The 56261-nt window shown below is 70.7% G+C and carries 39 protein-coding genes and 1 pseudogene; 7 read left to right on the top strand and 33 right to left on the bottom strand.

The genetic code is table 11. The features are described 5' to 3' along the window. From ABT297_RS29630 to ABT297_RS29610, 4 genes and pseudogenes are all read right to left on the bottom strand, one after another. A partial coding sequence (locus ABT297_RS29630; RefSeq protein WP_502885664.1) for a type I polyketide synthase occupies nt 1-1880 on the bottom strand: 1880 nt, incomplete at its 3' end. Next, nucleotides 1877-7411 carry a type I polyketide synthase gene (locus ABT297_RS29625; protein WP_502885667.1) on the bottom strand — a complete coding sequence of 1845 codons (5535 nt, stop codon included), beginning with the start codon at nt 7409-7411 and terminating at the stop codon, nt 1877-1879. The genes ABT297_RS29625 and ABT297_RS29630, both read right to left, overlap by 4 nt. Further along, entirely contained in the window at nt 7411-9624 is a 2214-nt protein-coding gene (locus ABT297_RS43225) for a type I polyketide synthase (RefSeq protein ID WP_502885666.1), read from the bottom strand. The genes ABT297_RS29625 and ABT297_RS43225 overlap by 1 nt, the downstream gene beginning before the upstream one ends. 103 nt (nt 9625-9727) lie before the next feature. Continuing rightward, a pseudogene (locus tag ABT297_RS29610) lies at nt 9728-15670 on the bottom strand (type I polyketide synthase); the annotation flags it as partial. Nucleotides 15671-15937: 267 nt separating this feature from the next. Between ABT297_RS29610 and ABT297_RS29605 the strand changes: the two are divergent. From ABT297_RS29605 to ABT297_RS29585, 5 genes are all read left to right on the top strand, one after another. Beyond that, the gene (locus tag ABT297_RS29605) at nt 15938-16900 is read left to right on the top strand and encodes an ACP S-malonyltransferase (protein ID WP_350555538.1); all 963 of its coding nucleotides are present in this window, start codon (nt 15938-15940) and stop codon (nt 16898-16900) included. Next, nucleotides 16897-17991, top strand: a complete 1095-nt coding sequence (locus ABT297_RS29600) for a phenylacetate--CoA ligase family protein (protein ID WP_350555536.1) — start codon at nt 16897-16899, stop codon at nt 17989-17991. Before ABT297_RS29605 ends, ABT297_RS29600 begins: the two co-directional genes overlap by 4 nt. Nucleotides 17992-18566: 575 nt before the next feature. Then, a complete protein-coding gene (locus ABT297_RS29595; protein ID WP_350555534.1) occupies nt 18567-22022 on the top strand; it encodes a PA14 domain-containing protein in 3456 nt (1151 codons plus the stop codon). Nucleotides 22023-22156: 134 nt separating this feature from the next. Next, nucleotides 22157-24322, top strand: a complete 2166-nt coding sequence (locus ABT297_RS29590; protein WP_350555532.1) for a glycosyltransferase family 2 protein — start codon at nt 22157-22159, stop codon at nt 24320-24322. Continuing rightward, nucleotides 24319-25839 carry a glycosyltransferase family 39 protein gene (locus tag ABT297_RS29585; protein WP_350555530.1) on the top strand — a complete coding sequence of 507 codons (1521 nt, stop codon included), beginning with the start codon at nt 24319-24321 and terminating at the stop codon, nt 25837-25839. Before ABT297_RS29590 ends, ABT297_RS29585 begins: the two co-directional genes overlap by 4 nt. A 62-nt stretch (nt 25840-25901) precedes the next feature. On the opposite strand, the gene ABT297_RS29580 is transcribed toward ABT297_RS29585, so the two are convergent. Further along, nucleotides 25902-26849: a GlxA family transcriptional regulator gene (locus ABT297_RS29580; protein ID WP_350555528.1), complete on the bottom strand. Its 948-nt coding sequence runs from the start codon at nt 26847-26849 to the stop codon at nt 25902-25904. 71 nt (nt 26850-26920) lie between these two features. Between ABT297_RS29580 and ABT297_RS29575 the strand changes: the two genes are divergently transcribed. After that, nucleotides 26921-27631 carry an MBL fold metallo-hydrolase gene (locus tag ABT297_RS29575; RefSeq protein ID WP_350555526.1) on the top strand — a complete coding sequence of 237 codons (711 nt, stop codon included), beginning with the start codon at nt 26921-26923 and terminating at the stop codon, nt 27629-27631. A gap of 63 nt (nt 27632-27694) precedes the next feature. On the opposite strand, the gene ABT297_RS29570 is transcribed toward ABT297_RS29575, so the two are convergent. From ABT297_RS29570 to ABT297_RS29560, 3 genes are read right to left on the bottom strand one after another with little or no spacing between them, the layout of a single operon-like run. After that, nucleotides 27695-28390 carry an amino acid kinase family protein gene (locus tag ABT297_RS29570; RefSeq protein ID WP_350555542.1) on the bottom strand — a complete coding sequence of 232 codons (696 nt, stop codon included), beginning with the start codon at nt 28388-28390 and terminating at the stop codon, nt 27695-27697. Between the two features lie 26 nt (nt 28391-28416). Beyond that, complete coding sequence (locus ABT297_RS29565; RefSeq protein ID WP_350555524.1) at nt 28417-29448, bottom strand: hypothetical protein; 1032 nt, start codon at nt 29446-29448, stop codon at nt 28417-28419. A gap of 25 nt (nt 29449-29473) precedes the next feature. Further along, nucleotides 29474-29860 (bottom strand): hypothetical protein, encoded by a 387-nt coding sequence (locus ABT297_RS29560; RefSeq protein ID WP_350555522.1) that lies wholly within the window; start codon nt 29858-29860, stop codon nt 29474-29476. A gap of 188 nt (nt 29861-30048) precedes the next feature. Between ABT297_RS29560 and ABT297_RS29555 the strand changes: the two genes are divergently transcribed. Then, entirely contained in the window at nt 30049-30321 is a 273-nt protein-coding gene (locus ABT297_RS29555) for a hypothetical protein (protein ID WP_350555520.1), read from the top strand. Nucleotides 30322-30692: 371 nt separating this feature from the next. Here ABT297_RS29555 and ABT297_RS29550 read toward each other — a convergent pair whose 3' ends face one another. The 25 genes from ABT297_RS29550 to ABT297_RS29430 form a co-directional block, all read right to left on the bottom strand. Next, on the bottom strand, nt 30693-32198 hold the full coding sequence (locus ABT297_RS29550; protein WP_350555518.1) for a M1 family metallopeptidase: 1506 nt from the start codon (nt 32196-32198) through the stop codon (nt 30693-30695). Between the two features lie 219 nt (nt 32199-32417). Continuing rightward, nucleotides 32418-32657 carry a heavy-metal-associated domain-containing protein gene (locus ABT297_RS29545; protein WP_350555516.1) on the bottom strand — a complete coding sequence of 80 codons (240 nt, stop codon included), beginning with the start codon at nt 32655-32657 and terminating at the stop codon, nt 32418-32420. A gap of 11 nt (nt 32658-32668) precedes the next feature. Further along, complete coding sequence (locus tag ABT297_RS29540) at nt 32669-33772, bottom strand: sulfite exporter TauE/SafE family protein (protein WP_350555514.1); 1104 nt, start codon at nt 33770-33772, stop codon at nt 32669-32671. A gap of 104 nt (nt 33773-33876) precedes the next feature. Then, nucleotides 33877-34314: a hypothetical protein gene (locus ABT297_RS29535; RefSeq protein WP_350555512.1), complete on the bottom strand. Its 438-nt coding sequence runs from the start codon at nt 34312-34314 to the stop codon at nt 33877-33879. A 74-nt stretch (nt 34315-34388) separates the two neighbouring features. After that, nucleotides 34389-35441, bottom strand: coding sequence for an amidohydrolase family protein (locus ABT297_RS29530; RefSeq protein ID WP_350555510.1), 1053 nt, complete (start codon nt 35439-35441; stop codon nt 34389-34391). An 8-nt stretch (nt 35442-35449) separates the two neighbouring features. Then, nucleotides 35450-35977, bottom strand: a complete 528-nt coding sequence (locus ABT297_RS29525; protein WP_350555508.1) for a 3-hydroxyanthranilate 3,4-dioxygenase — start codon at nt 35975-35977, stop codon at nt 35450-35452. Beyond that, nucleotides 35974-36402 carry a RidA family protein gene (locus ABT297_RS29520; protein ID WP_350555506.1) on the bottom strand — a complete coding sequence of 143 codons (429 nt, stop codon included), beginning with the start codon at nt 36400-36402 and terminating at the stop codon, nt 35974-35976. The genes ABT297_RS29525 and ABT297_RS29520 overlap by 4 nt, the downstream gene beginning before the upstream one ends. After that, entirely contained in the window at nt 36395-37159 is a 765-nt protein-coding gene (locus ABT297_RS29515; protein ID WP_350555504.1) for a 2-keto-4-pentenoate hydratase, read from the bottom strand. The genes ABT297_RS29520 and ABT297_RS29515 overlap by 8 nt, the downstream gene beginning before the upstream one ends. Then, on the bottom strand, nt 37156-38172 hold the full coding sequence (dmpG, locus tag ABT297_RS29510) for a 4-hydroxy-2-oxovalerate aldolase (RefSeq protein WP_350555502.1): 1017 nt from the start codon (nt 38170-38172) through the stop codon (nt 37156-37158). The genes ABT297_RS29515 and dmpG overlap by 4 nt, the downstream gene beginning before the upstream one ends. After that, nucleotides 38169-39101 (bottom strand): acetaldehyde dehydrogenase (acetylating), encoded by a 933-nt coding sequence (locus tag ABT297_RS29505; RefSeq protein ID WP_350555500.1) that lies wholly within the window; start codon nt 39099-39101, stop codon nt 38169-38171. Before ABT297_RS29505 ends, dmpG begins: the two co-directional genes overlap by 4 nt. Then, a complete protein-coding gene (locus ABT297_RS29500; RefSeq protein ID WP_350555498.1) occupies nt 39098-39925 on the bottom strand; it encodes a 2-keto-4-pentenoate hydratase in 828 nt (275 codons plus the stop codon). Before ABT297_RS29500 ends, ABT297_RS29505 begins: the two co-directional genes overlap by 4 nt. Beyond that, nucleotides 39922-41385: a 2-hydroxymuconic semialdehyde dehydrogenase gene (locus ABT297_RS29495; protein WP_502885665.1), complete on the bottom strand. Its 1464-nt coding sequence runs from the start codon at nt 41383-41385 to the stop codon at nt 39922-39924. Before ABT297_RS29495 ends, ABT297_RS29500 begins: the two co-directional genes overlap by 4 nt. A 46-nt stretch (nt 41386-41431) precedes the next feature. Then, the gene (locus ABT297_RS29490; RefSeq protein ID WP_350555495.1) at nt 41432-42799 is read right to left on the bottom strand and encodes an L-serine ammonia-lyase; all 1368 of its coding nucleotides are present in this window, start codon (nt 42797-42799) and stop codon (nt 41432-41434) included. Nucleotides 42800-42823: 24 nt separating this feature from the next. Then, nucleotides 42824-44134, bottom strand: a complete 1311-nt coding sequence (locus tag ABT297_RS29485; RefSeq protein ID WP_350555493.1) for an amidohydrolase family protein — start codon at nt 44132-44134, stop codon at nt 42824-42826. After that, complete coding sequence (locus ABT297_RS29480) at nt 44131-45147, bottom strand: 2-hydroxyacid dehydrogenase (RefSeq protein WP_350555491.1); 1017 nt, start codon at nt 45145-45147, stop codon at nt 44131-44133. The genes ABT297_RS29485 and ABT297_RS29480 overlap by 4 nt, the downstream gene beginning before the upstream one ends. Further along, complete coding sequence (locus ABT297_RS29475) at nt 45144-45800, bottom strand: DJ-1/PfpI family protein (RefSeq protein WP_350555489.1); 657 nt, start codon at nt 45798-45800, stop codon at nt 45144-45146. The genes ABT297_RS29480 and ABT297_RS29475 overlap by 4 nt, the downstream gene beginning before the upstream one ends. 111 nt (nt 45801-45911) lie before the next feature. Further along, nucleotides 45912-46679 (bottom strand): SDR family NAD(P)-dependent oxidoreductase, encoded by a 768-nt coding sequence (locus ABT297_RS29470; RefSeq protein WP_350555487.1) that lies wholly within the window; start codon nt 46677-46679, stop codon nt 45912-45914. Between the two features lie 7 nt (nt 46680-46686). Continuing rightward, nucleotides 46687-47619: an NAD(P)-dependent oxidoreductase gene (locus ABT297_RS29465; protein ID WP_350555485.1), complete on the bottom strand. Its 933-nt coding sequence runs from the start codon at nt 47617-47619 to the stop codon at nt 46687-46689. A gap of 50 nt (nt 47620-47669) precedes the next feature. Continuing rightward, on the bottom strand, nt 47670-49100 hold the full coding sequence (locus ABT297_RS29460; RefSeq protein WP_350555483.1) for an amidase: 1431 nt from the start codon (nt 49098-49100) through the stop codon (nt 47670-47672). Then, nucleotides 49097-49894 (bottom strand): VOC family protein, encoded by a 798-nt coding sequence (locus tag ABT297_RS29455; RefSeq protein ID WP_350555481.1) that lies wholly within the window; start codon nt 49892-49894, stop codon nt 49097-49099. The genes ABT297_RS29460 and ABT297_RS29455 overlap by 4 nt, the downstream gene beginning before the upstream one ends. After that, a complete protein-coding gene (locus ABT297_RS29450) occupies nt 49881-50714 on the bottom strand; it encodes an alpha/beta fold hydrolase (protein WP_350555479.1) in 834 nt (277 codons plus the stop codon). The genes ABT297_RS29455 and ABT297_RS29450 overlap by 14 nt, the downstream gene beginning before the upstream one ends. After that, nucleotides 50711-52378 (bottom strand): ABC transporter ATP-binding protein, encoded by a 1668-nt coding sequence (locus ABT297_RS29445; RefSeq protein ID WP_350555477.1) that lies wholly within the window; start codon nt 52376-52378, stop codon nt 50711-50713. The genes ABT297_RS29450 and ABT297_RS29445 overlap by 4 nt, the downstream gene beginning before the upstream one ends. After that, nucleotides 52375-53250 carry an ABC transporter permease gene (locus tag ABT297_RS29440; RefSeq protein ID WP_350555475.1) on the bottom strand — a complete coding sequence of 292 codons (876 nt, stop codon included), beginning with the start codon at nt 53248-53250 and terminating at the stop codon, nt 52375-52377. Before ABT297_RS29440 ends, ABT297_RS29445 begins: the two co-directional genes overlap by 4 nt. Then, entirely contained in the window at nt 53247-54209 is a 963-nt protein-coding gene (locus ABT297_RS29435; protein ID WP_350555473.1) for an ABC transporter permease, read from the bottom strand. Before ABT297_RS29435 ends, ABT297_RS29440 begins: the two co-directional genes overlap by 4 nt. Beyond that, complete coding sequence (locus tag ABT297_RS29430; RefSeq protein WP_350555471.1) at nt 54209-55867, bottom strand: ABC transporter substrate-binding protein; 1659 nt, start codon at nt 55865-55867, stop codon at nt 54209-54211. Before ABT297_RS29430 ends, ABT297_RS29435 begins: the two co-directional genes overlap by 1 nt. Between the last annotated feature and the right edge of the window lie 394 nt (nt 55868-56261).

Below are 56261 nucleotides of genomic sequence, written 5' to 3'. Positions count from 1 at the left end.
TCAACCCGATCCCACGCATCACCCCCAAACACCCGATCCCGCAACGACCAACCCACAAACGGCGACAACGCCACCTCACACTCCGCCATCCGCTCGGCAAAAACAGCAGACTGCTCCCACAACTCCCGCGCCATACCCACCCACTGCGAACCCTGACCCGGAAACACGAACACCACGGAGCCGGGCTCCTCCGCCACGCCACCGACGACGTCGGGTCCGGTGTCGCCGGTCGCCAGGGCGGTCAGCCCGTCCACCAGAGCGTCCCGGTCGCCGGCGACGACGGCGCGGTGCTCGAACGCGGCACGCGTGGTGACAAGGGCGTGTGCCAGGTCGAGCGGCTGGGTGACGCCGTCACGCAGCAACGGCAGCAGTTGCCCGGCCTGGTCATGCAGGGCTTGTGCGCTGCGGGCGGACAGCACCAGCGCGACCGGACCCGGATGCGGTGCGCCCCGGTCGACGGGTTCGATGGCGGGGGGTTCCTCAAGGATCAGATGCGCGTTCGTACCACTGATCCCGAACGACGACACACCCGCACGCCGCGGCCGATCCCCCCGCTCCCACACCACCGAATCAGCCAACAACGACACCGCACCAGACGACCAATCCACAAACGGCGACGGCTCATCCACATACAACGTCTTCGGCAACACACCATGACGCAACGCCTCAACCAACTTGATCACACTCGCCGCACCCGCCGCAGCCTGCGTATGACCAATATTCGACTTCACCGATCCCAACCACAACGGCCGCCCAACCGGCCGACCCTGCCCATACGTCGCCAACAACGCCTGCGCCTCAATCGGATCACCCAACCGCGTCCCCGTCCCATGCGCCTCAACCACATCCACATCACCCGGACCCAAACCCGCATCCGCCAACGCCGCCCGAATCACCCGCTGCTGCGACAACCCATTCGGCGCCGTCAAACCATTCGACGCACCATCCTGATTCACCGCCGAACCACGAACCACCGCCAACACCCGACGACCACCCGCCAACGCATCCGACAACCGCTCAACCACCAACACACCAACACCCTCAGACCAACCCGTACCATCCGCCGCCGCCGAAAACGACTTACACCGACCATCCGCAGCCAACCCACCCTGCCGCGTAAACTCCACAAACGACGTCGGCCGCGCCATCACCGTCACACCACCAGCCAACGCCAAACCACACTCACCCCGCCGCAACGCCTGCACCGCCAAATGCAACGCCACCAACGCCGACGAACACGCCGTATCCACCGTCAACGCCGGACCCTCCAAACCCAAAACAAACGACACCCGCCCCGACAACACACTCCCCAAATTCCCCACCAACCGCTGACCACCAACATCATCAGAACCCTCCAAAACCAACTCATACTCATGACTCAACACCCCAGCAAAAACACCCGTCCGCGACCCCCGCAACGACAACGGATCAAAACCCGCCCGCTCAAACGCCTCCCACGCCGCCTCCAACATCAACCGCTGCTGCGGATCCATCGCCAACGCCTCACGCGGAGAAATACCAAAAAACTCCGCATCAAACTCCGCCACATCATGAACAAAACCACCCTCACGCGCAGCCGACCGACCCACACCACCAGGATCCGAATCAAACAACCGCCCCAAATCCCAACCCCGATCCACCGGAAACCCCGAAACCCCATCCCCACCCGAAAACACCAAATCCCACAAACCCTCCGGCGACACCACCCCACCCGGAAAACGACACGCCATACCAACAATCGCAACCGGCTCACCCACAGCCGCCACCAACTCACGATTCTGCCGACGCAACCGCGAAGACTCCTTCACCGACTCCCGCAAAGCAGAAACCAACGCCTCACGCGACATCTCCCCCGAACCGCCACCCAACACAACCATCACGACTCAACACCCTCGATCGCCAAACGGACCAAATCCGCAACATCCATGTCATCGATCAGACCGTCGTCCTTCGCCACGGTGGCGGAGGCGCCGGCCTGGGCACCGAGCAGCGCCAGCAGACCCGGCAGCAGACCCGCTTCACGCAGCCGGCTCACCGGCACCGCGGCGAGCTCGCGGCGGAAGCGGGCCTCGTCGAAGTCGTCCTGCTCGGGCTCCTCGGGCGCGGTGAGGAGCTCGGCCTGCAACAGCCTGGCCAGCACAACCGGTGTCGGGTGATCGAACACGACGGTCGGCGGCAGGTTCAGCCCGCTGGCCCTGTTGAGCCGGTTGCGCAGTTCCAGAGCGGTGAGCGAGTCGGCACCGAGCTCGATGAAGGTCCGGTCCCGCGGCACTTTGCCGGCGCCGGTGTATTCGAGCACCGCGGCCGTCTCGACGCGGACGAGGTCCAGTAGCGCCTTCTCCCGGTCGCGCGGGCTCAGCGTGGCGAGTCGCCGCAGGAGCAGATCCGAGTCGGCGACGCGTTGCTGTGGTATCCGCCGGGCGCGTACCAGGCCGCGCAGCAGGGGCGCGGGGTCCGCACCGAGGGCGCTCGTCTCCACCCGCACCGGTACGACGTGGTCCGCGTCGTGGCCGAGGGCGATGTCGAACAGGCGCAGTCCGTCGGCGTCGCTGAGCGCGCCGAAGCCGAAGCGCGCGACCCGGGCGAGGTCCGTCGCGCTCAGGGTGGCCGCCATGCCGCTGTCCGCCCAGGCTCCCCAGCTCAGCGAAACGGCGGGCAGTCCTTGCTCCCGCCGGTGCCGGGCCAGCGCGTCCAGGAACGCGTTGGCCGCGGCATAGCCGGCCTGCCCGGCGTTGCCGTAGACGCCCGCGATGGAGGAGAACAAGACGAACGCGGTCAGGCCCGCGTCGCGCGTGAGCTCGTGCAGGTTCCACGCGGCGTCAACCTTGGGTCGCAGTACCCCGTCGACGCGCTCTGTGGTGAGCGCGCCGATGATCCCGTCGTCGAGGACGCCCGCGGCATGCACCACGGCGGTCAGCGGATGCGCGGCTGGGATCGAGGCGAGCAGCCGACCGAGCGCGTCGCGGTCGGCGACGTCGCAGGCCGCGATGGTGACCTCGGCGCCGAGCCCGGTCAGGTCGGCGCGCAGCTCCCCGGCACCGGCGGCCCGCGCGCCGCCGCGGCTGACGAGCAGCAGGTGCCGCACTCCGTGCTCGGTGACGAGGTGACGGGCGACGAGCCGGCCCAGCGCACCGGTCGCGCCGGTGACGAGCACGGTGCCGTGCTCCGGCCACGACGGAAGGCCGGCGGCTGTGGCGGCAACGGGGGCGAGCCTGGCGGCCAGCGGGACCCCGTCGCGGACGGCGAGCTGCGGCTCGTCGGCGCCGAGGACCTGTGGCAGGGCCCGCACGGACGCCGGCTCGGCGTCGGTGTCCACGAGCACGAACCGGCCGGGGTTCTCGGTCCCGGCCGTCAGCAGCAAGCCCCGGGCCGCCGCGGCCGCCAGGTCCGTGACGGTCTCGCCGGGCGTCGCCGCGACCGCGCCACGCGTGACGGCGATCAGCGGGGCAGCGGCGAACCGGGTGTCCGCGAGCCAGGTCTGCGCGAGCGCCAGCGACTCGTGGCACGCGGCGTGGACCGAGGCGGCCACGTCGGCGCCGTTCATGCTTCCGGCGCCCGTCAGCGGGAGGAGCACCGCGTCCGGGACGGTGGCACCCGCGTCCAGCGCGGCGGCCAGCGCCGTCAGGTCCGGGTACGTGCGGGCCTGCTGCCCGGCGGCGGCCAGCTCCAGCGCCAGGTCCTGGCGGTCGCCGAGGACCGCCCACACGGCCGTGGCCGGCTCGGCCGGGACCGCCGTCCAGTGCACCTGGAACAACGGATCCGGCTGCCGGCCGAGCTGGTTCGCGCTGACCGCACGGAGGGTCAGCGACTCCACCGAGACGACCGGGCGGCCACCGTCGTCGGTCAGCGTCAACGACACGGCGTCCGGCCCGATCGCAGCGACCCGGACCCGGACGGAGGACGTCCCGCCGGAATGACGGCGTACCCCGGTCCAGACGAACGGCAGCCGGGTCTGCCCGGTATCCGGCAACGCGCCCAGTCCGATCGCATGCAGCGTCGAGTCGAGCAGCACCGGGTGCAGCCCGTATCCGCCGGCCTGCCGAGCCTCCTGTTCGCCGAGGCCGATCTCGGCGAACACCTCGGTGCCGCGCCGCCACACCGCGCGCAGCCCCTGGAAGGCGGGACCGTAGTGCAGTTGGCGCTCGGCGATCTCGTCGTACCAGCCGTTCAGGTCGACCACCTCGGCCTCGACGGGAGGCCAGACGGCTGGGAAGTCGACGGTGACCGGGTCGCTCGAGGAGATGGTGCCGCCCGCCACCTGGTTCCAGTCGCCGGAACCGGTGGGGCGGGCGTGCACGGCGAGCGACCGCCGCCCGGCCGGGTCGGCCTCGGCGACGAGGACCTGAACGTCGACCGCGCCACTCTCCGGCAGACCCAGCGGGGCCAGCATCGTCAGCTCGTCGAGGGTGTCGGCGCCGAGGTGAGCAGCGGCCTCGAGCGCCAGTTCCACCAGCCCCGCGCCGGGGAACAACACGTTGTCCCCCACCCGGTGATCGGTGAGCCAGGGGTGGGTGTCGCGGGCGAGCCGTCCGGCCAGCAGCAGGGTGTCGGTGCCGGCCGGGCGTACGGCCGCGCCGAGCAGCGGATGGCCGACAGCGTCGAGGCCGAGATCGGTCGCATCGGCGGGCCCGCGCCGCGCCGGGCTCGGCCAGTGACGCTTGCGATCGAAGACGGAGGTGGGCAGGTCGACGCGCCTGGCGCCGGTGTCGGCGAGCAGGGCCGCCCAGTCCGGCACGAAGCCCCGCACGTGCAGCCGCGCGAGGGCGATCAACAACGACCGCTCCTCCGGCTGTGCCTTGCGCAGCGCCGGTACGAGCTCGGGCGTCGTGCCCTCGATCTCGGCGACGCACTCCTGGCCCATGGCGGTCAGCACGGCGTCGGGGCCGATCTCGAGATACGTCCTGACCCCGATGTCCTGGAGATGGCGCACGGCGTCGCCGAACCGCACCGCTTCCCGCGCGTGCCGGACCCAGTAGTCGGCCGAGCCGATCTCCGCCGCGGATACCGACTCCCCGGTCAGGGTGGACACCAGCGGCAGGCTGGGCGAGTGATAGGTCAGCGTCCGCGCCACGACCCGGAACTCGTCGAGCATCGGGTCCATGCGAGGCGAGTGGAACGCGTGACTGACCCTCAGCCGTCGCGTCTTGTGGCCCTGCGCGGCGAGCCGATCGGCGATCTCCAGCACCGCGTCCTCGTCGCCGGACAACACGACCGCCTGCGATCCGTTCACGGCCGCGATCGCGACACGCCCGGTCCGCCCGATCAGCAGGGCGGCCACCTCCTCCTCGGTGGCGCGGACGGAGACCATCGCGCCGCCTTCGGCAAGCGCCTGCATGAGCCGGCCGCGCGCCGCGACGAGGGTGGCCGCGTCCCGCAGCGAGAGCACCCCGGCCACGTGCGCCGCGGCGATCTCCCCGATCGAGTGGCCGGCGACGCGGCGTGGCCGGATGCCGGCGTGCCGGAGCAACCGGAACAGGGCGACCTCGAAGGCGAACAGGCTGGGCTGGGTGAAGACGGTCCGGTCGAGCAGCTCCTGGTCCCCCGACGCCAGCACGTCCCGCAGCGGCCGGCCGAGCTGGTCGCCGAAGGCGTCGCAGACCTCGTCAAGTGCCTTGGCGAAGACGGGGAAACGAGCGGCGAGCTCCCGTCCCATGCCGGCGCGCTGTGCCCCCTGTCCCGCGAACAGGAACGCGAGGTCCCCACCCGGGGGCGTGCCCTGAACGACCCGGGCATTGGTACCGCCTCCGGCGAGCACCTCGAGGTCGTCGAGCATGGTGTCGCGGTCGTCGCCGATGATGACGCCCCGGTGCGACAGCGTGGCGCGGGTGGTGACGAGCGAGAAGCCGACGTCGGCGGGACGCTCCCGCGGACGGGCGAGCAGGTGGGAACGCAGCCGCTCGGCTTGGCGGCGCAGGGCCTGGGGGCTCGCCGCGGAGACGGGCCACACGACGGTGCCGGAGGTCTCGGCGCTGCCGGCGTCGGTGCTGTCCGGTTCGTCGACGGCGGGGGGTTCCTCAAGGATCAGATGCGCGTTCGTACCACTGATCCCGAACGACGACACACCCGCACGCCGCGGCCGATCCCCCCGCTCCCACACCACCGAATCAGCCAACAACGACACCGCACCAGACGACCAATCCACAAACGGCGACGGCTCATCCACATACAACGTCTTCGGCAACACACCATGACGCAACGCCTCAACCAACTTGATCACACTCGCCGCACCCGCCGCAGCCTGCGTATGACCAATATTCGACTTCACCGAACCCAACCACAACGGCCGCCCAACCGGCCGACCCTGCCCATACGTCGCCAACAACGCCTGCGCCTCAATCGGATCACCCAACCGCGTCCCCGTCCCATGCGCCTCAACCACATCCACATCACCCGGACCCAAACCCGCATCCGCCAACGCCGCCCGAATCACCCGCTGCTGCGACAACCCATTCGGCGCCGTCAAACCATTCGACGCACCATCCTGATTCACCGCCGAACCACGAACCACCGCCAACACCCGACGACCACCCGCCAACGCATCCGACAACCGCTCAACCACCAACACACCAACACCCTCAGACCAACCCGTACCATCCGCCGCCGCCGAAAACGACTTACACCGACCATCCGCAGCCAACCCACCCTGCCGCGTAAACTCCACAAACGACGTCGGCCGCGCCATCACCGTCACACCACCAGCCAACGCCAAACCACACTCACCCCGCCGCAACGCCTGCACCGCCAAATGCAACGCCACCAACGCCGACGAACACGCCGTATCCACCGTCAACGCCGGACCCTCCAAACCCAAAACAAACGACACCCGCCCCGACAACACACTCCCCAAATTCCCCACCAACCGCTGACCACCAACATCATCAGAACCCTCCAAAACCAACTCATACTCATGACTCAACACCCCAGCAAAAACACCCGTCCGCGACCCCCGCAACGACAACGGATCAAAACCCGCCCGCTCAAACGCCTCCCACGCCGCCTCCAACATCAACCGCTGCTGCGGATCCATCGCCAACGCCTCACGCGGAGAAATACCAAAAAACTCCGCATCAAACTCCGCCACATCATGAACAAAACCACCCTCACGCGCAGCCGACCGACCCACACCACCAGGATCCGAATCAAACAACCGCCCCAAATCCCAACCCCGATCCACCGGAAACCCCGAAACCCCATCCCCACCCGAAAACACCAAATCCCACAAACCCTCCGGCGACACCACCCCACCCGGAAAACGACACGCCATACCAACAATCGCAACCGGCTCACCCACAGCCGCCACCAACTCACGATTCTGCCGACGCAACCGCGAAGACTCCTTCACCGACTCCCGCAAAGCAGAAACCAACGCCTCACGCGACATCTCCCCCGAACCGCCACCCAACACAACCATCACGACTCAACACCCTCGATCGCCAAACGGACCAAATCCGCAACATCCATGTCATCGATCAGACCGTCGTCGTCCTCCACCGCAGTGGCGAAGGACAACGGGACGGGCGAGTCGCCCTCGGCACCGCCGGTCAGCTCCCGCACCAGATGCCGGGCGATCTCGATCGGGCGGGGATGCTCGAAGACCAGCGTTGCCGGCAGCCGGAGTCCTACGGCCTGGCTGAGGCGGTTGCGCAGGTCGACCGCGGTCAACGAGTCGAGACCGAGCTTGTTGAAGGCACGATGCACGTCGACGGATTCCGGCCGGTCGTGGCCCAGGACGGCAGCGACCTCGGCGCGGACGAATTCGGCCACCAGCCACTCGCGGTCCTCCGGTTCCACGAGAGCGGCGAGTCGTCCCCGCAGATCGGGCCTGTCCTCGGCGGTCGCGGCACCGCGGCGCGGGGCACGGATCAGACCTCGCCACAGCGGAGGGAGGCTCACGCGATCGCGCTGCGCGGACAGGTCCAGGCGCATGGGAGCGACGGTGGCCCGGCCGGTGGTGAGGGCGGCGTCGAGCAACGCCAGCGCCTCCTCGTCGGGCATCGCGGCGAGGCCATTGCGGGCCAGCCGCCGGCGGTCCGCCGACGAGAGCCCGCCCGTCATCCCGCTCGCCGCTGCCCACAGCCCCCACGCGAGGGACAGCGCCGGCTGGCCCGCCGCGTGCCGGCGCACCGCCAAGGCGTCCAGGAAGGCGTTGGCCGCGGCGTAGTTGCCCTGTCCGGCCCCGCCCAGCACGCCGGTGGCCGACGAGAACAGGACGAACGCCGACAGGTCGTGATGCGCGGTCAGGTCGTGCAGGTGCCACGCCGACGCGGCTTTCGCCCGGAAGACCGTGTCGACGTTCTCCGCCGACATGTTCGCCACCGTCGCGTCGCGCAGGACGCCCGCCGCGTGCACCACCGCCGACAACGACGGCACAGCCGCCAACGCCGACGCCAGCGCCGGGCGGTCGGCCACGTCACATGCCACCACGTCGACTCGGGCCCCGGCGTCGCTGAGCTCCGTCACCAACGCCGCCGCGCCCGGGGCGGCCGAGCCCCGGCGCGACAGCAGCACCAGATGCCGCACGCCCCAACGCCGCACCAGATGCCGCGCCACCAGACCGCCCAGGGTCCCGGTGCCGCCGGTGATCAGCACCGCGCCGTCGCCCAGGACGGTCATGCCGTCGCCGTCGCCGTCGCCGGTGATGATCGAGGCCAGCCGTGCCGCCGACGCCTGGCCAGACCGCACGATCATCTGGTCCTCTGAGCCCAGCAGGTCCCACACGCCCGACGCGCCGAGCACCCCCGGCAGGTCGGCTCCCGGGTCGCCGCCCACGTCGACCAGCGCGAACCGGCCCGGATGCTCCAGCTGCGCCGAGCGCACCAGGCCCCAGACCGCCGCACCGGCCGGATCCGGCACCGCCTCGCCGACGGCTCCGCGGGTCACCACCACCATCCGGGAGTCCGTGAATCCGTCGCGCCCCAGCCACTCCCGCGTCGCGGAAAGGACCCGCCACACCGCGGCGGCGGCGTTCCCGGGCAGATCCGGGCCGGTATCGAGGGTGCGGCAGTCGACGAGCACGGCACCCGCCGCGACGGTCGGCGTCGCCGCACCCGCCCAGGCCACCCACGGCAGGGACACGTGGGCGGAGCCCGTGACGGGGGTCCACCGAACCTCGTAGAGGCCGTCGGCGCGGCGCACGGCGGCGAGTTGGTCGGGCGCGACGGGGCGTACCGTCAAGGAATCGACCGTCAGGACAGGGTCGCCCTGCGAGTCGGCGACGGACACCGAGACCGTCTCGCCGCCCAGACGAGCAATCCGCACCCGCAGGGCGAGTCCGCCGGTGGCGTGCAGGCGGATGCCGGTCCAGGCGAAGGGCAGGACCGTCGGCCCGCTGAGGAAGCCGGGAAGCAACATGGCGTGCAGCGCGGCGTCGAACACGGCTGGATGCACGCCGTAGCGCTCGTCCGGCGCCTCGGTGTTCATGGGCAGGGCCACCTCGGCGAAGACCTCGCCGTCGCGGCGCCAGGCCGCCCGCAGTCCCTGAAACGCCGGACCGTAGCGGTATCCGCGCTCTCGCAGATGGGCGTAGAAGTCGTCGACGGGGACAGGCTCGGCGCCGGCGGGGGGGCCAGGACACCGCCAGTCCTTCGCCCGGCTCGGGACGCCCGGCCTCGGCCAGGGTCCCACCGGCGTGCTGGGTCCATCCGCCCGGCGACAGCTCGTCGGCGGCGCGGGAGAAGATGCCGACCGGCCGGCGACCGTCGACGGCTTGGCCGATCACCAGTTGCAGGCTGAGCGCACCCTCGCGGGGCACCACAAGCGGGGCGAACAGGGTGAGCTCCTCGACCAGATCGCAGCCGGCCTCGTCGCCCGCGCGGAGCGCGAGCTCGACCAGCGCGGTGCCCGGCACGAGGACGGTGTCGCCGATGGCGTGGTCGTCGAGCCACGGCTGCGTGTGCCTGGACAGCCGGCCGGTGAACACCACGGCGGCGTCGACACCGGCGACTTCCACCGCGGCGCTCAGCAGCGGGTGTCTGGCAGCGGTCAGCCCGGCTGCGGCGAGGTCGGTGGACCGGCCGGTGGCGAGCCAGTAGCGCCGACGCTGGAAGGCGTACGTGGGCAGGTCCACCACTCGCGCCGCGGACCCGGCGAAGACATTGGCCCAGTCGACGTCCGCCCCGTGTACGTGGGCAGCCGCGAGACTGGTGATCAGCCGGGAGCGGCCGTCCTCACCGCGGCGCAGCGTCCCCAGGACCGCGACCGGACGGCCGAGCGCATCCGCGGTCTCCTGGATCGCGGGGATGAGCACGGGGTGCGGGCTGACCTCGATGAACAGCTCGTGCCCGGCGTCGAGCAGGGCGCGTACCGCGGCGTCGAACCGCACGGTGTCGCGCAGGTTGCGCTGCCAGTGAGCGGCGTCGACGGTACCGTCGAGCCTGGCCCCGCTGACCGTGGAGAAGAACGGCACCGCTGTCGGCTGCGGGACGACCGACGCGGCCGCCTCGGCGAGCGCGGCGGCGACGGTTTCCATCTGCGCGGAGTGGAAGGCGAAGCCGGCGGTGCCGGGCCGGGTCCGGATCCCGTCGGCGGCGCAGGCCGCCGTGAGCTCGCCGAGTCGCCGCGGGTCGCCCGCGACGACGACCGAAGCGGGCCCGTTGACGGCGGCGATCTCGAGCCCGGCGGTCGCGTCGAGCCGGCCGCAGACCTGGTCGGGGGTCAGCGCGACCCAGGCCATCGCGCCCTTGCCGGCCAGTCCGGAGGCGTGCAGCAGCCGGCCACGGGCCGCGATCAGCCGGGCCGCGTCGGGCAGGGAGAGCATGCCGGCCACGCAGGCCGCGGCGATCTCGCCGCGGGAGTGTCCGACCACCGCCGCCGGGCGTACGCCGTGGGACTCCCACATCGCCGCCAGCGACACGCTCACCGCGAACAGCGCGGGCTGGCCCACGTCCACCCGGTCGAGCGACGGTGCTCCGTCCTCCCCGCGAACGACGGCGAGCAGCGACCAGCCCGTGTGCGGGGCGAGGGCCGCCCCGCATTCGGACATCCGGGCCGCGAACGCGGGCGAGATCTCCAGCAGCTGCCGGGCCATGCCGGTCCACTGCGAGCCCTCACCGGCGAAGACGAAGACCGGACCGCCGGAAACCGGGCGGCCGCGTACGACCCCGGCCGTGGAACGGCCGTCGCCCAGCGCGGCGAGGCCGTCGAGCAGGTCGGCGCCGCTCCGCCCGAGGACGGCGGCGCGGTGGGCGAGGTGACTGCGGGTGCTCGCCAGTGACCAGCCGACGTCGATCGGGCTCAGGTCCGCCGCGGTGCCGGCGAGCCGCCGGGCCTGCGCGGCCAGCGCGGTCTCGTCCCGGGCCGACAGCACCCAGGGGACGAGGACGTCGCCGACCGGCGCCGGTTCGACAGCGGGCTGCGCGGTACCGGCGGAGTCGGCAGGCTCGGGGTACTCGAGAATGACGTGCGCGTTGGTGCCGCTGATGCCGAACGAGGACACCGCCGACCGGCGCGGTCGTCCCATGCGCGGCCAGGGCCGCGACTCCACCAGCACCTCGACCGCTCCGGAGGACCAGTCGACGTGCGGCGACGGCTCGGTGACGTGCAACGTGCGCGGCATCATCCCGTGCCGCATCGCCATGATCGTCTTGATCACGCCGATCACTCCGGCCGCGGCCTGGGTGTGGCCCACGTTCGACTTGATCGACCCCAGCCACAGCGGCCGGTCCTCGGCCCGGCCCTGCCCGTAGGTCGCCAGCAGCGCCTGCGCCTCGATCGGATCGCCCAGCCGGGTACCCGTGCCGTGCGCCTCCATGAGATCCACGTCCGCGGCCGACAACCGCGCGTCGGCCAGCGCCAGCCGGATCACCTGCTGCTGCGACGAGCCGTTCGGCGCCGTCAGCCCGTTCGACGCACCGTCCTGGTTCACCGCCGAACCGCGGATCACGGCCAGCACCGCGTGTCCGTTCGCCACCGCGTCCGATCGCCGTTCCAGCACGAGCATGCCGACGCCCTCGGCCCAGCCGGTGCCGTCGGCGTCCGATGAGAACGCCTTGCAGCGCCCGTCCGAGGCCAGGCCGCCCTGCCGGGAGAACTCGACGAAGATGCCCGGAGTTGCCATCACCGTCGCGCCGCCGACCAACGCGAGGGAGCAGTCCCCGGTGCGCAGCGCCCGAGCCGCCAGGTGCAGCGCCACCAACGACGACGAACAGGCGGTGTCGATGGTGATCGCCGGGCCCAGCAGGCCGAAGGTGTAGGCGATGCGACCGGAACCGACGCTGGTGGAGGTGCCGGTCAGCCGGAGCCCGTCGGTTCCCTCGACCGGCTCGTGCAAGCGGGGGCCGTACTCCATGGCGGTCGCGCCGACATACACGCCCACCCGATCGCCGCGCAGACGCTCCGGCTGGATGCCGGCCCCTTCGAGCGCCTCCCATGAGGTCTCCAGCAGCAGCCGCTGCTGCGGGTCCATCGCGATCGCCTCGCGCGGACTGATCCCGAAGAAGTCGGCGTCGAAGTCCGCCACGTCGTCCAGGAACCCGCCGCGCCGCGCAGAGCTGCCGCCGAGCCGGTCGCTGTCGTGCAAGGTCGCGAGGTCCCAGCCGCGGTCCGTGGGGAACTCGCCGGTGGCATCGACGCCGTCGGCGACGGCCTGCCACAACCGCTGCGGTGACGTGATACCGGCCGGCAGCCGGCAGGCCATGCCGACGATCACCACCGGGTCGTCGTCCGCCACGGACGTCTCCCGCCCGGCCGGAGGCCGCGCCGGCTCGGTGTCGCCGCGCAGCCGCCGGCCCAGGTGGGCGATCAGCTCGTCCGGAGTCGGGTGGTCGAAGATCAGGGTGCTCGGCAGCCGCAGGCCGGTGCCGCGGATCAGCAGGTCCCGCAGCTCCACGCTTAACTGGGAGTCAAGGCCCAGCTCCTTGAACGTGCGCCCGGCGGGCAGGTCCTCGACGGTAGCGCGGCCGAGGACGCGAGCGATCTGTACGCGTACCAGGTGCGCGACGTCCTCCGGCGGGACCCGCCGATCGCCGGCCGGCGGCTGCCCGGGCGCCCCGATGCCGGGCTGCGGATCCGTCAGCCAGTAGCGGCGGCGCTGGAAGGCGTACGTCGGCAGGTCGGTCCGGCGTGCTCCCGGCCGCGCGAGGAGGGCCTCGCCGCCGACGGAGCCGCCGTGCACGTACAGGGTGCCGAGCGAGGCCAGGAAGCGATCGGGGCCACCGTCGTCGCGGCGCAGCGTGCCGATCGTGGCCACCGCCCGGCCGGCTTCCTCGGCGGTGCCGTCGATCGCGGCGAGCAGCACGGGATGGGGACTCACCTCGACGAATCGGCCGAACCCGGCGTCCTGCAGGCTCCTGGTGGCTCGGGCGAACTCCACGGGCTCCCGCAGATTGCGATACCAGTACTCGGCGGTCAGCGTCGCGCCGTCGATGAGCGCACCGGTCACCGAGGAGCAGATCGGGATCTCGGCGGCATGGGCCCGCACGTCGGCGAGGGTTTCGAGCAGCTCGTCGCGAACCAGCGCCACCTGCTGCGAATGCGAGGCGTAGTCGATCGGGACGCGCCGGGCCCGCACGCCGGCACCCGCGCAGTCGGCCAGCACCGCGTCCAGCACCGCGGGCTCACCGCCCACCACCACGGCCGAGGGGCCATTGACAGCGCTGATGACGGCCCTGTCCCCGTACGGCGAGATCAGCTCCTCGGCGCGGCCACGGTCCACCGCCATCGACACCAGGCCGCCCCTGCCGGCCAGCCGACGCAACACCCTGCCGCGCAGCGCCACCACCTTCGCGGCATCGCCCAACGACAACGCGCCCGCGACACAGGCCGCGGCGATCTCACCCTGGCTGTGGCCGAGGACGACGTCCGGCACGACCCCGTACGCACGCCACAGCCCGGCCAGAGACACCATCACCGCGAACAGGGCCGGTTGGACCACATCGACCCGCTCCAGCGACGCCGAGCCCGCCTCGCCTCGCAACACACCGGTCAGCGACCAGTCGACGAACGGCGCCAACGCCCGCTCACATTCGGCGATGCCCGACGCGAACTCGGGAACGGCTTCCAGCAGCGCGGCGGCCATGCCCGGCCACTGCGGGCCCTGACCGGGGAAGACGAACGCCGTCCCGGCGGACCGGACGGCCACGCCTGTCTCCAGGGAGGCGTCGGCGTCGCCGCGGGCCAGCGCCCGCAGGCCCCGCAGGAGCGTGTCGCGGTCCCGTCCCGTCACCGCGGCCCGGCTCTCGAAGGCCGTACGCCCGGTCAGTAGCGAGTAACCGACATCGACCGGGGCGACGCCGGGGCGCTCGACAAGGTGGGCGTGCAGCCGGGCGGCCTGACCGCGCAGTGCCTCAGCGGTGCGGCCCGACAGCGCCCACATCACCGGGTCCGCCCGATCGCCGGCAGCATCCGACTCCGGCGCCGGCGGTTCGTCACCGGCGGGCCGGCGGACCGGCCGCGGCGCCTCCTCGAGGACCAGGTGCGCGTTCGCGCCGCCGAGGCCGAACGCGCTCACCGCGGCGCGGCGGATGTCGCCGGTCGCCGGCCAGGGGCTCGACTCCCGTTGCACACTCAGGTTGAGCCGGTCCAGCGGGATGGCCGGGCTCGGCGTGACGAAGTTGAGGCTGGCGGGCAGCAACTCGTGCTCCAGCGACAGGACCACCTTGAGCAGTCCGGCCACGCCGGCGGCCGCCTCGAGATGGCCGATGTTCGTCTTGACCGAGCCGATCCGCAGGGGCTGTGCGCAGGGACGGTGGGCGCCGATCGCCGCGCCGAGCGCGGCCGCCTCGACCGGGTCGCCGACAGCGGTTCCCGTGCCGTGCAACTCGACGTACTGGAGCGCGCCGGCGGGGACGCCGGAGCGCCGGAGCGCGAGCTCGATCACTTCCCGCTGGGCGTGGGCGTCCGGAACGGTGAGCCCCTCGGTCGCGGCACCGTTGTTGGTCGCGCCACCCCGGATCACGCATCGCACCCGGTCCCCGTCGGCGAGGGCCCGGTCGAGCGTCTTGAGCACCACGAGGGCTCCGCCTTCGCCGCGCACGTATCCGTTGGCGCGCGAGTCGAAGGTGTAGCTGCGGCCGTCCGCGGAGAGCGCACCGGCCGTGGCCATCGCCAGGGCGGTGTCCGGCGCGAGGTTGAGGTTGACGCCACCGGCGAGCGCGGCCGTGCACTCACCCGCGCGCAGGCTCTCGCAGGCCTGATGGACGGCGACGAGCGACGAGGACTGTCCGGAGTCGACGATCAGGCTGGGCCCACGGACCCCGAGCAGGTACGACAGCCGGTTGGCGATCAAGCTGCGCAGGCTGCCGACGGCCGAGTGGGTCGTGATCGCGGTGACGCCGAGCCGGCCGCGCAACAGGGCGTAGTCGTCGAGCGCGACCCCGACGAACACCCCGGTCCTGCTGCCGCCCAGCGCGGCGGGCACGATGCCGGCGTGCTCCAGCGACTCCCAGCCCAGCTCCAGCACCAGCCGCTGCTGCGGATCCATCGCCGTGGCCTCGCGAGGTGAGATCCCGAAGAAGTCGGCATCGAAGAGGCTCGGATCGTCGAGGAACGCACCCCAGCGTGCGGCCCGGGTCTGCGGTGTCCCGGCGAGCGCGGCGGCGTCCCAACGATTCGCCGGCACCTCGCCGATCGCGTCCCGGCCCTCGCTCAGGAGCCGCCAGAACGCAGCATGATCACTGGCCCCCGGAAACCTACAGGAATATCCAACAATCGCGACAGGAGCGATGGGTTTCATATCACTCATTTTCAAGCCGACCCAATTGCAATCAGTTGTTCTCTACTTGACTTGCCCGCCAGCAGCCCACAGAGGACGGAATTGCGTCGCGACAGAAATACTGCCAGCCGGCGATATCGTTTCGATAGCGTCCGACGAGACACTGGCCCGCGGCCTTGCCCGCCCCATGTGGCGATGGGTACGGTGATGGCCGGATCCCGACCCGCAGTGAATCGCGACGATTGTTTTCCGGATTTCCAGAGAAATGTCTTAACGGGAGATACGGCGATGACCCTGGGTTATCTGTTCGGCGGTGGCGTCGGCAACGAGCCGCGAGGCGTCGACCTGTACCGCACCTACGCCGTTGTGCGGAACTTGTACGAGCAGGTGGCGCAATGGACCGGCCACACGGTTGGCCAGATCCTCGAAGAGAACCTGCCCGAGGCGCCCGAGGCGCGGCAGAGCGTGGGCACCATCCGCGAGGCGGCCCACGCCATCGCGGTGCACGATGTGCTCGCGGAGCACGGGCTGCGACCGGCAGCACTGGGTGGCCTCAGCCTCGGCGGCATGTCGGCCGCCTGCCTGGCCGGAGCCGTCAGCCGTCAGGCCCTCTTCGAGATGCTCGCGCACGCCCGCAACACACCGGAGCAGCCGGCCGGCACCCCCGAGCAGGGTCTCGCCCTGGCGTTCGCTCCGATCGGCGGGGACACGGGCCGCTACCGCGGTGACGGACGCCCGGGCGTGTACCTGGCCGGGCAGTTCGGGCCGACGGCCGATGGCGCCACGCGGATCCTCATGCTCTCCGGCGAGCGGGAGGCCCTGGAGAAGCTCGGCGCGGACCTGCCGCAGGGCGCGCTCGTCGTGCTCCCGGGCCGGACGATGGCGATCCACTCGCCGCTGCGCGGCCCCTTCCGCACGTTCATGGCGCCGTACATCGACGCCATGACGTTCACGGCGCCCGGGCTGCCGCTGATCTCCTGCCTGGATCGCAAGGTGCTGGTCACCGCCGAGGACGTCCGCGACACGTTCCATCGCAACCCCACCGCCCCGATCAACCTGGTCCACATCCACGAGGCCATGAAGGACGAGGGCGTCCGGCTGGGCCTGGTCATGGGCGGTTCCATTCCCGACGGCGTCCTGCGGTTCCCGTTCCCGGTGGTGCACGTCGACCGTCCCGAGCACATCGAGCAGGCCATGACCACGGCCTTCGAGCTGGGCATCGAGACCTCGGCGGGACGGGCGCGACGGTGACGACGACGCACCTGGGCTCACGCGCCGCCGAATGCGACGCGCTGATCGAGCGATCGCTGGCCACCGATCTGGACCAGTGGACCCGCCACGTGATCCGCCGGCACTTCGATCCGACGACCGGCTCGCCCTACTGGCTGCGGCGCGCCGCCGAGCTGGACTTCGACCCGCGTGACATCACGCGGTACGAGCACCTCACGGCGTTCGGGCCGTTCCCGCTCGACGTGCTGCGCACCCAGGATCCGGCCGACCTCGTACCGCTTTCGGTGCCCCGCCCCCTCACCGGCCGGGTATGGGACAGCGGCGGCACCACGGGCACTCCCTGCCGCGTCTACTACACCCCCGACATGTTGTTGCACCGCGGCGCGTGGCGCCGGTGGTCCTTCGTCGCCGAGGGCTTCCAGCCGCACCGTAGCTGGCTGCAGGCCACCCCGACCGGGCCGCACCTGATCGGCAACGGCACCTGGGAGGCGGGCGAGCTGCACGACGCGCTGGTCTACGCCATCGACATGGACCCGCGCTGGGTCAAGCGACTCATCCGTGAGGGCCGGCTGGCCGAGGCACAGGAGTACAGCGACCATCTGGTGGAGCAGATCGCGGACGTGCTGCGGCACGGCCGCATCGACTACCTCAACACCACGCCCGCCCTGCTGCAGGTCCTGATGCGCCGGCATCCGGACCTGGTGGCGGGCCTGTCCGGCGTCCGGCTCAGCGGCACCCAGATCAGCCCGGACATGTACCGTGACTTCGTCGCCGCGCTGGACGGGGGCATCTGCGGCCGCAGCTACGGCAACACCTTCGGCAACGCCGCCGGCCTGCCACCGTCGCAGGACGGGGAGATCCTCCCGTATGTCCCCAACTATCCGCAGGTGACGATGGCGGTCGTCAAGCGCGACGACTGGTCGGCCACGGTCGCGTACGGGGCCAGCGGCCGGGTTCGCCTGACGGTGCTGCACGAGGACCTGTTCCTGCCCAACGTCCTCGAACGGGACCAGGCCCTGCGCCATGACACCGGGCTGCGATGGCCCGCTGACGGCGTGGCCAACATCCGTCCGCTGCAGGTCACCGCGACCGCCCCCGAGGGCCTCTACTGATCGTCGGCGAGGGCCGCGCGGTGGGTGTCGGCCGCGGCGACGGCGCTCGCCGTCATCGACATGCCACACTAAACACTCGAAGGCGATTATGTAACACACGTCACACTATTGAAGTTCCCGCGCACCGGACCCGGGCACGGGATTAAACATTGTTTATCAAGGCGACCGCGGGGCGCGTATCCGCTAAAGATCGAATGCGGTTCCCCTCCATTCACCGGAAGCTGCCCGGCTGATCAATTCGGTCGGCGGTCACCTTGTGCGCGAACGTCGTCGTTCGACCCGCCCAGTGGAGCATCACCGGCGCAGGCGCCAGCCTGCGCAGGACGATCGTCCCATCGAACGGCACATCAGGGACACGCCAAGCGGTGCCGAATCGTACATTTCGGCCGAATAGGCGTACCCGGCAGCAATTTGTTCCTTTTTCGCGAACCGCCGATCGCCAGATCGGCGGCGATGCCGGATGCGGTCTGCGTTTCGCCGGAGATCTTTCTTGATCGACCCGCTTGACGTAGCGCCGCATTTCAACCTACCGAGTCTCTGAGGACGCCGTGAAGGCCCGAGCTTTTCTTGTCGCTGTGAGCGTCGCGATGATGGGCGTACTGCTCACCGCCATGCCGTCGAAGGCCGCGCCGCCCGCCGGCTTCCAGACCTCGCTGGTCGTCGGGTCGGGCCTGGACGGCCCGTCCGGCTTCGAGATCGCCCCGGACGGGCGGATCTTCATCCTGGAGCGGACCGGCAAGATCAAGATCTTCAAGGACGGCCACCTGCTCCCGCAGCCCTTCGCCGACCTGCCCTCGGAGGCGTCGGGTGACCGCGGGCTCATCGGCATCGCGTTCGACCCGGGCTTCGGCGTGGCCAACCACTGGGTGTACTTCTATTACACCGGCCATGACCTGCTCAATCGCCTGGTGCGTTTCGACGCGTCGGGTGACGTCGGCACCGAAGGCCCGTACACGATCTTTCAGACGCAGTCGCCGTCGCAGTTGCTGCATGTGGGTGGGAGCATCCGGTTCGGCCCGGACGGAAAGCTGTACTTCGCGGTCGGTGACAACGGCTACCCACCCAACGCGCAGGACCTGTCCAACCCGCACGGCAAGATTCTGCGGATCAATCCCGACGGGACCATTCCGCCGGACAACCCGTTCTACGGCCAGCCGGGCAAGCTCGGCGCGATCTGGGCATACGGCTTCCGCAACCCGTGGCGGTTCCAGTTCGACAGCGCGACCGGCCGGCTGTACGGCGGTGACGTCGGCGACTACACCTGGGAAGAGCTCAACCTCATCGTCAAGGGCGGCAACTACGGCTGGCCGGTGCATGAGGGGCCGTGCACCGCGAACTGCGCCGGCTACATCGACCCGCTGACCGCCTACAACCACGACGGCGGCAGCGGCGCGGTGACCGCCGGGCCGGTCTACCACGGTAGCCAGTTCCCGGCCGAGTACCAGGGCAGCCTGTTCTTCGGCGACTACTCCCGCGGGTTCATCAAGCAGGCACTGCTGGACGGCGCCGGGCGGATCAGCCAGGTGAAGGACTTCGACCTCGACGCGGGCAGCGTGGTGGATCTCAAGGTCGCGCCGGACGGGTCGTTGTACTACATCACGTACTTCCCCGGGCAGCTGTACCGAATCTCGTACAGTCCCGCGGGCAACGCGCCGGTGGTGCACGCCTCCGCGGACTCGACCGGCGGTGCGGCGCCGCTCACCGTCCACTTCAGCAGTGCCGGCACCAGCGACCCCGACGGCGACGTCCTGACGTACCACTGGGATCTCGGCGACGGCAGCACGAGCACCGACGCCAACCCGACGAAGACCTACAGCAAGACCGGCGTCTATACCGCGACGCTGACGGTGTCAGACGGGCGCAACACGACGACGTCGAGACCGATCGTGATCCAGGTGGGTTCGCCGCCGACGGTACGGATCGCGGCGCCGGTCGACGGGTCGAAGTACAACGCCGGCGACACGATCACGTACAACGCGTTCGGTACCGACGCGGCCGGGTTCGACGTCAGCGACGGCGACATCAAGACCGAGGTGTTCCTGCACCACAACACGCACATCCACCCGTTTGTCGGGCCGCTGACCGGCCGGGTCGGCACGATCACCATCCCGACGACCGGCGAGGCTTCGGCGAACACCTGGTTCGAGATCAAGGTGACCGTCACCGACCGCAACGGGCTGTCGACCAGCAAGTCGGTGTTCATCTACCCGAACACGTCGGTCATGACGTTCGCGACGAACCCGCCCGGCCTGGGCCTGACGCTCGACGGGGTGCCGATCCCGACCCCTGACCCGGTGCAGGGCGTTACCGGATTCCGGCGGGAGATCGCCGCACCGCCGACCGCCGTCGCCGCGAACGGCAACGTGTACCACTTCACCGGCTGGTCCGACGGCGGCGCGATCCGCCACTTCGTCACCACACCGGCGACGGACGCGACGTTCACCGCGAACTACGCGCCATCGCAGCCGTTCACCGCCGAGTTCTTCAACAACCAGAACCTGCAGGGCACGCCGGTGCTGACCCGCCAGGACCCGAAGGTCGACTTCATCTGGTCGACCGACTCGCCGGGGCCCGGAGTGAACGCGGACCACTTCTCGGCGCGCTGGTCCAAGCAGGAGTACTTCGCCGCCGGCCGGTACCGGTTCACGATCGTTTCCGACGACGGTGCGCGATTGTTCCTCGACGACCAGCTGGTCATCGACCAGTGGCACGACCAGGGCCCGACCGCGTACGACTACGTGGCCGACTTCACGGCCGGCGAGCACAAGGTGCGGATGGAGTTCTACGACAACACCGTGGACGCGCTGGCCAAGCTGTCCTGGGAGACCACGCCGGACCAGCCGCGGGACGTGTTTCTCGCCGAGTACTGGAACACCCCGGGCGCCGGCAGCGCGCCGGCGATCCCGGCCACCGCGCCGCAAGTGAGCCGCGACGAGGCGACCGTCGACCACGAGTGGGGCCTCGGCTCGCCCGACCCAGCGATCGACGCCGACCACTTCGTGGCCCGGTACACCCGTTCGGTGACGCTGACCGCGGGCTACTACGACTTCACCACCAGCAGCGACGACGGGGTGCGGCTGTGGGTCGACGGCCAGAAGGTGATCGACCACTGGTCCGACCAGGGCGCCACCGACTACACCGCACGCCTGGCGCTGGGCGGCGGCGCGCACACGGTCGTCATGGAGTACTACGAGAACGCCGGCTCCGCCCTGGCTCGCCTCACCTGGTCGCGGGCCGGTGATGTGCCGCCGGCGCCGCCGTACGAGGCCAGCTACTGGAACACGCCGGGGGCCGGCAGCTCGCCGGCGATCCCCACCCGGGCCCCCGACCTGGTCCAGCGGGAAGCCACCATCGACCACGACACGTCCCCGGGCGGCGGGATCGGCGATGAACACTACGTCGCGGTGTACACCCGCACCGACGTGCTGTCCGGCGGGCTCTACCGCTTCAGCGGTACCAGCGACGACGGCGTGCGGGTGCTCGTGGACGGCCAGCCCGTGGTCGACAAGTGGCGGGACCAGAACGAGGCATTCAGTGCGGACAAGCTGTTGCTCGGCGGTTCGCACACGATCCGGGTCGAGTACTACCAGAACGCCGCCGGCAAACAGCTGCATTTCGGCTACCAGCGGGTCGGTGACATCACCTCGCCGCCCGGCTGGGACGCCGCGTACTACCCGAACACGGACCTGTCCGGCACGCCGGCCCTGGTGCGGCAGGACCCGGCGATCAACTTCGACTGGGGTACCGGTTCGCCCGGCGCCGGCGTGCCCGCCGACGGGTTCTCCGCCCGCTGGACCCGCACCGACAGCCTGGCCGCCGGCATCTACACGTTCAACCTCACCGCCGACGACGGCGCCCGCCTCTACGTCGACGGCGTGCTGGTCCTCGACGAGTGGCGCGACCAGCCTCCGACGACGTTCGTCGCGCAGCGCAACCTCGCCGAGGGTGCGCACGTGATCACCGTCGAGTACTACGAGAAGACCGCCGGAGCGATCGCACGGCTCAGTTACGACAAGACCGCCGACGCGTGACCATCGGCAGACGAAGGCGTGATCATGCCCATGTCCTGGTCAAAGCTACGAGCCCAGTTTCCCGTCCTCCGTCCTCCCACGGACCACGGAACCCCGGTTCGGTCATCCGGTTGTAGCGAAGGAGATTTCCACCCGTGACGGCCCCACTGGCCACTGCCCCCGGCCACGACGTGACGACCCCTTGGGCACTGGCCACGATCGTCATCCCATGCCGGCACGAAGAGGACAACGTAGGCCCCCTGGTCGAACGCTTGTCGGCGGTACTGACCAATGTCGAGCTGGTCTTTGTCGACGACAGCGACAACGACCGTACCGTCGATGCCATCGCCCTTGCCGCGGCCAAGCTGGAGCGGGACGACCTGCGGGTGCGGGTCTTCCACCGCATCGGCGCCCAGCGCGTCGGCGGCCTGGCCGGCGCGGTCGTCGACGGCTACCGCCGGGCGCGGACGACCAAGGTGATCGTGATGGACGCCGACCTGCAGCACCCGCCGGAGCTCGTCCCGGCGATGCTCGACCAGCTCGACGACCACGACCTGGTGATGGCCAGCCGCTACCGCGCGGGCGGCAGCAGCGGCGGCCTCGACGGCCCGCTGCGCAAGGTCGTCTCGACCGGGTCGACGATCCTGGCCCGGCTCGCTTTCCCGTTCGCGTTGCGTGGCGTCACCGACCCGATGACCGGCTTCTTCGGCGTTCGGCTCGAAATGGTGGACCCGGAGAAGCTGCGCTCCCGCGGCTTCAAGATCCTGCTGGAGATCCTGGCCCGCTACCCGCGGCTGCGCCGTGCCGAGCTCCCCCTGCACTTCGGCGAGCGCCTCGCCGGTGCCAGCAAGGGCGACCTGCGCCAGGGGATGCTGTACCTGCGGCAGCTGCCCTGGCTGCGCCTCGTCACCTGGCTGTTCGGCCCGCTCATGCGCTGGGGTCTCGGGCTGGCCCTCGTCGCCGCGGTGATCGCCGGTCTCGTCGTCGCCGCTCCGTCCGGTGCCGCGGTGGTGGTGCTGTTCGTGGCCGCCGTCGCGGTGTTCAACACGGTCATCGGGGCCCTCGAGGTGCGCTGGCGGCTGTACGGCTGGCGGACCCCGGAGGCCGTCGAGCAGATGCGCTGGCCGGTGCCCGGCGAGAAGGAGCACCACGAGCGGTTCTCCATCATCGTGCCGGCGCTGCACGAGGAGTTCGTCATCGCCGGCACCCTGCGGCACCTGCTGGAGCAGGACTACGGCGACTACGAGATCCTGGTGGCACTGGTCGAGGGCGACGACGCGACGATCGCCGAGGTTCAGCGCGTGCAGTCCAACGACGACCCGCACGGGCGGGTCAGGACCGTCATCCGCGCCTACCCCAAGTCGAACAAGCCGCGCCAGCTCAACGCCGCGCTCGAGGTCGCCACCGGTACGGTCATCGGGGTCGTCGACGCGGAGGACGACGTGGCCCCGCAGCTGCTGTCCCGGGTCAACACGCTGCTCGGCCGCACCGACGCCGACGTCGTGCAGGGCGGCGTGCAGCTCATGACGCTGGGCCGGCGGCTGCGCGACTGGTTCAAGGTGCACAACGTCATGGAGTACTTCTTCTGGTTCACCAGCCGGATGTTCTACCAGGTGCGCGCCGGGTTCGTACCGCTGGGCGGCAACACCGTGTTCATCCGCCGGGAGATGCTGGAGCGGGCCGGCGGCTGGCCGGACAACCTCACCGAGGACTGCGCGCTCGGCGTGCTGCTGTGCACCCGCTACAACGCGCGCGTGGTCGCCGCCTACGAGCCGGAACTGGCCACCCGCGAGGAGGTGCCGCAGACCATCGCCAACCGCAAGGCCGGCTCGCTGTTCTGGCAGCGGGTCCGCTGGAACCAGGGCTTCCTGAGCATCCTGCTCGAGGGCCGCTGGGCCACGCTGCCCACGCTGCGTCAGCGCCTCCTCGCCGGCTACATCCTCGCCACGCCGTTTCTGCAGGCGTTCTCGGCGCTGCTGCTGCCGGTGTCCCTCGCCACGATCGTCTGGCTGAAGGTTCCCGTGTTCGTGGCCATGTCCATGTTCGCGCCGTTCCTGCCGATCCTCATCACGCTCGCCACCCAGATGATCGGCCTGCGCGAGTTCGGCCGGGCCTACCGGCAGCCGGTGTCCTGGCGGCACTACGCGTTCCTGCTCATCGGCGCCCCCGTCTACCAGTGGGTGCTCATGGGCGCCGCCTTCTGGGCGGTCTGGCAGCACATCGACGGCAACACCACCTGGCACAAAACCGCGCATGCCGGCCATCACCGACCCGCCCAGGCCTCGAACCCGGCTCCGGCCATCGAGGGTAGTGCGGCATGACGGCAGCGCTGGAGGTCGAGCGCAGCCCCGTCCGCGCCCCAATCCAGGAACCCGCCCCGCGGGTGAACAGATGGCGCCACCATCGCACGAGCCTGCTCATCCTCGGCCCGCTGCTGCTCGTCGCCGGGCTGGTCAACGGCTGGAACCTGCACGGCTGGCCCGGCCGCATCAACGACGACGAGGGCACCTACGTCAACCAGGCGTGGGCCATGCTCGACCACGGCGCCCTGTCCCACTACACCTACTGGTACGACCACCCGTTCCTCGGCTGGGCCATCATCGCCGGCTACGCCGGCCTGACCGACGGCTTCGACCGGGCGCCCAGCGCGGTCATGGTCGGCCGGGAGGTCATGCTCATCACGGTACTGCTCAGCAGTGCGCTGCTGTACCTGCTGGCCCGCCGGCTGCGGCTCAACCGCGGCTGGTCCGCCGTCGCGGTGGCCCTGTTCGCGCTGAGCCCGCTCGCCGTCTACTTCCACCGCATGGTGTTCCTGGACAACCTGGCCACCATGCTCACCCTCGCCGCCCTCGCCGCCGCCGCGTCCCCGCGCCGCAGTGTCTCGGCGGCGCTGTGGAGCTCCGTCTGGTTCGCCGCGGCCGCGCTGTGCAAGGAGACCATTGTCATCCTGCTCCCAGCGCTGGTCTGGCTGCTCGTGCGGCACACCGGCCGGCGGACCCGCAAATGGAACCTCGGCCTCTTCTTCGTCTCCTTCACCGTGCTGGCCTCCTCCTACCCGGTCTTCGCCCTGCTCAAGAACGAGCTCCTACCCGGTCCGGGACACGTGAGCCTCAGCTGGGCGCTGTGGTGGCAGCTGTTCGGCCGATCGGGCAGCGGCAGCCTGCTCGACCCCTCCTCCGGCACGTTCAGCCTGGCGAAGTCGTGGGCCGATCTGGATCCGTGGCTGCTGCTGCCCGGAGTGCTGCTCATCCCGGCCGGGCTCGCGGTCGCGCGGCTGCGCCCGATCAGCCTGGCCCTGCTGATCCAGGTCGTGATGATGTGCCGCGGCGGGTACATGCCCTTCGCGTACGTCATCGCGCTGCTGCCGTTCGCGGCGCTGCTCATCGCCGGCGCCGGCGACCTGCTGTGGGCCCGCGGCCGCACCTGGCGCGCGGCCCCCCTGGCGGCCGCGGCCGCCGCCGCCGTCCTGGTCGTACCGGCCTGGACAACCACCCTGTACAACCAGTCGAAAACCGACGGCAGCGCCGACTCGCGGGCGGCCACCAGATGGGTCATCGACCACATTCCCCGCGACGCCGTCGTGGTCACGGACGACTACATCTGGATGGACCTCAAACTGGCCGGCTTCGCCAGTCCGGTCTGGTTGTGGAAAGTCGACACCGACCCGGAGGTCATGCACAAGTACCTGCCCTCGGGCGCGGCGAGCATCGACTACGTCGTCATGACCGACCAGGCCGACAGCATCCTCGCCTCACTGCCGACCCTGCGCGACGGCATCGCCGGCTCCACGGTGGTGGCCCGCTTCGGGGAGATCCTGGTGCGGAAGGTGGGCGCCTGAGGCGCCTTCGGCGTTGCCGAAAGACACCTGCGATCCGCGGATCACGTCGGCTCGGCGGCGGGTCAGGCGGCGCGGAACGTGGCCCGGTAGGTCTGGGGCGGGACGCCGACCACGCGCCGGAAGTGCGGCCGTAGCGCGACGCCGTCGGCGAAGCCGCACGCCCGGGCGACCACGTCGATGACGGCGTCGGTGCTCGACAACAGGTGCTGGGCCCGCAACACCCGCTGGGTGAGCAGCCACTGCAGCGGCGAGCAGCCGGTCGCCTCGCGGAAGCGGCGGTCGAAGGTGCGGCGGCTCAGGTGGACCTCGGCGGCGAGCGCGCCCACATCCAGGCCGGGCTCGCCGAGGCGGTCCAGCGCGAAGCGCATCGCGTCGGCGACCGCGTCGCCGGCCGGCAGCCGCGGCACCGGGTGCTCCACGAACTGCGCCTGCCCGCCGGCCCGCTGCGGGGCGACGACGAGCGCGCGGGCCGCGGCGTTGGCCAGCTCCGGGCCGTGTTCGCGGCGCACCAGGTGCAGGCACGCGTCGAGGCCGGCCGCGCTGCCGGCGCTGGTGACGACGGGGCCCTCGTCGACGTACAGCGCGTCGGCCACGACCGACACCGCCGGGAAGCTCGCCGCGAACTCGTCCAGGTGCCGCCAGTGCGTGGTCGCCCGGCGCCGGTCGAGCAGTCCCGCCTCGGCCAGCACATACGCGCCCAGGCACAGCCCGACGACGGTGGCCCCATCCTCGTAGGCGCGCCGGAGCGCGTCGAGGACGTCGTCGCCGACCGGCGAGCCGCCCGGCGCCCGCCATCCGGGCACGACGACCACGCCCGCCTCGTCGAGCGCCGCGATCGGGTGCGGGGCGGTGATCTCGATGCCGGTCGTGGTGCGCAACGGCCCCGGCCGCTCGCCGGCGGTGCGCACGTCGAACCCGCACACGCCGAACACGCGGGGCGCGACGGCGACCTCGAGCATCGGGGCGCCGTCTCCGATGAGGACGCCGATCACCGTACGACTGCGGCTCATGGCTTGAACCTATCGCATCGAGGCCTTCAAGCCGCTCCCGTTCACCCCGGCCGGGGAGCAGGCTTGCACCCATGATCTTCGAGCGCTTCGGCGGCCCAACTGTGCGGTTCGAGTACGGCGGCCAGACCTTCCTGACCGACCCGACCTTCGACGCGCCGGGCGAGTACCCGGTCGGCGGCCTCGTCCTCGTCAAGACCGCCCCCCCGCTGGCGCCGCCCCCGGACGGCGTGGACGTCGTGCTGCTCTCGCACGACCAGCACCCGGACAACCTGGACCACTCCGGGCGCGACCTCCTCTCGTCGGTACCCCTGGTGCTGTCGACTCCCACGGCCGCCGAACGGTTGGGCGGCAACGTGCGCGGCCTGGCCCCGTGGGACAGCCACCTGGCGGGCGGGGTGACGGTGACGGCCGTGCCCGCCCAGCACGGCCCCGACGGCACCGAGCATCTGACCGGCCCGGTGACGGGCTTCGTGCTCACGGCGCCGGGCGAGCCGTCGGTGTACGTGAGCGGCGACAACGCCTCCCTGCGTGTCGTCGGCGAGGTGGCCACGCGTTTTCCGGACATCGCGGTGGCCGTGCTCTTCGGCGGCGCGGCCCGCGCCCCGCTGCTGGGCGACGTGAACCTGACCCTGGATGCGGCCGGCATGGCCGAGGCGGCGAGGGTGCTGGGCGTTCACGAGGTCGTGCCGGTGCACGTGTCTGGCTGGGCCCACTTCACCGAGGGACCGTCCGATGTGGAGTCCGCCTTCGCCGCGGCGGGCCTCGCCGCCACGCTGGTCTAGCATTCCGCGCCGGAAACGTGTGTGGCGCGAGCGCCGGTCGCAAGCCCGGCGCTCGCGTGCGCCCTACTCCGGCAGGACCACCGAGCCGATGTCTTTGCCCTCGATGAGGTAGCGGATGTTCGCCATGTCGCTGGCCGGCACGACAAAGATGCGTTTGGCGTAGTCGCGGGCCATGGCGAGGCCGGCGGCGTCCATGAAAGCGAGCCCCTGGGCGAGGGCCTGCGAGGCGGTCAGCTTCGGAAGGAACCTGGCTCGTGGGTTACGGCGTGGATCGGCGTCGTACACCCCCTCGTCCACGCCGTACTTCGACATGACGATGGCGTCGGCGTGGGTGTCGATGGCGGCGTGGACCGCGGCCACGTCGGTGGAGACCCCGGTCTGGCCGATGCCGCCGGCGAGGATCACCACTCGCCGGCGGTCGAGCGCGGCGCACACGTCCTCGCGCAGGTACTCGTGGCCGATGCCGCGGCAGGGGCCGCGGGAGAAGGTCTGGGTGCTGACGCCGAGCTGGGTGAGGAGGCCTTCGAGGATGGCGCAGTTGAGGCCGGTGGCGATCATGCCGACCACGTCGGCTTGGGGCCGGTCCATCTGCCAGCTGTCGGCCTCGGTACCCCGGAAAAGATTCCCGCCGCCGACAATGACGGACATGTCGACGCCCAGAGCGTATACGGATGCGAGCGTTCGAGCGACCTCGCTCATTCGTTGTCGGTCCAGGGGATGGGATCCCCGCAGCGATTCGCCACTGATCTTGACGACCACCCGGTCGTAAGGGAATTCGTTGCTCGTCACAGGTTCCGCTCCTTCTCTGACCAGAGTTGCTGGGCCGTACGCCAAATGAGACTGGACGGATCTGTGGCATCCGCGTCTGTGTGCGAGTGGCGGTGATACACGCCGGTGACCGCCTGAAGATGATCTGGGCCATGCACGGCGAAGTCGTGGAACCGGGCGTCTTCCAGGCCGTAGCGCTTGAGGGTCTCGTCCGTGATGCCGTGGACGATCATCACTGCGTTCGGTACGAGCCGACCAGCCAGGCATTTCAGTCCGTAGTCAAGATCGGGGATCTCGATGTGCTGGAAGGGACGCAGTTGGCGCCACTCCGGGAAGGAGCGGTTGAGGAAATCCCAGGACGCCCCGCCGTTCGGGGTCAGGAAGGTGGCCCTGGCGTCGAGGACGACTTCGTGCACGGTGATCTCGTCGGGGTTGCGGTCCAGACGCAGATCGTCGACGGTGAGCAGCCTGAGCTTGTCGATGGACAGCGGCAGCACCTCGATCTCGTCGTTCCATTGCGTGATTCGCCCGACCTGGGGGTCCTGGGCGGATCGCATCAGGGTCGACAGGAGGCTGATGCGGGTCCGGTGGTCGCCGAGGGGCTGGCGGAGGTCGATTTCGGCGCTTCGGCGAGGATCGGGGATGACGCGGTAGGACCGGTTGCTGGGCAGCTTGCCGATGAGGTCACGCAGATAGCCGAGGCAGTTGGAGGTGCACAGCACCGGAACTCGCTTGGCGAATGCCGCGGCGCTGTCGATGGCGCCCCTGGTGGTCTCGGCGACCCTGACGAGACCGTCGACGAGCGCCACCCCGGTGGGGGTGAGCTGGTAGGTGCGCCGGCCCGGCTCGCGTTCCAGGACGTGCAGATTCTGGCTCGCGTAGAAGGCGGCATCGACGTCGAGCAGTGCGCGGGAGACGCGACGCTCGTCCCGGCCGAACTGCTGAGCGATATCTTTGAAGGACTTGCCCTCGCGGAACAGGCGCAGCATCTCGGTGACCTCGTAGCTCAAGGCCGCGAGGATGGGATCCAGGTTCTGCGATTCGGGCACAGCCTTTCTCCGATCAGGCAGTGGGCTAGCGGCGGAAGTAGAAGTAGGCGCTGGCCGCGAAGGCCGCCGCCATCGCGGGCAGTACCGCCAGCAGGACGTCGGGGTTGATGCGGTTGATCAGCACTCCCACGACGATCATGAGGACCGTCAGGCCGAAGGTGACGGAGATGACCACGGCCAGCACGTTTCGGGTGCCGGCGACGTCCGGAGTGCGCTCGAACGACCCGTCTTCCGGCAGGTCGTGGATGGTGTGGTCCGCACGCTCCGGAACCGTGCCGTTGCCGGCCTTCGGCCTGCCGCGGTTGGACTGCCGGCGGGCAGGGCTCTGCGAGTTACCATGTCGTTCTGTGCTCTGAGCGGTTGGGCGTCGCGGTGGACGGTCGCCGGTGCGTCCCGGCAGCTTATTGGTCATCTCCACTCCCTAAACCGCGTTTCTAGGCATGGTTACCGACTTTCGGCCGACTTGCAACCGCATGAATTGCGGTCACTCATGTCATTGCGGTGAAACTCGCGGTAGAAGTGCCGCAAAAATCGGTATGGATACCGTGGTATGCCGCAGACACTCTTGATCGTCGTCCGCAATTGCCGTAGATTCGGGCCATGACGCCCACGGTTATTACCCCCTCCATCGGTCGGTCGTCACGTCGGTCGGTCGAGGACGGTGCTCGCGCAAAGATCAGCATTTCCCTGACCGGTGAAGCCGCGATGGCTGCCGAGGCTATTGCCCGGGAGCACAGCATCACGGAAGGTGAAGCAGTCCGGCGGGCCATTGCCGTCTTGAAGTTCATGACGGAGGAGATGGCCCGAGGGACGGTGTTCCGCATGCAGACGCCCGACGGTGAGTCTGAACGCCTGAAGATCGTTTTTACCTGAGCCGCCGGCCGCGCGACAGGAAACGGCCCCCGAGTTCACGCGATCTGTCGAGACGGCGTGGGAGCAGCGGTGGCCGGAGTGTCCGCCGATCGCGCATTGGCTACCGCACCATTATCCCGATCGGTGGGTGCGGTTGCATAGCTTGCCAGAATCGAAGCGACATGCCGGCAGCGAGCCCGGGCACCCGACGGTGCTTGACTGTCACAACAGAGCCTGATGATCGCCGCGTCCCACCGGCCGTGCGGGTCCTCCCAGGCCGTCAGCACCTCGCCGAACGGCAGCGGGTTGACGATCCCAGGGTGCGCGCAACGCCGTAAGGCCCGCCACTGCGCAGGCCTGACGGCGTCGGCGCCAGATTCGGTACGGCGCGCTCAGCGCCGGGCGTGCGCCTGCCCGACCGCGTCGAGCAGATGAGCGGGCGGCGCGGCGACGCCGGGCGGGAGCGGGTCGGGGTTCGGCGGCTTCGTCGCGCCGGTCAGCCACGCGGTGAACAACGCCCCGAGTGACCGGCCCGAGACGCGCTCGGCGAGGGCGACGAAGTCGGCGGTGTCGGCGTTGCCGTTGCGGTACCGCGTGGCCCACGCCCGCATGATGCCGAAGAACGCGGCGTCGCCGACCAGCATCCGCAGCGCGTGCAGGGTCATCGCCCCGCGCGAGTACACCGACGTCACGAACGGATCGGCGCCCGGGGGGCCGTAGGGCGGCGGGGTCCAGATCCGGCTGCCGACCGGCAGGTTGTAGAGCATGTTGAACCTCTCGCGGACGGTCGTGAACCCGTCGTGCTCGTTCCAGAGCCACGACGCGTACTCGGCGAATCCCTCGTTGAGCCAGAGCTCCCGCCAGTACCGCACGGACACGCTGTCGCCGAACCACTGGTGCGCCGTTTCGTGCGCGACCACCTGATCGTCGTACGGGCTTGGGCCGTCGGCGAAGTACGAGGCCGGGTACACCGGGCGGGTCTGCGTCTCCAGCGCGAACAGCAGCGGATCGTGGTTGTCGACGATCGCGCCGCCGGCCTCGAACGGGTACGGCCCGAACAGCGTCTCCAGGTAGTCGGTGATCTCGTCGGTGCGGCCGACGGAGTCGTCGGCGAGTGTCGGCGGCAGGCTCGCGTCGACCGCGATGATCGTCTGCCGGCCGCGGTGCTGATGCTGGTCGATGCGCCAGCGCCCGATCGCGAGGGTGGTGAGGTAGCTGGCCATCGGGTTCGTCGTGGCCCAGCGGAACGTCGTCCAGCCGTCGTTCGTCGCCGAGCCGAGCAGGACGCCGTTGCTGAGTGCGCCCAGCCCTTCCGGCACGGTGACGCGCACGCTGTACGTCGCCTTGTCGAGCGGATGGTCGTTCACCGGATACCAGCTGGCCGCCGCCTTCGGCTCCCCGGCCACGAGCGCACCGTCGTCGGTGTGCATGAACTGCGCCTCGGACGGGATCTCCGGTATCCGGACGGTGTAGGGGACGCCGTGGTAGCGCACGTCGACGACGAACGGCAGCCCGGCGGGCAGGCCGCGGGCCGGCGTGACGACGAGCTCGTCGCCGTCGCGGGTCCAGCCGGCGGGGCGGCCGTTGACCGTGAGCGCGTCGACGGTCAGCCCGGTGAGGTCGAGGTCGAAGCGGGACAGCGGCTGGGTTGCGGTCGCCGTGATCGTCGCGTGGCCGTCGAGCTCGTCCGTCGCCGGCTGGTAGCGCACGTCGAGGTCGTAGTGGAGCACGTCGTAGCCGCCGTTGCCGTCGAGCGGGTACGCCGGGTCGCCGATACCTGGCGCGCCGGGCCGGAAGCCGGGTCGGGGGTCGGGCCGGGGCGCCGCATGGGCGGCGGTGGTGGGTGTCGCGGCGACGATGAGAGCGAGCGCCGCGGCCAGCAGATGACGTCCGTGCATGAAGATCCCCCGATCGGTTCGCCAATGTCCAGAGTGGAGGATCGTCGCGCCGGGTCTCGATGCGGGGCACGGTCACGCATCGATACGGTCACGTGCCGGGTTTTCCCTCGTCCGCCCCTCGATCGGCAGGCGAGATGCAGCCGGGGCCGCCGCTCGCCGGTCCCCTTGCGGGGCCCCCGGCGTGTCGGCGGCCCGGCCGGTTCGAGCAGTTGCCGTGGTTCAGGGCTGCTCCCTGCGGGCGGCGTAGTCGCCCAGCTCCCCGATCGCCGTGATCACCTGTTCGGGGGTGACCCGGGCAGGGTCGAGCGTGATGGTGGTACGGCCGGTGCGCACGCTGGTGGTCGAGGCGCTGACGCCGGGAAGGTCTTCGAGGGTGTCGTCGATGAGCAGGCCGCAGCTGCCGCAGTGCATGCCCTCGACCTGGAAGGTCATGGTGGCCGTGGTCGGTGTGCTGTTCACGGAGGTGCCTTTCAGGCGATGGTGAGGCTGCCGGTGTACATGCCCATGCCGCAGCTGTAGCGGAGCCGGCCAGGGGTGAGGGTGCCCAGGTCGATGCTGGTGTCGCCGCGCACGGGCAGGATGTACTGCCGGTCGCGGATGACGAACGACCGCACGCAGCCCTCGGCGCCGGCGGAGCGGACGATGAGCGTGGTGGGGATACCGGCGGCGATCTGCAGGTTCGCTGGGCGGTAGGAGCCGGTACGGGCGGTGACGATGACGGTCTGCCGTCCGCTGTCGGTGGAGACGGGCGCGGCATCCGCCGGCGCGAAGGTGTCGACCGGTGCGGGGCCGAGCCCGGCGGCCTCGGCGATGCGGCTGGCCGCGAGCGGTGAGCCGGCCAGTTCGAGCCCTCCGTTGAGGGTGTACGCGCCGACGCCGAGGACGACGAGACCGGTCGCGGTGGCGAGCCGGCCTCGCCAGGCGGTGGCGGCCTTGCGAACGGCGTAGCCGAGCACGGTGAACAGCGGTGCGGTGCCGGCCACAAACACCGCCATGGTGGCCGCGCCCGCCCAGGGTGAGCCGGAGGTGAGGGCCAGTGCCTCCACGGACAGGGTGACCCCACAAGGGATCAGCACGGAGGCCAGGCCGAGCACCGCGGGGGCGAACACGGACTGCGAACGGGCCCGGCCGCGCACGAACCGGCCCCACGAGGCCGGCGGGGTGACCGTGATGCCGCGGAAGCCGGGCACCCCCAGTTGCGCCAGGCCGAACACGACGATCAGGACCCCGGCGGCGATCTGCGCCGCGGTGCGCAGCCCGACCGACAGCTGCACCGCGGTGCCCACAGCGCCGAGCGCCGCGCCCAGCAGCGTGTGGGAGACGAGCTTGCCGGCCAGGAACCCGCCGACCGGAACGAGGTCGTCGACCAGCCGTCCCCGCGCCGATCCCGGGGCGGCGTCCGCGCCGGCGGGACGGGCCGTCGTGCTCGTGGTCGAGGCCGGCACGTCAGGCGGGCCGGGGGCGGGAGCCGGGCGTTGCCGGGCCACGAGACCCGCGAGCAGGCCGCCTTGCACAGCGGCGCAGGACACGCCACCGGCGAACAGCCCGGTGGCCAGGACAGCAGCGAGATTCACCAACACAGCGCCTTTCGCGAAGAGGAAACCCATCGAAGACCCGGCCGGTGGACCGGGTGACGAGACACCCCCGAGCAAGATCACTTCGGAGGTGCGGGTCTCCCCTATAGGCGCAGCTGGCTGAGTTCGTGCAAGGACGCCGCATGTCGCAGCAGCGACACACCGGCGTACGGTACGGCCGCGATCGGCACCGGGTAACCGCCGACGTCGGCGGCCGCCGGCGCGACCACGGCGAGCGGGGCACCGGCGCTCGGCACCGGCGGACAGGCCTGCACGCGACTGGACGGTGCGCCCGCCGCGAGCATCGGGCACGGTACGACGGGCGCCGGTGCCGCGTCAGCCGCCTGCCCTGCGGCGGACTCCCCCGGCGCGTGGTGCGTGCTGGTCGCCACGCCACCCGCCTGGGTGATCCGCATGCCATGGCAGGCCGGGGCCACGGTGAGCGCCAGCACTGCGAGGATCGCCGCGAACATGACCAACGGCAACACCGGACGCCGCAGCCGTACGACTGCGGTCGTGGTGCCGGTGGCCGGGCGTGTCACAGCGGACAGCATACGAGACCACAACGACGCAGCTCCGGCAGCCGGTGAGGCGCCACCTGGCCAGGCGACCAGGTTCACGGCAAACTCGTGCTCATCCCCTGGGAACCGGCGTGTGCCGATCCGGTGTGCGATGCCGGCCGCCCGAGAAAGGCCTCGGCGTTCTCGACAAGGATCCGCCGCCGGGCGGCGTCGTCGAGGAAACGACTCCGCTGCACCAGGCCGGCCACCGGCCGCTCACCGAGTGGGTACGGATAATCGCTGCCGATCACTACCCGATCCACGCCCATGGTCGCCACGAGATGCTGGAGCGCGCGCTCGTCGAAGACGAGCGAGTCGACCCAGAAGCGGCGCAGGTAATGCGACGGCGGATGGCTCGAGGTACCGACGACATCGTTGCGCCGGCGCCAGGCGTTGTCCATCCGGCCGATCCAGTAGGGAAACGATCCACCGCCATGCGCGAAGCAGATCCGCAGGCCATCGGTGACCCGGTCGAAGACCCCGCCGAGGACCATCGCCAAGATCGACAGATGCGTCTCGGCGGGCATCCCGGTGAGCCACTGCGCCATCCATCGATCCAGCCGGGGGCCTCCGGGCATGTCCCACGGGTGTACGAAGACCGGCACGCCGAGCGCGGCGCAGTGCTGGAGGAACGTGACGACGCCATGGTCGTCCAGGTCGCGGTCGCCGATGTGGTTGCCGATCTCAACGCCCGCGTGACCAGCGGCGACGCAGCGTTCCACCTCTCGGCAGGCGGCGTCGGTGTCCTGCAGCGGCACCTGGCAGAACGGCAGCAGCCGTTGCGGGGCCGGCGCGCAGATCTCCAGCGCGAGGTCGTTGAAGATCCGCGCGATCCGGGTGGCCTGTGCCGGGCTCCTGCCGTAGGAGAAGAACACCGGCGTCGGCGAGACCACCTGCACCGCCACACCGTCGGCGTCCATGTCGGCGAGCCGCGCCTCCGCATCCCAGCATTCCGAGCGGATGCGGCGGAACTCGGTCGAGCCGATCATGATGACCGCGTCCCGCTCGGTCTCCAGGCGCAGCCAGGGTGCGTCGGGTTCACCGGGCCCGGCGAGGTCGGGCCAGCCGGGCGGGACGTAATGGGTGTGTACGTCGATGACGGTCGCCATACCCGGGGTCAGCCCTTCCCCGGGTGCAGCGCGCCGCACTGCGGGCACCGGCGCGCCCGCTCGTCCGTGTAGAAGGCGGCGAACACCGGCGGCAGGTCGGCGACGATGTCGCGGACCTGCAACTCGACCTCGTGCACGAGCGCGGTGCAGTCGTCGCAGTACCACTGGAACCGCTCCAGGGTCCCCTCTTCACGGACCCGTTCGATGACCAGGCCGACGGATCCTTCCTCCGGGCGCTGCGGCGAGTGCGGCAAGTTGGCCGGCAGCAGCCACGTCTCGCCCTCGGCGATGTCGACGCGCCGGCATTGGCCGTCGACGACGACGTCGACGTGCATGTTGCCCTTCAGCTGGTAGAACCATTCCTCGTAGGGATCCACGTGGAAGTCGGTACGGGCGTTGGGGCCGCCGACGACCTGGACGATGAAGTCGGTGCCCAGGGACATCGCCTGGTTGCCGACCGGCGGCTTCAGCAGGTGCTGGTGCTCGGCGATCCACTCGGCGAAGTTGATGGTCGGCGGGATGGGCGTGCTGGTCACTGGTCGGCCTCCTGTCGCGTTCGGTGTGCGATCGCCTGGATCTCGATGAGCAGGTGCGGGTGCGGCAACTGGTGCACCGCCACGGTCGTCCGGGTCGGCCCGGATTCGTCGAAGTACTCGGCGTAGACCTCGTTGTAGCCGCCGAAGTCGTTCATGGACACCAGATAGGCCGTGACCTGAACGAGCTCCGACAGGTCCGAACCAACCGCGCGCAGGATGTCCCGGAGGTTCTCGATCACGGTCCGGGTCTGCGCGCGGATGTCCAGCGTCACGGTGCCCATCCCGTCGGCGGACGCACCGACGATGGAATTGTCCGGCCGGCGCGCGGACGTGCCGGAGACGTATACGACGTCGCCGGACACCTTCACGTGCGGAAATCTGCCGCGCGGTGCCGCCTTGCCGGCCACGACGTACGCGTCAGCCATCGACGCCACGCAGGTCGACGCGGCCGACGCCGGCCACGATTGCCGACACTCGGCCGGGCTGGAAGGCCACGGCGGCACTCGCCGCGCCGGCCAGCACGATTTGGCCGGCGTGCAGGCGGAACCCTCGCGCCCGGGCGACCGGGACCAGCGCGTGCAGCGCCCGCATCGGGTGGCCGAGGATGGCCGCCGTGGTGCCGTGCGCCACGGCCGCGCCGTTCACCTCCAGCCTCACGGCCCGGTTCGCCAGGTCGATGCCGGGCGGCCGCCACGGGCCGAGGACGAAACCGGCCGCGGAGGTGTTGTCGGCGATCACGCTGGGCAGGGTGAAGCGGAAATCCCGGTAGCGCGAGTCGATGATCTCCAGAGCGGGCGCGACCGCGTCGACGGCGCCTTCGATGTCGGCGTGCGGGTCCGCCACGTCGATGTCCCAGGCGAGCCGGAACGCGATCTCCGGCTCGATCCGGGGGTGGATGAATCCGCTGAGTGCCACCGCACCGCCGTCGGGGATACGCATGGCATCGGTGAGCTGCCCGACGACGATCTCGGAGACGCCCATCTGCGCCATCTTCGCCCGGCTGGTGAACCCGAGTTTGATGCCGACCGGTCGCTCGCCTCGGGACGTCCGCCGGCCCAGCACACCGTGCTGAATCCAGTAGGCGTCGTCGAGGGTCAGCGTGTCCGGCAGCGCGTCGATCGGCCGGCGCTCGCGCTGCGCGGCGTCGAGGTGGTCGGGGATCCGCTCGATCGTCGTGCTCATGGCGTACCGTCCCGCTTCGCTACCAGGTCGAGCGCCACATCGACGATCATGTCCTCCTGCCCGCCGACCATCTGGCGGTTGCCCAGCTCGACGAGGATGTCCCGGGTGTCGAGGCGGTAGCGTCGGGCGGCGCGATCGGCGTGACGCAGGAAACTGGAGTACACACCGGCGTAACCGAGGGTCAGCGTCTCCCGGTCGACCCGCACCGGAGGCGTCTGGAGCGGACGGATGAGCTGCTCCGCGGCGTCCTGGAGCCCGTACAAGTCACAGCCGTGTTCCCAGCCGAGCAGGTCCGCGACGGCGACGAACGGCTCAGCCGGGCAGTTTCCGGCGCCCGCGCCCTGCCCGGCCAGCGCGACATCGACCCGGTAGGCGCCGTGCTCGACGGCCGTCACGGTGTTGGCCACCGACAGCGAGAGGTTCTCGTGCGCGTGGATCCCTATCTGGGTGGCCGGGTTGAGCACCTGCCGGTAGGCGTCCACCCGCGCGGCGACGTCACGCATGGTCAGGCGCCCGCCGGAGTCGGTGACGTACACGCAGTGCGCGCCGTAGTCCTCCATCAGCTTCGCCTGGCGCGCCAGAGACGTGGGTTCGGCGAGGTGGCTCATCATGAGAAAGCCCGAGACGTCCATGTCGTGCTCCCGGGCCCAGGCGATGTGCTGGGCGGCGATGTCGGCCTCGGTGCAGTGGGTGGCGATGCGCACGCTTCGCACGCCCAGGTCCCGTGCCCGGCGCAGGTCGCCGATGGTACCGATACCAGGCAGCAGCAGCGTGGTGAGGACGGCGCCGGTGATCGCGCCGGCGGCCGCTTCGATCCACTGTGGATCGCTGTGCGCGCCGAACCCGTAGATGGCGCTGGAGCCGCCGAGCCCGTCCCCGTGTGCGACCTCGATCGCGGCGACGCCGGCCCGGTCGAGAGCGGACACCACGGCTCGTACCTGATCCACCGTGTAGCTGTGCCCGATGGCGTGCATGCCGTCGCGCAGCGTCACGTCCTGGATGTACAGTTTCATGCCCACCCTCGCAGCTCAGCCAGCCGCTCGCCGGTCCGCAGCGCGGCGGAAGTCATGATGTCGAGGTTGCCCGCGTAGTCAGGCAGGTAGTGTCCGGCGCCGGCGACCTCCAGGAACACCGAGATCCGCAGACCCGAGAAGGCCCGGTTCAGCGCCGGCAGGTACGGCACGTCGACCCGGTCGAACTGCACCGGCTGCTTGAGGCGGTAACCCGGTACGTACCGCTGGACGTCGGCCACCATCTCGGTCACGGCTGTGTCGATCGCGTCGTGGTCAACCGCTTCGGCCGCGTCGATCAGGCAGAAGACGGTGTCGCGCATGACCAGTGGCGGGTCCGCCGGGTTCAGGATGATCACGGCCTTCCCGCGGCCGGCGCCGCCGATCAGCTCGATTCCGCGTGCGGTGGTCTCGGTGAACTCGTCGATGTTGGCCCGGGTGCCCGGGCCCGCGGACTTCGAGGCGATCGAGGCGACGATCTCCGCGTATGCGACCGGCGCCACCCGCGACACGGCGGCCACGATCGGGATCGTGGCCTGTCCCCCGCAGGTGACCATGTTGACGTTGGTGGCGCCGAGGTGCTCGTCCAGGTTCACCGCCGGTACCACGTACGGCCCGATCGCCGCGGGCGTCAGGTCGACCATGAGCTTGCCGTACCGGGCGGCGACCGCCGCGTTGTTCCGGTGCGCGCCCGCGGAGGTCGCGTCGAAGATGATTCGCGCGGCGGCGAACTCGGCCATCTCGACCAGTCCGTCGATACCGCGGTCCGTGGTGGGCACGCCGAGTCGCCTGGCCCGGGCCAGGCCGTCAGACGCGGGATCGATGCCCGCCATGGCCGCTACGTGAAGCCTGGTGGACAGGCGTTTGATTTTGACCATCAGATCGCTGCCGATGTTGCCGGAGCCGATCACGACCGCACCTGTTGTACTCATTGCCGACTCCCTTGGAGGACCATGTCCTGCTGGACGACGGTGTCCCGCACGAATACCGCGTCGACCTCACCGATCCCGTCGAAGGTGGCGCGGTAGTGGCCAGGCCCGCTGACCGGCACGATCGGGCCAAGCGCGCCGGAGAGGACGACCTCCCCCGCGCGGAGCGGATGGCCGCGGCGAGCCACCTCCCGGGCGAGCCATGCCACCGCGACCACCGGCGAGCCCATGCAGGCGGCACCGGCGCCGACCTCCACCGCCTCGCCCTCGTGCTCCAGGACCATGCCGATCGCGGCCAGGTCGAGCCCGCGCAGCCCGTGCGGCACGGTCCCCAGCACATGCAGTCCGGTCGAGGCGTTGTCGGCGACGGTGTCGGTGATGCGGATGTCCCATCCGGCGACGCGGGAGTCGACGACCTCGATCGCGGCGAGCACGAACTCCGTGGCGCGCAGCACGTCGGCGACGGACGCGTCCGGGTTGTCCAGGTCCCGGCCGAGCACGAAGGCGATCTCCGCCTCCACCCGCGGTTGGAGCAGCCGGCCGAGCGGCACCGGTTCCTGGTGCGCGTACGCCGTGCCGGACAGCAGCACGCCGAAGTCCGGCTGGTGTACCCCGAACTGAGCGCCCACCGCCTGCGAGGTGATGCCGATCTTCCGGCCGACCACCCGCAGTCCCGCCGCCAGGTGGGCCTCGATGACGTGCTGCTGTACGGCGTAGGCGGCGTCGATGTCGGTCTCGCCGATCAGGTCCCGAACCGGCTGGCAGGGCGAACCCGATGCCGCTGCCTGGCGCAGCCGGTCGGCCGCGGCCACGATGTGCGCCGTCACAGCCGCACGCACACATTCGTGGGCTGGGTGTAGAAGTCCAGCGACCGTTCGCCGCCCTCGCGCCCGATGCCGGACAGCCCGATGCCGCCGAACGGCGTGCGCAGGTCTCGCAGGAACCAGGTGTTCACCCACGCCACGCCGGCGCGCATCCGCTGTGCCACCCGGTGACCGCGGGACAGGTCGCGGGTCCAGACTGAAGCCGCCAGTCCGTAGTCGGTGTCGTTGGCGAGTGCGATGGCTTCCTCCTCGGTGTCGAACGGGACGAGCGCGGCGACCGGGCCGAAGATCTCCTCGCGAAGCGGGCGGTCGCGGTTGGTGAGCCCGGTCCACAGGGTCGGCTCGATCCAGGCGCCGCCGTCCAGCGCGACGCCCATGCTCGGCACGCCGCCGCCGACGAGCGTGGTCGCGCCGCACTGCTCGGCGAGCGTGAGGTAGCTCAGCACCTTGTCCCGGTGCTGGTGGGAGATCAGCGGGCCGGTGGTGGTCGTGTCCGTGTCCGGCGCGCCCAGCCGCAACGCACGGGCGCGGTGGGTGAGCCCCTCGGCGATCTCGTCGAAGATCGGGCGCTGCAGGTAGACCCGTTCGGTGCACAGGCACACCTGGCCGGTGTTGGCGAACACCGACCGGGTCAGGCCGTCCAGGGTCGCGTCGATGTCGGCGTCGGCGAAGACGAGCGCGGCGTTCTTGCCGCCAAGCTCGAACGAGACGGGGCGGACCTGCGGCGCCACCGCCGCCATGATGGCGGCGCCAGTGCTCGACGAGCCGGTGAAGGTGACGCCGTCGATGCCCGGGTGGCGGACGAGTGCGTCGCCGGCCGATCCGGGGCCGTATCCGTGCACCACGTTGTATACGCCGGCCGGCAGGCCGGCCTCGTCGAGCACCTCGGCCAGCAGCGTCGCGGTGCTCGGCGTGTGCTCGCTCGGCTTGACCACCACCGTGTCGCCGCAGCCCAGGGCCGGTGCCACCTTCCAGGTGAGCAGCAGCAGCGGCAGGTTCCACGGCACGATCACGGCGACCACCCCCAGCGGCCGGCGAACCGCGTAGTTGAGCGCCTGCCCGCCGTCGGGCAGGTCCGTGATGAACGAGGTCTGCCCCGCGGCCGCGACGGTGTCCGCGAAAGAGCGGAAGTTCGCCACCGCGCGGGCCACGTCGAGCTCGCGCGCCTGACGCAACGGTTTGCCGGTGTCGGCGCTCTCCGCCGCGACGAACTCCTCGAACCGCGCCTCGATACGATCGGCCACCCGGCGCAGCAGGGCCGCGCGATGGCTCGTCGTGGTGGCGCCCCACGGCCCGTCCAGCGCGCGCCGGGCGGCGGCGACCGCACGATCCACAGTGGACTGATCGGCCTCTCGCAACCGCGCATCGACCAGCCCGGTCACCGGACTGACCTTGTCGAAGACCACGCCGTCACCGGCATCGAGATAGTCGCCGTCGACGAAGTTCTGGATGGTGCGGGGGATCGTTGTCCGGCCCGCCGGGCCGGGTACACCGAGGTTCGATGTCAGGTCAGCATTCGATGACGTTGACGGCCAGGCCACCACGCGAGGTCTCCTTGTACTTGAGCTTCATGTCGGCGCCGGTCTCCCGCATCGTCTTGATCACCTGGTCCAGGCTGACGACATGCCGGCCGTTGCCGCGCAGCGCGATGCGTGCGGCGTTGATGGCCTTCACCGCGGCCATCGCATTGCGTTCGATGCATGGCACCTGGACCAGCCCGCCGACCGGGTCGCACGTCAGTCCCAGGTTGTGCTCCATGGCGATCTCGGCGGCGTTCTCCACCTGGTCCGGGGTCCCGCCGAGCACCTCGCACAGCGCGCCGGCGGCCATCGAGCACGCCGAGCCGATCTCGCCCTGGCAGCCGACCTCGGCACCGGAGATCGACGCGTTCTGTTTGTACAGCGTGCCGATCGCGCCGGCGCAGAGCAGGAACCGTCGCACCCCGTCGTCCGAGGCACCCGGCACGAACCGGTCGTAGTAGTGCAGCACGGCGGGCAGCACCCCGGCAGCACCGTTGGTCGGTGCGGTGACCACCCGTCCGCCCGCCGCGTTCTCCTCGTTGACGGCCAAGGCGAACAGGTTCACCCAGTCCATGGCGCGCAACGGATCAGCGGCGCCGGGTTCGGCGCTCAGCCGCCGGTGCCACTCGGGTGCCCGCCGACGCACTCCCAGGCCGCCGGGCAGCATCCCCTCGTTCGAGCATCCGGCCCGCACGCACTGGCGCATCACCGACCAGATCGTCCGCAGGCCGTCGCGGACCTCATGCTCGCCACGCCAGGCGGTCTCGTTCGCCAGCATCACCCCGCTGATCGGCAGCCCGGACTCGCGGCACCGCGCCAGCAGCTCCGCCGCGCTGTGGAACGGATACCGAACCGCCGGGCCGTCACGCCCGGACCGGTCCGGTGTCGCCGCCTCGTCCACCACGAACCCGCCACCGACCGAGTAGTACGTAGCCGTGCGAATCGGCTCGCCGGTGCTCGCGTACGCCGAGAACCGCATGCCGTTCGGGTGGAACGGCAGGCTGCGATCGCGATGTAGGACCAGGTCGTCGCCGCACAGGGCGACCTCGTGGACGCCGAGCAGCCGCACCCGGCCGCTGTGACGCACCGCCGCCGCCCGGGCAGGCACGGTGGAGGTCTCCACGCTCTCCGGTCGCTCGCCGGCGAGTCCGAGCATCACCGCCCAGTCGCTGCCGTGACCGTACCCGGTGGCGCCGAGCGAGCCGAACAGCTCGGCGCGGACCCGAGTCACCCGGCCGAGCACGCCGTCATCCGACAGCCGCGTCGCGAACAGGCGCGCGGCCCGCATCGGACCGACCGTGTGCGAGCTGGACGGCCCGATACCGATCGACATGAGGTTGAAGACGCTGATGACCATGGGAGTCGTACCGCGATCCTGGAATCAGGCCGGTCCGGCCGCGCCGCTGGCAGCCGGCAGCACCGGCAGGGCGTGCGGGCCGTCCAGCTCGTCGACGAAGTGCGCGTGGTGCGGGATGAGCTTGCTCAGTTCTGCCCGGGTGAACTCGATGCCGCCGAGGAAGGTGCGCCGGGCCCGGCCCAGATCGCGCAGGTCGCGGTCCGGTGCGCCGTCGACCATGACCAGGTCGGCCCGGTGGCCGAGGACGATCGAGCCGACGCTGTCGGCCCGGCCGACGATCTGTGCCCCGTTGCGGGTGGCCGCGTCCAGCGCCTGCTGGGCTGTTGCCCCACCGAACGTGTGCAGCAGCCACGCCTCCTGCGCGACCGTGCCGAGCGTGTCAGTACCGGTACCGATCAGCACGCCCGCCTCGACCGCGTTGCGGATCGTCTGCTGGTGCACCTCCCACAGCGCCGCATAGCGTGGCTGCCAGGACCGCCCCCAGAAGGTACGGCTGTTCTCGAAGAACCCGGACAAGGTGGGTACCAGTGCTATTCCCCGCTCGGCCATGGCAGCCGCGTGGTCCGGGGACAGGTAGATGCCGTGCTCGATGCTGTCCACCCCGGCGTCGATGCACCAGTCCAGGGTGCGTGTTCCGTTGGCGTGCGCGGCGATCGGCAGCCCGCATTCGTGCGCGGTCTCGACGGCGACGTCGACGGCTTTGCGGGAGAACCACGGTACCGGGATCTCCGCACCGGGCGGCTGGCGCAGGTCCTCGTTGCTGGCGATGATTTTGATCAGGTCGACGCCCTCGTGCGCCTGCCGGCGGATGGTCGCGACCAGGGCATCGAGCGTGGTGATGTTCTCGGCGACGAAGTCGGCATGCCCATGTGCCATGCCGATGGCGGCACCTGACACAGCCGCCGCCGGGCCGACGATCACACCGTCGTGAACGGCGTCGCGTACATGCAGCCGGGCGTCGTCGTTGTGGCCGAGGTCCCGGACCGTGGTCACTCCCTCGCGCAGCAGGTTGAACGCGGTCCGGGTCGACTTGAGCGCGTCCAGTGCGACCGGGCCCAGGATGTTCGGGCCGACCGGTCCGCGAAGCCTGCGATAGTGGAAATGCATGTGCGCGTTGACCAACCCCGGCAACACGCTCGTGCCCGAGCCGTCGACGACGTTCGCCGCGCGCTGTGGCACCGTGCCGGGCGGGGCCGTGCCGTTCAGATCCGCCATCGCGCCGACCGAGGCGATCTTCCCGCCGGCGATTCCGACGTACCCGTCCTCGATGACGGTACTTGCCGCGTCACAGGTGATGACGCGGGCGTTGGTGATGAGTGTGTCGAGCGCCGTCATCGGGCCTCCCTGGGTTCCTGGTCGTCGGTGAGCTTTGCCGGGCTCTCGCGGCGGCTGCCGGCCGGCGGGTCCACGGCGGTGACCCGCGTCGCGTCGTGCGCGCGGTTCGCGAGGACGGCGGCGACTCCTTCGGCCGCGACCCGCGCCATCCTCATCCGGGTGCGGGCGGTGGCGCTGCCGATGTGCGGCAGCAGGACGGTACGGGGGGCGCTGAGCAGTCCGGGGTGGACGGACGGTTCGTTGGCGTAGACGTCCAGACCGGCGCCGAACAGCCGGTTCTCGTGCAGCGCGGCGGCCAGCGCCGCCTCGTCGACGACCGCGCCGCGGGCGGTGTTGACGAGGACCGCCTCCGGCCCCAGCAGCGCGAGTTCGCGGGCTCCGATCAGGTGATGGGTCGCGGCCGTGTAGGGCACATGAACGCTGATGATGTCGGCGCGGGTGAGCAACTCGTCGAGGTCCGGCACGTACCCCGGCATGCCGGTATCCGTGCGGGTGTGGTGGAGGACGGTCATGTCGAAGCCGCTCGCCCGGCGGGCCACCGCGCGGGCTATCCGCCCGTAGCCGACCAGTCCGAGCGTGGCGCCGTGCACGTCCCTGCCCAGGTAGCCGTTGAGCGACCAGCCGGTCCACCCGCCGGCGCGCAGATCCCGTTCCGCGTCGCCGCAGCCGCGGGCCGCCGCGAGGATCAACATGAACGCCAGGTCGGCCGTCGCCTCGTCCAGGATGCCTGGGGTGTTGACGACCACGACACCGGCCGCCTCGGCTGCCGCGACATCGATGTTGTCGTAGCCGACCGCGATGTTCCCGACCACGCGTAGCCGCGGTGCCGCTGCGATGACCGCCGCGGTGATCTGGTCGGACAGCACGCAGAGGATCGCCTCCACGCCGGGCGCGGCGTCGAGCAGTTCGGCGGCGGTGAAACCGTTCTCCCCCGATGGCAGTCGCAGCTCGTAGCCGGCCAGCGGTGCGAGCGCCGGCTCGGGCAGTCGGCGGGTGACCAGGACCGCGGTCACGAGGGCCGCCGCCCGGCGCTCTGCGGGAGGCTGTCCAGCAGGTCGAGGAAGTGCCGGGCGTCGGCGGTGGCGTAGAACCGGTGCCACGCGTCCAGCGTGTCCTCGGCGAACAGGTCGAGTCGCTCGATCACCAGGCGGGCCAGGTCCAGGCCGCCGGCCGCGCCCGCTGTGATCAGATTGCCGTCAGCCACCGCCCGCTCCTCCACGTACGACCGCTCACCCCGATAGGCGGTGCTGGTCAACTTCAGGTAGTCCAGGCTGTTGCTGGTGTGCCGACGCCGGTCCAGCGCGCCCAGTTCGGCCAGAGCACCGGTGGCGCCGCAGATCGCCGCCACCGTCACCCCCGCGTCGAGCAGCCGGCACGCGCGGTGCAGGATCGCCGCGTGCTGGGGCTCGCGCCACTGGTTCGCGCCGGGCAGCAGCAGTACCGCGGTGGACTCGGCGGTGACGTCGTCGACAGTGGCCTGCGGCACGATCGTGAGGCCGCCCATCGTCGTCACGGGCGACGTGGTGGCGGCGACGGTACGCACCGGGACCGCCGGGCGCCCAGCCTTGGCGTACTGGCCCGTGTTGAGCTCGGCCAGCACATGCCCGAGCTCCCAATCGGCCAGCGTGTCGAGGACATAGACGTACGCGTACAACGACTCTCCCATTCCCCGCTTGCGTCCCACACGCGAGCTTCGCCGTATGGAATACGATGCATGATATACCGAATATCGACAGACTCCGCCCCCGCCGGCGTTGCGCCGCCGGTGGTCCCCGGCTCAGGTGATGGCCAGCCAGCCGTTGTCGACGACCAGCGCGGCCCCGTTGACGAACGCCGTGTCGTCGCTCACCAACGCCAGCGCCGCCGCGGCGAACTCGTCAGGGTCACACAGCCGCTGCTGCCGCGCGGTGATCTCGGCGGCCACACCTTCGACCCCGAGCGCGGTCAGCTCGTCGATTTCCCGGAGGCCGTGGTCGGTCCGCATGAACCCGGGACAGATCGCGTTCGCTCGCACGCCGTACTCGCGGTACTCCGCGGCCAGCGCCCGAGTCAACTGGAGCACCGCGCCCTTGGTCACGCAGTACGTGCTCTCCAGCGCGGACGCGGTGAGCCCCGAGATGGACGAGGTATTCAGCACGACTCCGCGGCCGGCCGCCATCATGTGCGGCAACACCTCCCGGCACATCAGGAACATGCTGGTGACGTTGACCGACCACAGCCGGTTCCAGTCCTCCTCGGTGGTGTCCACCAGCCGTTTGACGGTCACCGTTCCGGCATGGTTGAACAGGATGTCCACCCGCCCGAAGCGGTCCATCGCCGTCGCCACGCACCGGCGCACGTCGTCGTGGCGGGAGACGTCGGCCGCTACGAAGACCGCCTCCCCGCCCGCCTCGCGCACCCGGTCGGCAACCTGCCGGCCCCGGCGGTCGTCGATGTCGGCGAACACGATTCGGGCGCCCTCGCGGGCGAACCGCAGTACGCTCGCCGCGCCACCGCCACCCGCGCCGCCGGTGATCAGGGCGCAGCGCCCGTCCAGCCGCTTCACCGGTGGCTCAACGCTGCGCGGCGTCGGACAACGACACACCGGCCTGCGCGGCCAGGAACGGAAGCGCCTCGGTGACGTCCCGCTCGGCCCGCCCCTGCGCCACCATCAGCTCGTAGAACTGGATCGCCAGCTGGTTGAAGAACAGCGGAACCCGCTGTTCGTGGCCGAGCTCGGCGGCCAAGCGGTGGTCCTTGAGCTGGAGCGCGACGCTGAACCCGGGGTCGAGGTCACCGCGCAGCAGCCGCGGCACCAGGTAGTCGGTCATGAAGTACGACTTCGCGTCGGTGTGCTGGAACACCTCGACCAGTCGCTGCGGGGACAGACCCACCGCCGCGCCGAGCGCGAACCCTTCCGCGGTGACCAGAGCGTAGATGCCCGACATCAGATTGCTGATCAGTTTGATGGTGCTGCCGCTGCCGGCCGGTCCGATGTGGAACATCACCTGTCCCAGCGCCGCCATGACCGGCTTGGCGCGCTCGAACGCGTCGGCGTCGCCGCCAACCATGAAGGTGATGGTGCGGGCCGCCGCACCCTCGACGCCACCGTTCATCGGCGCTCCGCCGCTCACGGGCGCGTCCAGGTATGCCACCCCGCGCTCGGCCGCGGCCGCGTACATCTCCCGGCTGGTCGCCGGCGACACGGTGCTGAGGTCGATGATCGTCGTACCCGGTGCGGCTCCGGCCAGGATGCCGTCGGGACCGAGCATGGCGCTCTGCACCGCCGGCGGGTTGGGCAGCGACACCAGGATGACGTCACACTGGGCCGCCAGCTCCCGGGCGCTGGCCGCGGCGAGCGCCCCCTTGCCGGTCGCGGCGTCGACCCGGGCCTGATCGAGGTCGAATACACGCAGCTGCTCGACGGCGTCGAGCAGGTGGCCGGCGTAGATCTGACCGATCGAACCGAGACCGATCTGGCCGACCCGCTGGTGAAGCCTGGACATGCGCGTTCTCCTTCGTTGTGGACGATGAGGTGGCCGGCTGTGGTGGCCGGTCAGAACAGGGGGGCGAAGCGCAGGCGCTGCGCAATCTGCCGTGCGGTGTGCAACAGCGGGACGTCGTGGCCCGGGCGGCCGACGAGCAGCATCCCGATCGGTACGCCGTCGGTGTCCAGGCCGCAGGGGATGCTGATGCTCGGCGGGCCGCCACCCGCCCAGCCAAGGTGCGGGCAGGCACCGGCGGTCCAGCCGTACCCGGCGGACTCGATCATGGCGCAGTCCGGGTGCCAGGGCAGCTCCGCGTCGAACGACGGGTAGTAGGTACAGGCCAGGACCAGCACGTCGTACCGCTCGAAATGGGAGCGCAGCCGGCGGCCACCGGCGTCGAGCAGCGCCCGCAGGCGCCCGAGCGTGGTCTCATCCGGCTCGGTGCACGTCATGGCCCGGGCGACGTTCTCGTGGACGACCGGGTGGGCGCGGTCCCGCAGCTCCGCCGGCAGACCTTGGCGGGACTGGCCGACCGCCCGCAGCGCCGATTCCACCGCGGCCTGCCACATCGGCCCGGCGAAGACCGGATCCGGCAGTTCCTCGACCACCGGCCCGGGCCCGGTGACGGCCAGCAGGTCCAGCGCATCCTCGATCGCGGCTCGGATCACCGGCTGGACCTCGCCGATACCGGGATCGCTGGCCGGCCTGGACAGGTATCCGATGCGCAGGTCGCCCAGGGTTGGCGACACCGCCGGTGGGGCGGCCCCGGTGAGCTCGGCGTGCACGAAAAGCTGGTCGTCGATGTCGCGGGTGAGGAAGCCCTTCACCGCGGCCGAGCCGGGAAGGTCGCCGGCCGGCGCGCCGAACGGCGCGACGTTGGCCGTCGCCTTCAATGCCACACAGCCGCAAGCGGCGGCCGGCGAGCGCAGCGAACCCCCGCCGTCGGTACCCAGGTGCAGCGGCCCGAGGTACGCCGCCGTCGCCGCCGCGCCGCCGCTGCTCGACCCGTTGGTGCTCTTGCCCAGGTTCCACGGGTTGCGGGCCGGCCCGTACAGCGCACTGAAGCTGGCCGAGTACAGCCCCGTCTCCACCATGGTGGACTTGGCGAACAGCACGGCGCCTCGGTCGACGAAGGCCGCCACGAACGGATCGGAGGCGGTGCTGGCCGCAACGCCGCCATTTGTCGCGGAGCCCAGGTAGGTCGGTGCGCCGGCCACGTCCAGGATGTCCTTGGCAGTGATGGGTATGCCGTCCAGACGGCTGAGCGGCTCCCCGCGCGCCCAGCGCTCCTGAGACGCCACAGCGGCCGCCATCGCGGTCTCGTCCATCCGCCAGTAGAGGGCGGACAACTGCGGGTTCACCTCGTCGGCGCGGGCCAGCACCGCCTCCAGCGCCTGCACCGGGGACAGTGCACCGGTGGCGTACTGCGCCGCCAGCTCCCGCACGGACATCCGGCAGATCGCGTCCGGCGGGGACGGCAACCGGCTCGACGCGATCATCCCGCGGCCTCGGCGACGAGGTTCAGCACGAACGGCCGGCGAGGCTGTGCCGGCACCGTGGTGTCGGCGCGGCCCGCCAGTCGCACGGCGGTGACGCCCGGACCGTGCGCGCTCAGCGTGTCCGGCCCTCCCGGCTGGGCGGCCGGGCCGACCAGCCGCAGCCGCAGACCGTCGAGGTCCACCGTGGCCAGGTCCTGCCCCGCCAGTGCGGAAACGGCCAGGCCGAGCGATCGGTAGTAGCGCACGTGCGTCTCGACGTCGTCGACCAGCACGTCGAGCGCGCTGAGCTCCACCGCACCGTTGGGGTGCTCCCCCGCCGTGGCGGCGGGTTGCGGTGCGCTACCCCAGTCGATGAACGACGGGAACCCGCGCCGCCATGGCCCGCTCGCCGGTGAGAGCAGGCCGAAGCTGACCGTCCGGCCGTCCGGCCCGGTGCGGGACAACCGGTGCGGCTCGAGGGTGGCGATGTCTGCGGCGTCCAGCCGGGCCCGTACGCCGGGCAGGTCGCTCACCCGGAGCACGAAGATCATCGGCAACTCGTCGTACCGCTCCAGCAGGTCGACGAATCGGTCGCCCTGCTCCAGGTTGCGCCGGGTCGATGCCACGTCACGGACGGCGATCAGCTCGATGTAGCGCTCACGCCGGAACGGGATGATCAGATTCTCGGTGCCCAGGTTGGCGTGCCGGCCGCCCGTTCGCACCTCGAATCCGAGATCGCGATACCGCTCGCCCGCCGCTTCGAGGTCGGCCACCGCGACCATCAGGTGGTCGAAACGGATCTCAGTCGCCGGCATGTGCGGCTCCCACCAGTTCGACGAAGACGCTCGGATCGATCAGGTGCGGCGTGTGGCCCTGACCCGGCAGCACGGCATGGCGCCACCCGCCCTGCTCGGCCAGCGCCGCGGCGGCTTCCTTCAGGAACGCTGGGCTGTTCGCGCCGGCGCTCAGCCTGACCGCCGGCGCGATCCGGGTCAGTTCGGTGCCGGTGAAGGTGCGCAGTGCGATCAGCGGCAGGTCGTCGCGGATGAACGCCTCCGCGTTCGCCGACTCCATCCGCCAGCGCTCGGCCGGCATCTTCGTGATCACGTCGGGACCGTTGACGGCCTCCATCAGCCGGGCGTACGCGCTTGCGTAGTCACTGGGCGCGTCCCGCAGCGCGTGCTGGATCACCTCGGTGAGCCGCCGGAACTCGTCGATGCCGCCGTCCACGTGGCGGAACACCGGCGGTTCGTGCACCACGGCCCGGCGTACCACCCGCGGTGCCAGCAGCGCCAGGTCGAGCGCCACGATCGCCCCCGAACTGACCCCCACGACGAGCGCCTCGGGCACGACGAGGAGGTCCAGCAGTTCCGCCGCGTCCCGGGCGTGGCCGGGCGCACCCGCACCGGGCCAGCCGGTACGGTCACTGCGGCCGGTACCTCGGCGCTCGTAGGTGATCGCCTCGAATCCGGCCCCGGCAAGCGCCTCGGCCTGCGGGACCCACCCGGTCGCGTCCTCCGCTCCGGCGTGCAGCAGCAGCACCGGTGTACCGCTGCCGCGCCGCTCGAAATACAACCCGCATCCGTCCCGCAGCTTTACGTGCCCGGTCGACGAGGCGGACGTGGACGTCGTCACTGGAGGACCTCCGTGATGTCGGCTGCCCCTGGTCCAGGGGCAGCGGGTACGGCACGCACCAGCGCGGCCGACAGCGAGGGAGCCGCCGCGACAAGGCGTCTGGTGTATTCGTGACCGGGTGTGCCCAGAACGTCGTGCACAGGCCCGAACTCCCGGCACTGCCCGCGCTCGAGCACCAGAACGTGCTCCGCCACCGTGCTGACCACACCGAGGTCGTGCGAGATGAACAGCAGCGCGAGCCCGAGGTCCCGGCGCAGCTCGTTGACCAGGTCGAGCACCGAGGACTGCACCGACACGTCCAGGGCCGAGGTGATCTCGTCGCAGACCAGCAGATCCGGTGCGGCGGCCAGCGCCCGGGCGATGGCAACCCGCTGGCACTCCCCGCCGGACAGCTCGCCGGGGAAGGCATCTGCCAGTTCCGGGCGCAGCCGGACCCGGTCGAGCAGCCGGCGCGCCTGATCCTCCGCCTCCGCGCCGCGCACGCCTTTGAACACGCCGAGCGGACGGACGACCGAGTCCAGAACCGTCCGGCGCGGGTTCAGCGATGCGAACGGGTCCTGGAAGACGTACTGGACGCGGCGCAGCTGATCCCTGCTACGCCGGTCCGCCCGGCTGGCCAGGGGCGCCCCGTCGAGCAGGATCGAGCCGCGGTCCGGCTGGTGCAAGCCGACCACCGAACGCGCGATGGTGGTCTTCCCCGAGCCGGACTGTCCCACGACGGCCAGGCACTCGCCGGCCCTGAGCTCGAACGTGATCCCCTCCGCGGCCACCACCCGGCCCCGCCTGGTCCCGTGGCCGGCATGCAGGTCGCGGACGCTCAGCAGCGGGGGCCGCTCCCGGGCCGCGGTACCGGACTCGGGACGCGTCCCGTCCGCGACGCGGCTCTCGGCTGCCGCCCGATGGTCGACGACCGCGGCCACCAGGCTGCGGGTGTACGGGTGCTCGGGGTTCGCCAGGACCGTGTGGCTGTCGCCCTGCTCCACCATGCGGCCGTTGTGCATCACGATGACGCGCTCGGTGTGCTTGGCGACGAGGGCGAGATCGTGCGAGATCGAGACCACCGCGATCGCCAGCTCCGCCCGGAGCCGGTCGACCTCAGCCAGCACCGCCTCCTGCGTGATCACGTCGAGTCCGGTGGTCGGCTCGTCCAGGACGAGCACCCGCGGACGGTTGACCAACGCCATGGCGAGGCCCACGCGTTGCTGCTGCCCACCGGAGAGCTCGTGCGGGTACCGCCGCTGGAACTCGGCGTCGCTGGGCAGCTCGACCAGCTCGAACGTCTGCCGTACCCGCTCAGCGCGCTCGTCCGGCGAGAGCCCGACGACGGTCTCGGCGACCTGGCGCCCCACCCGCATCGACGGGTTGAGCGCGGCCGCCGGCGCCTGCGGGACGTACGACACCAGCCGTCCGCGCGCCTTGCGGACTGCCTCCTCCGGCCTGCCGACCAGTTCCACACCGGACACCTGGACGCTGCCGGCGACCAGCCGCACCCCGTTCCGCGCCCAACCGAGCAGCGCGAGCGCCATGGTGGTCTTGCCCGACCCGGACTCCCCGACGATGCCGACCGATTGGCCCGCGGCGATCGAGAACGAGACGTCTTCGACGATGACGCGCCCGGCGTGATCCGCCACGCGCAGCCCCTCGACAACCAGGGGGGTGCTCACGCGCCCCGCCGTCCCGCTCGACCGCCGGCGATCCGGCGGTGGAGCCCTTCGGCGAAGATGTTCACGGCGACCGCCAGGACCACGATGCAGGCGGCCGGGAAGATCACCGGCCAGGCGTTCAGCGTGATGGCCGGCATACCCTCCTTGATCATCAGCGACCAGTCGGCCGCCGGTGGCTGGATGCCGACGCCCAGGAAGCTCGCCGACGCGACCACGAAGATCGCATAGATCATGAGCAGACCGGTGATCGCGAGGACCGGGCCGGCGACGTTCGGCAGGATCTCGCGCACCAGGATCGCCCGGGCCTTCTCGCCGCGCAGCACCGCCGCCTCCACATAGGAGCTGCGGGCCACATCCAGGGTCGCGGTACGCACCACGCGGGCGACGTATGGCGAGGCCGAGATCATGATGACCGGGATCAGCATCCGCGGCCCCCGCTCCGCGCCGGAGGTGAGCACCAGCAGGACGACCAGGGGTGGCAGGATCAGCAGGAGGTCGACGACGCGCATGATGACCGCGTCGACGAGGCCCCTGCGATAGCCGGCCATCAGGCCGAGCGCGGTGCCGAGCAGGCCGGCCGTGAAGGTACAGGCCGCCGCGACCAGCACCAGCGAGCGCCCGCCGGCCAGGATCCGGCTCAACAGGTCTCGGCCCAGATAGTCGGTGCCGAGGACGCCGACGTCACCGGGCATCGCGTACGGCACTCCGATCGGCGCGTTGGCCGGGTGCGGAGCCAGGAACGGGGCGAACAAGGCGAACAGGACGAGCGTCAGCAGGACGCAGCCGCTCACCGGCGGCACCACCGACCCGCGCCGCCGGGGTCCGGCGCCCCCCGTCGGCGCGGCGCCGGTGTTCATGTCAACCGTGCTCATGACGTGGTCCGCAGCTTCGGGGTGAGGAGCAGCACGGCCAGATCAGCGGCCGTGTACGCCAGCAGCAGCGTCGTCGCCAGCAGCATCACGACGCCTTCGACCAGCGGGAAGTCCCGCGTCGTCACGGCGGTCGCCAGCGCCGAGCCAAGACCGGGGTAGGAGAACACCGTCTCCACGATCACGGAGCCACCGGTCACCACGCCAATGCTCGACGCCAGGATCTGCAACGACGGCGCTATCGAGTTCGGTATGACGTGTCTGAGCACAACTCTCCGTTCCGGCAAGCCTTTCAGCCGCGCCATCTCCACGTACCGGGACCGCATCACGTCAGCCACCCCGGCGCGGACCTGCCGGGACGCGCCGCTCGCCGAGAACAGCACCAGCGTCAGCACAGGCAGCACGAGCACCTCGGGATGCAGCAGAGGCGAGTCCTCGGTCGGGAACAGCGACGTGGCCGGCAGCCAGTGCAGCCCGAACGAGAACAGCGCGGTCAAGGCGGCAGCGAGCACGAACTCCGGGACCGCGACAACCGCGAGGATCAGCGCCGAGGTCGTCCGGTCGGCCCGGCGGCCCTCCCGGGTGCCGCCGAAGACGCCGAGCGCGAGGGCGAGCGGGATCATGAACAGGATGGTCAGGCTGCCGAGCGCTACTGTGTTGCCGACTCGGTCACCGACCACGCCGGATACCGACTGCCCGGTCAGCGCGGACTGCCCGAAGTCGCCCCGCAGGATCCCGAGGAGCCACGAGAAGTACCGCTCCGGCGCGGACCGATCCAACCCGAGCTGATGACGGGTCTGCTCCAGCAGCTCGGCGGTCGGATTCTGGCCGGCGATCGCGTAGATCGCGGCGTCCCCCGGCAGCACCTCGATCGCGGCGAACACCACCACCGACAGGGCAAACAGCATCACCACGCTGGTCGTCAGCCGCCGCGCCAGGAATGCGGTCACCGCCCTGCCCATCACGCCATCCAGGCATTACGGACGTTGGGCGCGTCCTCGACTCCGTCGAACGCCACGCCGTGCACCTTCGGCACGAATCCGTTGACGATGGTCTGATAGCCCCAGACGATCCAGCCGCTCTCCTCCCAGAACTCGCGCTGCAGCGCCAGCATGAGTTCCTTGCGCTTGGCCGCGTCGTCGGTCCCCCGGGCGGTGAACAACCGCTCGTCCCATTCCTTGCGCAGCCATCCGGCCACGTTGAAGGTCGATGAGGACACGAGCGACCGCGGCGCGACCGACGTCGCCAATGGCTGGTTACCGGGAACCGCCACGGCCAGTATCTGGATGTTGCTGAAGGAGGGAAAGTTCTTGAACAGCTCAGGCGGCGTGATCGTCTTGATCCGGGCCTTCATCCCGACGTTGTTCAGCTGCTCGGCGTAGATCTGCGCTGCCGACGCCGTGCCGACCCCCGGGAAGACCGAGATCTCGACCGCTTGGCCGGCCACGCCGGCCTGTTGCAACAGCGACCTCGCCTGGTCGGGGTCGAACTTCCGTTGCGGCAGCTCATCACCGTAGTAGTCCGGGAAACCCGCACCCTGCAGGTCGTTGGCCACCGCGCCGAATCCGAGCAGCGCGCCCCGCACCAGCGCTTCGCGGTCACAGGCCAGCTTGAACGCGAGCCTCACCCGGGGGTCGTCGAAGGGCTTGAGCCGCGCGTTCATGATGAAGCAGCCCTCGTTCGAGTACGTCCGGTCGGACTCGAGGAACGTGACGTTCCCGTTCTTGCCGTTCGCCTGGACGCCGGCGTAGTCGAGCTTCACCGCGAGGTCGGCCTGCCCGCCGAGCAGCGCGTTGAGTCGAGCGGTGGAGTCCGCGACGTTGAACACCTCGATCTCGTCGAAGTACGGCCCGTCGCCGACGATCCCGCGAGCCCAGTAGTCCTTGTTCACCGCCAGCTTGGCGGATTGCCCGACGGTGATGTTCCGCAGTGTGTACGGGCCGGAGCCGACCGCCCGGTCGATGGTGAAGCTCTCCGGGGTCGTGAACGCGGAGTCGCGCTTGATCACGTACACCTTGCCGGCCAGCAGCTGGGTGTCCAGATCCGCGAGCGGGGTGGTCAGCCGCAGGGTCAGGGTGCGTGGGTCGACGACACTCGAGGCGTTGAAGTCGATCGACGCTGCCGCGGCACTGAGCAGCCCGCCACCGATCTTCGGGTCACCGGCGGACCGCAGTGAGAAGAGGACGTCCTCGGCGGTGACCTTGGAGCCGTCACTGAACCGCGCCCCGTCCCGCACTCGCAGTTGCCAGGTGCTCAGATCGCTGGTGCGTTCCAGGGACTCCGCCACCACCAGTACAGGTTTGTTGCCCGCCATGTAGCCAAGCCAGTCGAACAACTGCCGGTTGCGGGCGATCTCCTGCGCCGACTGGGTGTTGAAGATGTTTTTCGACTCCGAGGTGACGCCGGCTCCGGCGACGCGTAACCGCCCGCCCTTGACCGGGGTGTCACCGCCCCTCGCGGATGTGGCCGGCGATCCGCCGCAGGCAGCGAACGCAGGACCGAGAGCCAGAGCGGCCCCGCTCAGTGCGCCGGCACGCAGCAGGCCTCGACGACTGATCGGCGAGATGATGCGCGTCCGACCGAGGCGGCCATTGGCGGGGTTACCAGTTAGGTCGTCCACGACTGCTCCTCGCGGCTCGGATTTGGTGTCTGGAATATGATGTACCACGTTGCAGGGCCGGTCAATGTACCGAGCGATGCCTTGGAGTAACTTTCTGTAATCAAATCGCCCCCGACCGGGCCACGGTCCCGGCATTGGTGATCTCGGCGCGCAGCAACGCCAGGATCTCCGGTCGCCACGTCTCGACGGTCGTGGCCAGGCGCACCAGTTCGGGTAGGCCGGCGGCGGCGTGGCGGCGGCGATGGGTGCACCGATCGCCGCGGGGTAGGTTGGCCAGCCCATCGAGGAGGGCATCGACGTACGCGCCGCGCCACCGACGACACGATCGACCCCGACCTCGTCCATCACCTCATCGCCAGCCACCACGGCCGGGCCAGACCCCTGCTGCCACCCG

It is taken from the genome of Dactylosporangium sp. NPDC000555 (genome assembly GCF_040300025.1).
In the GTDB taxonomy this organism is placed as follows: Bacteria; Actinomycetota; Actinomycetes; order Mycobacteriales; family Micromonosporaceae; genus Dactylosporangium.
Note: the sequence above shows the minus strand (reverse complement) of the source record. Positions and strands in the feature narration are given on the sequence as shown.

What these genes read in the sequence shown, in the direction of transcription:
- ABT297_RS29625 (WP_502885667.1), bottom strand. Translation starts at nt 7,411, where the DNA reads ATGGTTGTGTTGGGTGGCGGTTCGGGGGAGATGTCGCGTGAGGCGTTG.
- ABT297_RS29605 (WP_350555538.1), top strand. Translation starts at nt 15,938, where the DNA reads ATGACCCTGGGTTATCTGTTCGGCGGTGGCGTCGGCAACGAGCCGCGA.
- ABT297_RS29585 (WP_350555530.1), top strand. Translation starts at nt 24,319, where the DNA reads ATGACGGCAGCGCTGGAGGTCGAGCGCAGCCCCGTCCGCGCCCCAATC.
- ABT297_RS29580 (WP_350555528.1), bottom strand. Translation starts at nt 26,849, where the DNA reads ATGAGCCGCAGTCGTACGGTGATCGGCGTCCTCATCGGAGACGGCGCC.
- ABT297_RS29575 (WP_350555526.1), top strand. Translation starts at nt 26,921, where the DNA reads ATGATCTTCGAGCGCTTCGGCGGCCCAACTGTGCGGTTCGAGTACGGC.
- ABT297_RS29560 (WP_350555522.1), bottom strand. Translation starts at nt 29,860, where the DNA reads ATGACCAATAAGCTGCCGGGACGCACCGGCGACCGTCCACCGCGACGC.
- ABT297_RS29555 (WP_350555520.1), top strand. Translation starts at nt 30,049, where the DNA reads ATGACGCCCACGGTTATTACCCCCTCCATCGGTCGGTCGTCACGTCGG.
- ABT297_RS29550 (WP_350555518.1), bottom strand. Translation starts at nt 32,198, where the DNA reads ATGCACGGACGTCATCTGCTGGCCGCGGCGCTCGCTCTCATCGTCGCC.
- ABT297_RS29530 (WP_350555510.1), bottom strand. Translation starts at nt 35,441, where the DNA reads ATGGCGACCGTCATCGACGTACACACCCATTACGTCCCGCCCGGCTGG.
- ABT297_RS29520 (WP_350555506.1), bottom strand. Translation starts at nt 36,402, where the DNA reads ATGGCTGACGCGTACGTCGTGGCCGGCAAGGCGGCACCGCGCGGCAGA.
- ABT297_RS29515 (WP_350555504.1), bottom strand. Translation starts at nt 37,159, where the DNA reads ATGAGCACGACGATCGAGCGGATCCCCGACCACCTCGACGCCGCGCAG.
- dmpG (WP_350555502.1), bottom strand. Translation starts at nt 38,172, where the DNA reads ATGAAACTGTACATCCAGGACGTGACGCTGCGCGACGGCATGCACGCC.
- ABT297_RS29505 (WP_350555500.1), bottom strand. Translation starts at nt 39,101, where the DNA reads ATGAGTACAACAGGTGCGGTCGTGATCGGCTCCGGCAACATCGGCAGC.
- ABT297_RS29490 (WP_350555495.1), bottom strand. Translation starts at nt 42,799, where the DNA reads ATGGTCATCAGCGTCTTCAACCTCATGTCGATCGGTATCGGGCCGTCC.
- ABT297_RS29485 (WP_350555493.1), bottom strand. Translation starts at nt 44,134, where the DNA reads ATGACGGCGCTCGACACACTCATCACCAACGCCCGCGTCATCACCTGT.
- ABT297_RS29475 (WP_350555489.1), bottom strand. Translation starts at nt 45,800, where the DNA reads ATGGGAGAGTCGTTGTACGCGTACGTCTATGTCCTCGACACGCTGGCC.
- ABT297_RS29465 (WP_350555485.1), bottom strand. Translation starts at nt 47,619, where the DNA reads ATGTCCAGGCTTCACCAGCGGGTCGGCCAGATCGGTCTCGGTTCGATC.
- ABT297_RS29460 (WP_350555483.1), bottom strand. Translation starts at nt 49,100, where the DNA reads ATGATCGCGTCGAGCCGGTTGCCGTCCCCGCCGGACGCGATCTGCCGG.
- ABT297_RS29455 (WP_350555481.1), bottom strand. Translation starts at nt 49,894, where the DNA reads ATGCCGGCGACTGAGATCCGTTTCGACCACCTGATGGTCGCGGTGGCC.
- ABT297_RS29440 (WP_350555475.1), bottom strand. Translation starts at nt 53,250, where the DNA reads ATGAGCACGGTTGACATGAACACCGGCGCCGCGCCGACGGGGGGCGCC.
- ABT297_RS29435 (WP_350555473.1), bottom strand. Translation starts at nt 54,209, where the DNA reads ATGGGCAGGGCGGTGACCGCATTCCTGGCGCGGCGGCTGACGACCAGC.